50 protein-coding genes and 2 tRNA genes (2 of these 52 only partly in view) are annotated in these 57,671 nt (G+C 43.3%); 36 read left to right on the top strand and 16 right to left on the bottom strand.

What is annotated here, in order from left to right:
• From IPP67_02185 to IPP67_02100, 18 genes are all read left to right on the top strand, one after another.
• On the top strand, nucleotides 1-349 hold the 3' portion of the coding sequence (locus tag IPP67_02185; GenBank protein MBL0338009.1) for an NADH-quinone oxidoreductase subunit C. It extends 254 nt beyond the left edge of the window; the window shows 349 of its 603 coding nt (coding positions 255-603); its start codon lies off the left edge, out of view; it ends in the stop codon at nucleotides 347-349.
• A 68-nt stretch (nucleotides 350-417) separates the two neighbouring features.
• The gene (locus IPP67_02180; protein ID MBL0338008.1) at nucleotides 418-1,566 is read left to right on the top strand and encodes an NADH-quinone oxidoreductase subunit D; all 1,149 of its coding nucleotides are present in this window, start codon (nucleotides 418-420) and stop codon (nucleotides 1,564-1,566) included.
• Nucleotides 1,567-1,575: 9 nt separating this feature from the next.
• A complete protein-coding gene (nuoE, locus tag IPP67_02175) occupies nucleotides 1,576-2,196 on the top strand; it encodes an NADH-quinone oxidoreductase subunit NuoE (GenBank protein ID MBL0338007.1) in 621 nt (206 codons plus the stop codon).
• A gap of 10 nt (nucleotides 2,197-2,206) precedes the next feature.
• Entirely contained in the window at nucleotides 2,207-3,490 is a 1,284-nt protein-coding gene (nuoF, locus tag IPP67_02170) for an NADH-quinone oxidoreductase subunit NuoF (GenBank protein MBL0338006.1), read from the top strand.
• Between the two features lie 27 nt (nucleotides 3,491-3,517).
• On the top strand, nucleotides 3,518-5,587 hold the full coding sequence (locus IPP67_02165; GenBank protein MBL0338005.1) for an NADH-quinone oxidoreductase subunit G: 2,070 nt from the start codon (nucleotides 3,518-3,520) through the stop codon (nucleotides 5,585-5,587).
• Complete coding sequence (gene nuoH, locus IPP67_02160; protein MBL0338004.1) at nucleotides 5,580-6,596, top strand: NADH-quinone oxidoreductase subunit NuoH; 1,017 nt, start codon at nucleotides 5,580-5,582, stop codon at nucleotides 6,594-6,596. Before IPP67_02165 ends, nuoH begins: the two co-directional genes overlap by 8 nt.
• Nucleotides 6,597-6,609: 13 nt before the next feature.
• Nucleotides 6,610-7,098 (top strand): NADH-quinone oxidoreductase subunit NuoI, encoded by a 489-nt coding sequence (gene nuoI / locus IPP67_02155; GenBank protein MBL0338003.1) that lies wholly within the window; start codon nucleotides 6,610-6,612, stop codon nucleotides 7,096-7,098.
• A 101-nt stretch (nucleotides 7,099-7,199) separates the two neighbouring features.
• The gene (locus IPP67_02150; GenBank protein MBL0338002.1) at nucleotides 7,200-7,832 is read left to right on the top strand and encodes an NADH-quinone oxidoreductase subunit J; all 633 of its coding nucleotides are present in this window, start codon (nucleotides 7,200-7,202) and stop codon (nucleotides 7,830-7,832) included.
• Nucleotides 7,829-8,134, top strand: coding sequence for an NADH-quinone oxidoreductase subunit NuoK (nuoK, locus tag IPP67_02145; GenBank protein MBL0338001.1), 306 nt, complete (start codon nucleotides 7,829-7,831; stop codon nucleotides 8,132-8,134). Before IPP67_02150 ends, nuoK begins: the two co-directional genes overlap by 4 nt.
• 7 nt (nucleotides 8,135-8,141) lie before the next feature.
• Complete coding sequence (gene nuoL, locus IPP67_02140; protein MBL0338000.1) at nucleotides 8,142-10,124, top strand: NADH-quinone oxidoreductase subunit L; 1,983 nt, start codon at nucleotides 8,142-8,144, stop codon at nucleotides 10,122-10,124.
• Between the two features lie 5 nt (nucleotides 10,125-10,129).
• A complete protein-coding gene (locus tag IPP67_02135; protein ID MBL0337999.1) occupies nucleotides 10,130-11,617 on the top strand; it encodes an NADH-quinone oxidoreductase subunit M in 1,488 nt (495 codons plus the stop codon).
• A 67-nt stretch (nucleotides 11,618-11,684) separates the two neighbouring features.
• Nucleotides 11,685-12,725 (top strand): NADH-quinone oxidoreductase subunit N, encoded by a 1,041-nt coding sequence (locus IPP67_02130; protein MBL0337998.1) that lies wholly within the window; start codon nucleotides 11,685-11,687, stop codon nucleotides 12,723-12,725.
• Nucleotides 12,722-13,138, top strand: a complete 417-nt coding sequence (locus tag IPP67_02125) for a hypothetical protein (GenBank protein MBL0337997.1) — start codon at nucleotides 12,722-12,724, stop codon at nucleotides 13,136-13,138. Before IPP67_02130 ends, IPP67_02125 begins: the two co-directional genes overlap by 4 nt.
• A gap of 47 nt (nucleotides 13,139-13,185) precedes the next feature.
• Nucleotides 13,186-13,914 (top strand): biotin--[acetyl-CoA-carboxylase] ligase, encoded by a 729-nt coding sequence (locus tag IPP67_02120; GenBank protein MBL0337996.1) that lies wholly within the window; start codon nucleotides 13,186-13,188, stop codon nucleotides 13,912-13,914.
• Between the two features lie 2 nt (nucleotides 13,915-13,916).
• Nucleotides 13,917-14,741, top strand: a complete 825-nt coding sequence (locus IPP67_02115) for a type III pantothenate kinase (GenBank protein MBL0337995.1) — start codon at nucleotides 13,917-13,919, stop codon at nucleotides 14,739-14,741.
• Nucleotides 14,707-16,392 (top strand): ribonuclease J, encoded by a 1,686-nt coding sequence (locus IPP67_02110; protein MBL0337994.1) that lies wholly within the window; start codon nucleotides 14,707-14,709, stop codon nucleotides 16,390-16,392. The genes IPP67_02115 and IPP67_02110 overlap by 35 nt, the downstream gene beginning before the upstream one ends.
• Before the next feature lie 10 nt (nucleotides 16,393-16,402).
• Nucleotides 16,403-16,810 (top strand): methylmalonyl-CoA epimerase, encoded by a 408-nt coding sequence (mce, locus tag IPP67_02105; GenBank protein ID MBL0337993.1) that lies wholly within the window; start codon nucleotides 16,403-16,405, stop codon nucleotides 16,808-16,810.
• A 9-nt stretch (nucleotides 16,811-16,819) separates the two neighbouring features.
• On the top strand, nucleotides 16,820-17,029 hold the full coding sequence (locus tag IPP67_02100) for a DUF1467 family protein (GenBank protein ID MBL0337992.1): 210 nt from the start codon (nucleotides 16,820-16,822) through the stop codon (nucleotides 17,027-17,029).
• A 141-nt stretch (nucleotides 17,030-17,170) separates the two neighbouring features.
• On the opposite strand, the gene IPP67_02095 is transcribed toward IPP67_02100, so the two are convergent.
• Both IPP67_02095 and IPP67_02090 read right to left on the bottom strand, forming a co-directional pair.
• A complete protein-coding gene (locus tag IPP67_02095) occupies nucleotides 17,171-18,469 on the bottom strand; it encodes an NCS2 family permease (protein MBL0337991.1) in 1,299 nt (432 codons plus the stop codon).
• A 300-nt stretch (nucleotides 18,470-18,769) separates the two neighbouring features.
• A tRNA-Met gene (locus IPP67_02090) sits at nucleotides 18,770-18,845 on the bottom strand.
• A gap of 199 nt (nucleotides 18,846-19,044) precedes the next feature.
• On the opposite strand from IPP67_02090, the gene IPP67_02085 reads away from it, so the two are divergent.
• Both IPP67_02085 and hisS read left to right on the top strand, forming a co-directional pair.
• Nucleotides 19,045-19,374, top strand: coding sequence for a hypothetical protein (locus IPP67_02085; GenBank protein MBL0337990.1), 330 nt, complete (start codon nucleotides 19,045-19,047; stop codon nucleotides 19,372-19,374).
• 41 nt (nucleotides 19,375-19,415) lie between these two features.
• Nucleotides 19,416-20,753 (top strand): histidine--tRNA ligase, encoded by a 1,338-nt coding sequence (gene hisS / locus IPP67_02080; GenBank protein ID MBL0337989.1) that lies wholly within the window; start codon nucleotides 19,416-19,418, stop codon nucleotides 20,751-20,753.
• 398 nt (nucleotides 20,754-21,151) lie between these two features.
• On the opposite strand, the gene IPP67_02075 is transcribed toward hisS, so the two are convergent.
• Nucleotides 21,152-21,227: transfer RNA gene (locus tag IPP67_02075), tRNA-Phe, on the bottom strand.
• Nucleotides 21,228-21,634: 407 nt separating this feature from the next.
• Between IPP67_02075 and IPP67_02070 the strand changes: the two genes are divergently transcribed.
• Nucleotides 21,635-22,405, top strand: a complete 771-nt coding sequence (locus IPP67_02070; GenBank protein MBL0337988.1) for a VacJ family lipoprotein — start codon at nucleotides 21,635-21,637, stop codon at nucleotides 22,403-22,405.
• Between the two features lie 9 nt (nucleotides 22,406-22,414).
• Nucleotides 22,415-23,902 (top strand): DegQ family serine endoprotease, encoded by a 1,488-nt coding sequence (locus tag IPP67_02065; protein MBL0337987.1) that lies wholly within the window; start codon nucleotides 22,415-22,417, stop codon nucleotides 23,900-23,902.
• 145 nt (nucleotides 23,903-24,047) lie between these two features.
• Here the strand turns inward: IPP67_02065 and IPP67_02060 are convergent, their stop codons facing one another.
• Nucleotides 24,048-25,055: a threonine-phosphate decarboxylase gene (locus IPP67_02060; protein ID MBL0337986.1), complete on the bottom strand. Its 1,008-nt coding sequence runs from the start codon at nucleotides 25,053-25,055 to the stop codon at nucleotides 24,048-24,050.
• 132 nt (nucleotides 25,056-25,187) lie between these two features.
• Here IPP67_02060 and cobU point away from each other — a divergent pair, with 132 nt between their 5' ends.
• Genes cobU through IPP67_02035 form a run of 5 tightly spaced genes read left to right on the top strand, consistent with a single transcriptional unit; the run spans nucleotide 25,188 to nucleotide 32,703 of the window.
• Nucleotides 25,188-25,748 carry a bifunctional adenosylcobinamide kinase/adenosylcobinamide-phosphate guanylyltransferase gene (gene cobU, locus IPP67_02055; protein ID MBL0337985.1) on the top strand — a complete coding sequence of 187 codons (561 nt, stop codon included), beginning with the start codon at nucleotides 25,188-25,190 and terminating at the stop codon, nucleotides 25,746-25,748.
• A gap of 15 nt (nucleotides 25,749-25,763) precedes the next feature.
• The gene (gene cobW, locus IPP67_02050; protein MBL0337984.1) at nucleotides 25,764-26,810 is read left to right on the top strand and encodes a cobalamin biosynthesis protein CobW; all 1,047 of its coding nucleotides are present in this window, start codon (nucleotides 25,764-25,766) and stop codon (nucleotides 26,808-26,810) included.
• Nucleotides 26,811-26,814: 4 nt separating this feature from the next.
• Nucleotides 26,815-30,576 (top strand): cobaltochelatase subunit CobN, encoded by a 3,762-nt coding sequence (gene cobN / locus IPP67_02045; protein ID MBL0337983.1) that lies wholly within the window; start codon nucleotides 26,815-26,817, stop codon nucleotides 30,574-30,576.
• The gene (gene cobO, locus IPP67_02040; GenBank protein ID MBL0337982.1) at nucleotides 30,576-31,199 is read left to right on the top strand and encodes a cob(I)yrinic acid a,c-diamide adenosyltransferase; all 624 of its coding nucleotides are present in this window, start codon (nucleotides 30,576-30,578) and stop codon (nucleotides 31,197-31,199) included. The genes cobN and cobO overlap by 1 nt, the downstream gene beginning before the upstream one ends.
• Before the next feature lie 31 nt (nucleotides 31,200-31,230).
• On the top strand, nucleotides 31,231-32,703 hold the full coding sequence (locus IPP67_02035; protein ID MBL0337981.1) for a cobyric acid synthase: 1,473 nt from the start codon (nucleotides 31,231-31,233) through the stop codon (nucleotides 32,701-32,703).
• Here the strand turns inward: IPP67_02035 and cobD are convergent.
• Complete coding sequence (cobD, locus tag IPP67_02030; protein MBL0337980.1) at nucleotides 32,696-33,688, bottom strand: cobalamin biosynthesis protein CobD; 993 nt, start codon at nucleotides 33,686-33,688, stop codon at nucleotides 32,696-32,698. The two genes, IPP67_02035 and cobD, sit on opposite strands and share 8 nt — an antisense overlap.
• A gap of 71 nt (nucleotides 33,689-33,759) precedes the next feature.
• Between cobD and IPP67_02025 the strand changes: the two genes are divergently transcribed.
• The 6 genes from IPP67_02025 to cobM all read left to right on the top strand — a co-directional run bounded on the left by IPP67_02025 (nucleotide 33,760) and on the right by cobM (nucleotide 39,925).
• Nucleotides 33,760-34,725 carry a sirohydrochlorin chelatase gene (locus IPP67_02025; GenBank protein MBL0337979.1) on the top strand — a complete coding sequence of 322 codons (966 nt, stop codon included), beginning with the start codon at nucleotides 33,760-33,762 and terminating at the stop codon, nucleotides 34,723-34,725.
• Between the two features lie 64 nt (nucleotides 34,726-34,789).
• Complete coding sequence (locus IPP67_02020; protein MBL0337978.1) at nucleotides 34,790-35,428, top strand: precorrin-8X methylmutase; 639 nt, start codon at nucleotides 34,790-34,792, stop codon at nucleotides 35,426-35,428.
• On the top strand, nucleotides 35,425-36,636 hold the full coding sequence (cbiE, locus tag IPP67_02015) for a precorrin-6y C5,15-methyltransferase (decarboxylating) subunit CbiE (GenBank protein MBL0337977.1): 1,212 nt from the start codon (nucleotides 35,425-35,427) through the stop codon (nucleotides 36,634-36,636). The genes IPP67_02020 and cbiE overlap by 4 nt, the downstream gene beginning before the upstream one ends.
• Before the next feature lie 3 nt (nucleotides 36,637-36,639).
• Nucleotides 36,640-37,350 (top strand): precorrin-2 C(20)-methyltransferase, encoded by a 711-nt coding sequence (cobI, locus tag IPP67_02010; protein ID MBL0337976.1) that lies wholly within the window; start codon nucleotides 36,640-36,642, stop codon nucleotides 37,348-37,350.
• Nucleotides 37,347-39,158: a precorrin-3B C(17)-methyltransferase gene (gene cobJ / locus IPP67_02005; protein MBL0337975.1), complete on the top strand. Its 1,812-nt coding sequence runs from the start codon at nucleotides 37,347-37,349 to the stop codon at nucleotides 39,156-39,158. The genes cobI and cobJ overlap by 4 nt, the downstream gene beginning before the upstream one ends.
• A complete protein-coding gene (gene cobM, locus IPP67_02000; protein MBL0337974.1) occupies nucleotides 39,155-39,925 on the top strand; it encodes a precorrin-4 C(11)-methyltransferase in 771 nt (256 codons plus the stop codon). Before cobJ ends, cobM begins: the two co-directional genes overlap by 4 nt.
• Here the strand turns inward: cobM and IPP67_01995 are convergent.
• Genes IPP67_01995 through IPP67_01980 form a run of 4 tightly spaced genes read right to left on the bottom strand, consistent with a single transcriptional unit; the run spans nucleotide 39,909 to nucleotide 43,777 of the window.
• Complete coding sequence (locus IPP67_01995) at nucleotides 39,909-40,706, bottom strand: cobalt-precorrin-6A reductase (protein ID MBL0337973.1); 798 nt, start codon at nucleotides 40,704-40,706, stop codon at nucleotides 39,909-39,911. The two genes, cobM and IPP67_01995, sit on opposite strands and share 17 nt — an antisense overlap.
• Nucleotides 40,707-41,672 carry a threonylcarbamoyl-AMP synthase gene (locus tag IPP67_01990; protein MBL0337972.1) on the bottom strand — a complete coding sequence of 322 codons (966 nt, stop codon included), beginning with the start codon at nucleotides 41,670-41,672 and terminating at the stop codon, nucleotides 40,707-40,709.
• Between the two features lies 1 nt (nucleotide 41,673).
• Nucleotides 41,674-42,477, bottom strand: coding sequence for a 3'(2'),5'-bisphosphate nucleotidase CysQ (gene cysQ, locus IPP67_01985; GenBank protein MBL0337971.1), 804 nt, complete (start codon nucleotides 42,475-42,477; stop codon nucleotides 41,674-41,676).
• Nucleotides 42,478-42,529: 52 nt separating this feature from the next.
• Nucleotides 42,530-43,777, bottom strand: coding sequence for an MFS transporter (locus IPP67_01980; GenBank protein ID MBL0337970.1), 1,248 nt, complete (start codon nucleotides 43,775-43,777; stop codon nucleotides 42,530-42,532).
• A 77-nt stretch (nucleotides 43,778-43,854) separates the two neighbouring features.
• Between IPP67_01980 and hrpB the strand changes: the two genes are divergently transcribed.
• Nucleotides 43,855-46,422, top strand: coding sequence for an ATP-dependent helicase HrpB (hrpB, locus tag IPP67_01975; GenBank protein ID MBL0337969.1), 2,568 nt, complete (start codon nucleotides 43,855-43,857; stop codon nucleotides 46,420-46,422).
• A gap of 13 nt (nucleotides 46,423-46,435) precedes the next feature.
• Here the strand turns inward: hrpB and IPP67_01970 are convergent, their stop codons facing one another.
• Entirely contained in the window at nucleotides 46,436-46,858 is a 423-nt protein-coding gene (locus IPP67_01970; protein ID MBL0337968.1) for a tellurite resistance TerB family protein, read from the bottom strand.
• A 202-nt stretch (nucleotides 46,859-47,060) separates the two neighbouring features.
• Between IPP67_01970 and IPP67_01965 the strand changes: the two genes are divergently transcribed.
• Nucleotides 47,061-48,752, top strand: coding sequence for a hypothetical protein (locus tag IPP67_01965; protein MBL0337967.1), 1,692 nt, complete (start codon nucleotides 47,061-47,063; stop codon nucleotides 48,750-48,752).
• Nucleotides 48,753-48,860: 108 nt separating this feature from the next.
• Here IPP67_01965 and IPP67_01960 read toward each other — a convergent pair whose 3' ends face one another.
• The 4 genes from IPP67_01960 to IPP67_01945 form a co-directional block, all read right to left on the bottom strand.
• Nucleotides 48,861-49,547, bottom strand: coding sequence for a Crp/Fnr family transcriptional regulator (locus IPP67_01960; GenBank protein MBL0337966.1), 687 nt, complete (start codon nucleotides 49,545-49,547; stop codon nucleotides 48,861-48,863).
• 43 nt (nucleotides 49,548-49,590) lie between these two features.
• Entirely contained in the window at nucleotides 49,591-50,331 is a 741-nt protein-coding gene (locus tag IPP67_01955) for a tfuA protein (GenBank protein MBL0337965.1), read from the bottom strand.
• Nucleotides 50,328-51,629, bottom strand: a complete 1,302-nt coding sequence (locus IPP67_01950; protein ID MBL0337964.1) for a YcaO-like family protein — start codon at nucleotides 51,627-51,629, stop codon at nucleotides 50,328-50,330. Before IPP67_01950 ends, IPP67_01955 begins: the two co-directional genes overlap by 4 nt.
• 421 nt (nucleotides 51,630-52,050) lie before the next feature.
• A complete protein-coding gene (locus IPP67_01945; protein ID MBL0337963.1) occupies nucleotides 52,051-52,530 on the bottom strand; it encodes a hypothetical protein in 480 nt (159 codons plus the stop codon).
• A gap of 534 nt (nucleotides 52,531-53,064) precedes the next feature.
• Between IPP67_01945 and IPP67_01940 the strand changes: the two genes are divergently transcribed.
• Nucleotides 53,065-53,301 carry a hypothetical protein gene (locus tag IPP67_01940; GenBank protein ID MBL0337962.1) on the top strand — a complete coding sequence of 79 codons (237 nt, stop codon included), beginning with the start codon at nucleotides 53,065-53,067 and terminating at the stop codon, nucleotides 53,299-53,301.
• 1,921 nt (nucleotides 53,302-55,222) lie between these two features.
• Here IPP67_01940 and IPP67_01935 read toward each other — a convergent pair.
• Nucleotides 55,223-56,605, bottom strand: coding sequence for a hypothetical protein (locus IPP67_01935; protein ID MBL0337961.1), 1,383 nt, complete (start codon nucleotides 56,603-56,605; stop codon nucleotides 55,223-55,225).
• Nucleotides 56,606-57,372: 767 nt separating this feature from the next.
• Nucleotides 57,373-57,671: the 3' portion of a hypothetical protein gene (locus IPP67_01930; protein MBL0337960.1), read on the bottom strand. The gene runs 34 nt beyond the window's last position; the window shows 299 of its 333 coding nt (coding positions 35-333); its start codon lies off the right edge, out of view; its stop codon occupies nucleotides 57,373-57,375.

Raw genomic sequence — 57,671 nt, 5'->3', positions numbered from 1 at the left:
CCGCTTGAAATTACCGCTGTCGGTTGGCGAGCCTGCACCTTCAATCGTTGATCTATTCCCAAATGCGGGTTGGTATGAGCGGGAAACATGGGATTTATTTGGCATACCTTTCGAGGGTAACCCCGATATGCGTCGGTTATTGACTGATTACGGTTTCGAAGGGCATCCGCTGCGCAAAGACTTTCCGTTAACTGGTTACGTTGAAGTGCGGTACGATGAAGTGCAGAAAAAAGTCGTGTATGAACCTGTCAAACTTGCTCAAGAATTCCGCCGTTTTGATTTTATCAGCCCTTGGGAGGGGATATTGCAATTACCGGGTGATGAAAAAGCAAAAGGATCAAAGCCGTGACAAAAGTGCAACCCGAACCAGGCGAAACCAAAAGGGTAGTTAAGGAAATCACGGGCAACCCATTGCTGATGAACTTCGGCCCGCAACATCCAGCGGCGCATGGCGTATTACGGTTGATTATGGAAATGGATGGGGAAATTGTCCAGCGTTTGGATCCCCATATTGGTTTACTGCATCGGGGAACGGAAAAGCTGATCGAGCACAAGACCTATGTACAGGCAATCCCTTATTTTGATCGCTTGGATTATGTATCGCCGATGTGCCAAGAACATGCGTTCGTTTTGGGGATCGAAAAGCTATTGAAGTTATCGGTACCCATCCGTGCCCAATATATCAGGGTGCTTTTTGATGAAATTACCCGCATCCTTAATCACTTAATGAACATCCCGGCTTATGCCAATGATGTGGGGGCGGTTACCCCGCTTTTATGGTGTTTTGAGCAGCGGGAAATCTTAATGGAATTTTATGAAAGGGTCAGTGGGGCCCGTTTGCACGCGGCTTACTACCGCCCTGGCGGTGTCCACCAGGATTTGCCGCAAGGGCTGCTGGAAGATATTGCCGCTTGGGCCAAGAAATTTCCTAAATTTATCCATGATCTGGAAAATTTGTTGGATGAGAACCGTATTTTTAAGCAACGCTTAGTAGATATCGGGATTGTCAGTGCTGCTGATGCGATCAATTGGGGATTTACAGGCCCGATGTTAAGGGCGTCAGGGGTTGATTGGGATCTGCGTAAATCCCAGCCTTATATGGTATATGACCGGATGGAGTTTGATATCCCCATTGGTAAGCACGGGGATTGTTATGATCGTTACTTGGTGCGGATGGCTGAACTGCACCAGTCTTTAAGGATCATTAATCAGTGTATTGAACAAATGCCAACCGGTCCAGTTACAAGCGATAATCGGAAAATTGCTCCACCCAGCCGGGCGGATATGAAACGTTCCATGGAGGCGTTAATTCATCATTTTAAATTATATACGGAAGGGTTTCATGTCCCGCCTGGTGAAACATATGCTGCAGTTGAGGCGCCCAAGGGTGAATTTGGCGTTTACCTCATTGCTGATGGTAGCAATAAGCCGTATCGCTGCAAAATCCGAGCGCCAGGTTTTCCCCATTTGCAAGCGATGGATTTCGTTAGTAAAGGCCATATGTTAGCGGACGCGGTAGCCATTTTAGGCTCGATGGATATCGTTTTTGGTGAAATTGATCGATAAGAAGTAAGGATGATGGAAACAAAAAAATTCGAATTTTCTGCCGAGCATAAGGGCAAGATTGAAAAAATTATCCAGAAATATCCCGCTGGCCGGCAGGCAAGCGCGGTATTGCCGCTGTTAGATTTGGCGCAACGCCAGGCTGATGGCTGGTTGCCAGCTGAAGCCATTGAAGCGGTCGCGAAAATTTTAAATATGCCGCCGATGCGCGTATATGAGGTAGCTTCTTTTTACAGTATGTTTAACCTAAAATCGGTTGGTAAATTCCATATCCAAGTTTGTCGTACCACGCCTTGCTGGTTAAGGGGTTCGGATGAATTAACCAATAGCTGCCAGAAAAAACTAGGGATTTCCAAAGGGCAAACTAGTAAGGATGGAAATTTTACGCTGAACGAGGTTGAATGTTTAGGGGCTTGTGCCAATGCGCCGGTTGTGCAAATCAACGATGATCTATATGAAGATCTAACGCCGGAATCATTGATGAAAGTGATGGATCAATTGGCAGTTGGGCAAAAACCGAAAATCGGTTCCCAAATTGGCCGGCAAGGATCGGCCCCGTTAGCGGTAGATGACTCAAAAACGGCTTTGCCCGACCCATTATTTAATTTAAAACCTGGTCATCAGAATTCATAAGGGTTGAAATATGTTGCGCAACGAAGACAGGGTTTTTAAAAATCTATATGGTGCCGAGGATTGGCGCTTGGAAGGCGCTAAGAAAAGAGGTATTTGGGACAATACCCAACAGTTCTTAGCCAAAGGCCGGGATTATATTATTGATGAAATTAAGAAATCTGATCTGCGCGGACGGGGCGGGGCTGGGTTCTCTGCCGGAATGAAGTGGTCATTCATGCCCAAAGATTTACAGGGTAAATCCGCTTATTTGGTGGTAAATGCCGATGAATCGGAACCGGGTACTTGTAAAGACCGGGAAATCTTACGTTTTGATCCTCATCTGTTACTGGAGGGTTGTTTGGTGGCCAGTTTTGCGATAGGTGCCCAAACCTGCTACATCTACATTCGGGGAGAGTTTTTTCAAGAAGCACAACATGTGCAATATGCCATTGATGAAGCTTATAAAGCCGGATTAATCGGCAAGAATGCTTGCGGCAGTGGCTTTGATTTTAATATCTATTTGCATCGAGGGGCAGGGGCTTACATTTGCGGGGAAGAAACGGCCTTACTTGAAAGTTTAGAAGGCAAAAAGGGTATGCCCCGCCTAAAACCGCCTTTTCCGGCGGCCATGGGTCTTTATGGTTCCCCAACCACGATCAACAATGTTGAAACGATTGCGGTTGCCCCAACCATTTTGCGCCGGGGTGCAGCGTGGTGGAGCGGTTTGGGCCGCCCCAAAAATACCGGAACCAAGATTTTCTCCATTTCCGGACATGTGAACAAACCCTGCAATGTGGAAGAGCAAATGGGAATCCCGTTGCGCGAGCTAATTGAAAAATATGCAGGTGGGGTGAGAGGGGGGTGGGATAATTTATTGGCGGTTATTCCGGGTGGTGCTTCCGTGCCACTCATTCCTAAGTCTATTTGTGATACGGTTTTGATGGATTTTGATAGTTTGCGGGAGGTAAAATCAGGGTTGGGAACGGCGGCTGTCATCGTGATGGACAAATCAACTGATTTAGTCGCGGCAATTGCGCGCTTATCGCATTTTTATATGCATGAAAGTTGTGGCCAATGTACACCCTGCCGCGAAGGTACGGGTTGGATGTGGCGAGTGATGGAGCGGTTAGTGGTCGGGAATGCCAAAACTACAGAAATTGATTTATTATTGGATGTCACCAAACAGGTCGAGGGACATACTATTTGCGCTTTGGGCGACGCGGCTGCCTGGCCAATCCAGGGATTGATGCGGCATTTCAGGCCGGAAGTTGAGCGTCGGATCAGTCAATATCAAGCAAAACAAATAACTAATTGAACTTATATGGAATAAGCGAGAACAAACGTGCCGAAACTGACAATTGATGGACAAGAAGTTGAAGTGATGGCGGGCCTGACAATTATACAGGCTTGCGAGCAAGCGGGAATTGAAATCCCACGTTTTTGCTATCATGAACGCTTGTCGGTGGCGGGTAATTGCCGGATGTGTTTGGTCGAGGTCGAAAAATCTCCAAAACCAGTGGCTTCTTGCGTGATGCAGGTGGCGGAAGGGATGATTGTTAGAACACAGACCGACATGGTTAAAAAAGCCCGGCGTGGGGTGATGGAATTTTTGCTGATTAATCATCCCTTGGATTGCCCCATTTGCGACCAGGGCGGCGAGTGTGATTTGCAAGATCAGGCAATGGCATATGGGTTTGATCGCAGCCGGTATGAAGAAAACAAGCGGGCGGTGACCGAGAAAAATTTTGGTCCCTTGATTAAAACCTCTATGACTCGTTGTATCCACTGTACGCGTTGTATCCGTTTTTCAACGGAGATTGCCGGTGTGCCTGATGTAGGAGCGATTGGCCGGGGTGAAAAGATGGAGGTTTCCACTTATGTAGAGAAGGCGGTGGCTTCCGAATTATCGGGAAATTTGATTGATATATGTCCAGTCGGTGCGTTGACTTCTAAGCCCTATGCTTTCGCAGCCAGGCCATGGGAGTTAAAGACAACAGACTCGATTGATGTAATGGATGCGGTTGGTAGCCACATACGGGTGGATAGTCGCGGGCGGCAGGTTTTAAGGATTTTACCGCGGTTGAACGAAGACATTAATGAAGAATGGTTGGCTGATAAGTCACGTTTTGCGTGCGATGGACTGTCACGTCAACGCTTAGACCGGCCATATTTACGTAAAGAGGGTAAATTACAGCCAGTTTCATGGAAAGAAGCGTTAGATGCCGCCTCCGATCGGCTGAAGAAAGCCTCATCCAATCAAATTGCAGCCATTGCCGGTGATATGGCGGATGTTGAAACTATGTTTGCCCTAAAGCAGTTGTTGCAAAAATTGGGCAGCGATAATATGGACTGCCGACAAAACCAAAGTGTTCTGGGCGATGGGCCGCGGGCAACTTATTTATTCAATAGCACGATTGGTGGGTTAGAAAAATCCGATTTTTGTTTATTGATTGGTACCAACCCAAGGTGGGAAGCGCCGTTAATTAATGCCCGTTTGCGAAAAACATATATCCAAAATGGATTGCCAGTTTTCTCTATTGGCGCGCCCCATGATTTAACTTACCCGGTTGAACATTTGGGCGATTCGCTGCAAATTTTATTAGATATCGCAGCTGGTACCCATCCATTGGTTCAACGCCTGCAACAGGCAAAAAGGCCCGTGTTGATCATGGGTGAAGATTTAATGAGCCGAGCTGATGGGAACGATATCCACCAAACCGCTGCTTTGATTGCAGAAAAATACGGTTTTGTAAAACCGGATTGGAACGGGTTTAACGTTTTGCATAAAGCCGCTTCCCGTGTGGGAGGGTTAGATGTTGGTTTTATCCCTACCAATAAAGGTAAAAATACCAGGCAAATCCTTGAGGCAGCCCGAAAGGGAGAGATATCGGTTTTATATTTGTTGGGAGCCGATGAACTGGATTTACAAGGATTTAAAAACTGTTTTGTTGTCTATCAAGGTCATCATGGGGATGCAGGCGCCCATCAAGCCGATTTAATCTTACCTGCGACTGCATATACGGAAAAAGACGCTACCTACGTTAACACCGAAGGAAGGATCCAGCAGGCACATTTAGCGGTCTTCGCACCCGGTGAGGCTAAGGAAGATTGGCGGATCATTAGGGCTTTATCCGATGTTTTAGGGCAGGTCTTGCCGTATAATGACCTTGCCCAGTTGCATCAACAATTAATTAAAAATTATCCTATTTTTCATCAAAAACATAAAATTGCTGCATCAGTTTGGCCTGCTGGTTTTGGCCGCATGGGTAGAATCTTGCCGGATAAAATGATTTCCCCAATTAAAAATTATTATATGACGGATCCTATCAGCCGTTCTTCTGAGACGATGGCCAATTGCACGTCAACTTTTATTCATTCATCTAATCTATTAGGGGAATCTGCTCATGCCTGAGTTCTGGAGCCAGTATGTTTGGCCGGTTCTGCTATTGGTCCTTGAAGTGTTGGCAATCATTATTGCTTTATTGATTGCCGTTGCCTATCTGACGTATGCAGAACGGAAGGTGTTGGCTGCCATGCAATTAAGGCGGGGCCCAAATGTGGTGGGGCCTTTCGGTCTTTTTCAGCCTTTCGCCGATGCAATCAAGCTGATTACCAAGGAAACCATCATCCCAACCGTTGCTAATAAAGTTATCTTTATAGCTGCTCCCATTATCACTTTTGCCTTAAGTTTAGCTGCTTGGGCGGTGATACCGGTTGACGATGGCTGGGTTATGGCTGATATCAATGTGGGCATTTTATATCTTTTTGCTATTTCCTCTTTAGGGGTTTACGGCATTATTATGGCTGGCTGGGCCAGCAATTCCAAATACCCTTTCTTAGGGGCTTTGCGTTCGGCAGCCCAAATGGTTTCGTATGAAGTTTCAATTGGCCTGGTTCTGATTACCGTACTGCTTTGTGTAGGTTCGCTTAATTTATCTGATATTGTTCGCGCCCAAGCAAATGTGTGGTTTGTTTTGCCGCTTTTCCCCATGTTTGTGGTGTTTTTCATTTCTGCCTTGGCTGAAACCAACCGCACCCCTTTTGACCTACCGGAAGCGGAAGCTGAATTGGTGGCTGGATATTTTTCGGAATATTCTTCCATGAGTTTTGGAATGTTTTATTTAGCCGAATATGCCAATATGATTTTAATGAGCACCATGATGTCTATCCTGTTCTTGGGTGGCTGGTTGGCACCATTAAATATTGCTCCATTCACCTATATCCCGGGGCCGGTATGGCTGGCTTTAAAAGTGGCCTTTATGTTGTTTTGTTTTATTTGGATCCGTGCTACTTTTCCCCGCTATCGGTATGACCAATTGATGCGGTTAGGATGGAAAGTGTTTTTACCATTTTCTTTGCTGTGGGTAGTTTTAACGGCTGGCGTATTGTTATATGCTGGTTGGCTGCCTGGGCAACAATGATCTAGAGGGGTTTATGATGAGAATTCGGCAAGCGGTTAAAACATTTTTGTTGTGGGAGCTAGTCAAGGGGATGTTTTCAACATTCCGGTATATGTTTAAACCACGGGTTACGTTGAATTATCCCTATGAAAAGGGCCCGTTAAGCTCAAGATTTAGGGGCGAGCATGCATTGCGCCGATACCCTAATGGTGAAGAACGTTGTATCGCTTGCAAGTTATGTGAAGCGGTGTGCCCGGCGTTAGCGATTACCATTGAATCCGAGCCACGCGATGATGGCAGCCGACGTACAACCCGCTATGATATTGATATGACAAAATGTATTTATTGCGGGTTATGTCAAGAAGCCTGCCCTGTCGATGCTATTGTCGAGGGGCCAAATTTCGAATTTGCGACTGAAACCCACGAAGAACTTATTTATAACAAAGATAAATTATTAGCGAACGGTGACCGTTGGGAAGCGCAAATCGCCGCTAATTTAGAATCAGATGCACCTTATCGGTAGGAGTAGAGACCTGATGTAGAACAGTTGTCCTAACAAATTTTCTACGCCATATCGTAGTTTTAAGATCATATTGTTTAACCGAAATAAAAAATAAGTCCGCCATGATCATTCAAGAAATAGCTTTTTATATTTTTTCAGGTGTCGCCATATTAGCAGCATTAATGGTGGTATCTGCACGCAACCCTGTGCATTCAGTGTTATTTTTGGTTTTAGTTTTCTTTAATGCTGCCGGGCTTTTTCTCATCGCGGGTGCAGAATTTCTGGCCATGATTTTGCTGATCGTATATGTAGGTGCTGTGGCGGTTTTATTTCTGTTTGTCGTTATGATGATGGATATTAATTTTGCGGAAATTAGGCAAGGGTTTGTGCGGTATTTCCCGGTTGCTGGGTTGGTGGGTCTGGTATTGCTCGGGGAAATTATTTTTGCGGTGACCGGGTTGCCAGATATACGGGTAATGGGGCAGGGGATGCTGCCGGTTGCTAACCCTATCCCTGATCCGCATTTCGTTTCTAATGCTCATGCGATCGGGCGGATCCTTTACACGGATTATATCTATGTATTTCAGTTGGCCGGGGTTATTTTACTGGTGGCAATGATTGGAGCCATCGTTTTGACTTTAAGGGAACGCAAAGGATCGAAGCATCAGTCAATCCGCAACCAGGTTAATCGGAACGCCCAAAATACGTTAGAGTTAATTAAAAACAAACAAATCGGCAGTGGGATCGAAAAATGATTGGTATCAATGCGTATTTAATTGTGGCCGCCATCCTTTTTACCATCGGGGTTTTTGGCATTTTCATTAACCGTAAAAATATTATTACTATTTTAATGTCAATTGAACTGATGTTACTGGCCGTTAATATCAATTTGGTAGCTTTTTCCAGTTATCTTAATGATTTGACTGGGCAAATATTTACGATGCTGATTTTAACCGTTGCTGCCGCAGAAGCCGCAATCGGGTTGGCCATATTGGTGGTGTATTTCCGCAACCGTGGCTCGATTACCGTTGATGAAATGAACAGTATGAAAGGGTAATGACAAGATGTATGCCTTGATTGTTTTTTTACCCTTGATAGCAGCAGGTATTGCCGGTTTTGGAGGGCGTTGGTTGGGCGATAAAGGCAGCCAATTGATCACCTGTGTTTTGGTAGCAGCTACGGCTATATTAGCTTGGTGGGCTTTTATCCAAGTGATGGAAGGCTCTAGTCCTCAAATCATTGACCTCATGTCTTGGATTAACTCGGGCAATTTTCATGTGGGTTGGACGTTGCGGGTTGATCAGATCACCGCGGTTATGTTGGTGGTTGTTTGTACCGTCTCTGCCATGGTGCATCTATATTCGGTTGGGTATATGCAGGGGGATCGTTCTATCCCAAGGTTTATGGCGTATTTAAGCCTTTTTACTTTTAGTATGTTGGTGCTGGTCACCGCAGATAATTTGTTACAATTGTTTTTTGGTTGGGAAGCGGTCGGGTTAAGTTCTTATTTATTGATTGGATTTTGGTATGAAAGACCTTCAGCCAATGCAGCGGCTATCAAAGCATTTGTGGTTAATCGCGTCGGGGATTTAGCGTTCGCCATTGGCATTATAGGCATTTTCCTGACCTTTAATTCCCTTGATTTTGGCACTATTTTTGCAAGCGCTAGTGCCGAGGCCGCTAAAACAGTGACCTTCTTAGGAATGGAATGGCCTGTGATTGACACGCTTAGTATGTTGCTCTTCATTGGGGCAATGGGAAAATCCGCACAAATCGGCCTCCATGTATGGCTGCCCGATGCCATGGAAGGCCCAACACCAGTTTCCGCCCTTATTCACGCAGCCACGATGGTGACAGCTGGCGTGTTTTTAGTGTGCCGTTTATCACCCATTTTTGAATTATCACCGGTCACGTTAGAGGTTATGACCATTATCGGTGCAACCACGGCTTTTTTTGCGGCAACTATTGCTTTATGTCAGAACGATATTAAACGGGTGATTGCTTATTCAACTTGCAGCCAGCTAGGATATATGTTCTTTGCGGCTGGTGTTTCTGCTTATGATGCCTCCATGTTTCACCTTTTTACCCATGCCTTTTTCAAGGCATTGCTCTTTTTGGGAGCAGGATCGGTCATCCACGCACTTTCTGGTGAGCAAGATTTAAGAAAAATGGGGGGCATTTGGCGTGCCATTCCGATTACCTATGTATTGATGTGGATCGGCAACATTGCGTTAGGGGGGCTGGGCATCCCGCATATCTTCGGGCTTGCCGGTTTTTATTCAAAAGACGCTATTCTCGAGGCAGCCTGGCTATCCCCTGATTGGACAGGACAATACGCCTTTTGGTTGGGCCTGTTGACGGCTTTGCTTACCGCCTTTTACAGTTGGCGATTGCTTTTGATGGCTTTTCACGGATATAACGAACGAAGAAGTGAGGATGCCCATCACTTACCCACGGATGATCATCATTCAGCTGGTCACCATGCCCACGAATCGTCCTGGATCATGCTGCTGCCCATGATGGTACTGGCAGTTGGTGCGATGATCGCCGGGTTTTATTTTTATCCGTATTTTTTAGGCGAACATGCTGAAACTTTTTGGGGTCAGTCTATATTTCTCCAGCATCATTTGGCAGAAAAGGAACATCATCTGCCTTTATGGGTGGTTTGGGCGCCAACGGTGGCTGCGGTAAGCGGATTAATAGGGGCTTATTTGTTTTATGTTGTTTGTCCAAGATTACCTGACTTTTTTGCCAGGGCTTTCCGACCCATTTACAAACTATTCCTCAATAAATGGTATTTTGACGAATTGTATCATCATATCTTTATAAAACCGGCGCTAAAACTGGCAGATTTTTTCTGGCGGCGGATTGATCAAGGAATTATTGATCGGTTCGGGCCTAATGGCACGGCTTTTATCAGCCGATTAATAGCTGCGGGTGCCAGTCGATTGCAATCGGGGTATGTATATCATTATGCTTTTGCGGTTCTCATGGGCTTGGCGGTTTTACTATGGATTGTCCTTAACCGTTATATGGGATGGGAATAATAGCTATGAATGAATTTCTGTTACCTATCATCACCTTTCTCCCCCTAGTTGGTGTGTTAGTGATTATATGGGCGCGTGGGGAAGAAAAATTAGTTGCCAACCATGTGCGTTGGGTTGCCCTATGGACGTCTTTGGTAACTTTTGGTTTAGCAGTTTTCCTGTGGATGCAATTTGATGCCTTAAAACCTGGCTATCAGTTTGTCATTAATAAATCCTGGTTGCCGGGATTGCCGGTACGTTTTTATATGGGACTTGATGGATTATCCTTATTATTTTTGATGTTATCCGTTTTTCTGGTGCCGATTTGCATCATTGCCAGTTGGAATTCCATTCAGAAACGCGTGAAGGAATATATGATTGCCTTCCTAATTTTGGAAACCTTCATGATTGGCGCTTTCTGTGCGTTAGACCTTGTTTTGTTTTACGTGTTTTTTGAAGGCGTCCTGATCCCCATGTTTCTAATTATTGGAATTTGGGGTGGGAAAGGGCGAATCTACGCCTCCTTTAAATTTTTTCTTTATACGTTGCTTGGGTCGGTTTTGATGTTGATTGCCATATTGGCAATTATGATTCATACAAATTCTGCTGATATTGCGTATTTGACAACCAACCATTTGCTTGATTCGCAGTGGCAATTTTGGTTGTGGTTGGCCTTTTTTGCCTCTTTTGCTGTGAAAGTACCGATGTGGCCGCTGCATACCTGGCTACCCGATGCCCATGTGGAAGCGCCTACAGCCGGATCGGTCATTTTAGCAGGGGTGCTTCTGAAAATGGGTGGGTATGGCTTTATCCGGGTGTTATTACCGATCATGCCGGATGCCAGCGTGTTTTTTGCCCCAATGGTTTTTGGCTTAAGCATCGTGGCGGTTATTTACACCTCCTTAATCGCCTTGGCGCAACAAGACATGAAAAAGCTGATTGCGTATTCTTCAATAGCTCATATGGGATTTGTTACGGCCGGTATTTTCTCATTGACTCAACAAGGGATTGAGGGGGCTGTTTTTCAAATGCTAAGCCACGGGATTGTTTCCGGCGCTTTGTTCTTGTGCGTAGGGGTATTATATGATCGACTGCATACCAGGGACATCAGCCGTTTTGGTGGATTAGCCATTCGTATGCCCGTTTATGCTATGTTGTTTTTAGTGTTTACGATGGCTTCCTTAGCGTTGCCTGGTACCAGCGGTTTTGTGGGCGAATTCTTAGTATTGCTAGGGGTTTTCAAAGCCAATCATTTAGTGGCAGTGGCTATGGCGGTTGCCATGATTTTAGGCGCGGTATACATGCTTTGGTTATATCGCCGGGTGATGTTTGGGAAACTCGTTAAAGACGATTTGAAACAACTGCCAGATTTGACCTTAAAAGAAGGATTTATTTTAGGGTTGATGGGTATGATAGTGTTGTGGATGGGGATCTATCCATCTTCTTTTCTGGGTATTACTGGCCCAATGACGGAAAATTTTATAAAATTTTTCCCCGCAAGTCTGGTACCTTGAAATGAAAAATAATGATGTCATACATTATAACAACGTAGCAAATAGTTTTTGCCTGTAAAATGAGTAGATGTATCTTATGCTTCAATCTTTATCCGCGGCTATTCCAGAAATTTGGTTGTTAGCATCTGCCATTATTTTATTAATGGTTGGCGTTTTCTTAAAAAAGCACAGTTTTCCAATTGTCTATTGGCTTAGTTTTTTCGTGCTGGTTATGGGAATTATAGGACAAATTATTTGGTTTCCCGATACTTCCGTAACGCTATTTAACGGAATGTTTATTAGTAAACCTGCCCTAACTATTTTAAAAATTGTTTGTTGGATGGCTGCTGCTGTCTGTTTGCTGATAAGCCCGTCTTATATTCGGACAATGCCCAATCTATCAAGATTTGAGTTCCCAATCTTAATTTTATTTGCTGTTTTGGGAATGAGCCTCATGTTGTCGGCCAACCATTTAATCACCTTATATGTCAGTATTGAGCTGCAGAGCTTGGCCTTATACGTGCTGGCCGCTTTCAATCGCGACCATTTGCGTTCCAGCGAAGCTGGATTGAAATATTTTGCTTTAGGTGCTTTGTCTTCAGGGTTATTATTATATGGCTGTTCTTTACTATACGGTTTTAGCGGCAATGCTGGTTTCGCGCAAATTCAGCAATATGTCCAGAATACTGCTGCTATGCCAGCTGGATTCGTGGTCGCTTTGGTATTTGTGGTTAGCGGCCTTTTGTTTAAAGTATCAGCTGTTCCTTTCCATATGTGGACACCGGATGTTTATCAAGGTTCGCCAACGCCAATCACTGCCTTTTTTACAACCGCCCCTAAATTGGCTTCGCTAGGCTTACTGCTCCGTATTAGCTTGGAGTTTTTTCCCCAAGATCAAGAATCGTGGAAACAAATTTTCTGGTTGGCTGCTGTGGGCTCTATGTTGATTGGGGCTTTTGCAGCCATCCGGCAGCAAAATATCAAAAGGCTATTGGCCTATGGCAGCATCGGCCATATCGGCTATGCCATGATTGGGTTGGTGATAGGGGGCAATGGCCCCATCAGCGCCCTGCTGCTTTATATGATGATTTATATTGGGGTGAGTTGGGGGTTTTTGCCTGCCTCTTGACGATGTATTCTGCCAAGAACAATTTTGAAAATCTAGATGATTTTGCAGGGCTATCAAAATCAAATCCAGTGATAGCTTTTGTCTTAACCTTGCTTTTACTATCGATGGCAGGGTTGCCGCCTTTAGCAGGTTTTTGGGGAAAGTTTTATATTTTTATAGGCGCAGTTCAGCAGCAATATTACGTGTTAGCGATTATTGGGGTTATATCTTCGGTCGTGGCTGCTTTTTATTATTTAAAAATTATTAAAATCATGTATGTTGATGAAGGTAAAGATGTGCCGGTTCGAAAATTACCAGTTGCCGGGGCCACTATCGCTATTATAGCAAGCATGCTCATGATCGGCTTATTCATTTTTCCAAATTCATTGATTAACTTAATGGATCAAACAGCTGCAAACTTAATCCTGAGGTGATCTCAATTACGCTTTTACCGCCTTTTTTTCAGTTGCATCACTACCCTTTGGTTACCAGTACCAATGATCTTATTAAGGATTTGGTTAAACAGGGAAAAGGGCGAGATGGTTTAATTGTTCAGGCCGATCAACAGACAGCCGGTCGCGGTCGGCGGGGCCGAGCTTGGGTGTCGCCAATTGGCAATTTCTATATGTCTATGTTAGTTGAAAAAACACCCAAACAATCTTTGCAAGAGGTGGCGCAAATAGGATTTGTTGCTTCCTTATCCATGGCGGTTGCCATCAATCATTTAATAGGTCGGCCAAAAACTGTCCAAATCAAATGGCCAAATGATTTATTGATTAATAAAAGAAAATGTGCCGGGATGTTACTAGAAACATTGCCGTCAGATAATTCAACAGACCCGCTCTTCGTGATCTTAGGGATAGGGGTTAATATAACTTCATTCCCCGAAGATCTTCCATATTTAGCCACGAGTTTGAAAGAGATACAGGGGAATAGTAATATATCTATTCAGCAATTGTTAGGGCAATTCTGTCATGATTTCCTGCCGCGGTTAAAAAATTGGCGGGCAGGGAATTTTGTTGATATTCGAAAAGAATGGTTGGAATATGCCTGTGGAATAAGTGAGGAAATTTTAGTTCATTTACCGTCTGAGACCATTGCTGGAAAATTTGTTGATCTTAATGATCAAGGCCAATTATTGCTTAAAAACGCTGCGGGTATCAGAAAAATTACGGTGGGTGATGTGTTTTTTCCAACAAGAAGGGCTTAATCATGGGAAATAATCTAGTCCTGGCAATTGATAGCGGAAATACCAACATTGTTTTTGCCTTGGCAGATGAATATAAAATTATTGCTTCTTGGCGGATTGCAACCAATCGACAAAGGACTGCCGATGAATATGCGGTTTGGTTATTGCAATTAATGTCGATAGGGGGATTTTCTTCAAAAATTATTTCGGGGATTGTGATCGCGTCCGTTGTACCGGAAACGATTTTCCCATTAGAAACAATGGCAAAAAAATTTTTCCAATGTGATCCCATTATTGTTAACCATACGCATGCTGAAGCTATGGGGATTAAAATACTTATAGATTATCCCCAAGAGTTAGGAGCTGATCGTGTTGTTAATGTCATTGCGGCGCATACAAGATATTCGATGCCCCAAATTATTGTGGATTTAGGGACAGCCACGACCTTAGATGTAGTTGATGAACAGGGAAATTTTATTGGCGGGGCTATCGCCCCCGGTATTAACCTTTCTTTAGAGGCGCTTTATATGGCAGCTGCCAAATTGCCAAGAATGGTTATTGCTAAACCTCAAAAAGTGATTGCTACCTCAACAATTCCTGCCATGCAATCAGGGATTTTTTGGGGATATATTGGATTAATTGAAGGATTGATCGACAAAACCCAGAAGGAGTTAGGAAAGAAAGCAACAGTTATTGCTACAGGAGGGTTGACGCCAGTTTTAGCTGGTTCAACCAATGTCTTTGACCATGTTAATGGAGATTTAACCATGTTAGGTATTACTGATATTTATTATTCAACAAACAAACGGAATCATGCAAAAAACAACAAAAATTTTAAAACCACGTAGTGACCAATGGCTTTTCCTACCCCTGGGTGGGTCAGGCGAGATTGGGATGAATTTAAACCTTTACGGATATGACGGCAAATGGCTAATGCTGGATCTTGGCATCACCTTTGGGAATGACACAACCCCAGGGATTGAGGTGATTATGCCTGATATTAGTTTTATTGAAGACAACAAACAGGATTTGGCAGGCTTGGTTTTAACTCATGCCCATGAGGACCATTTAGGCGCTGTGCCTTATTTATGGCCTAGGTTGCGTTGCCCGATTTATGCAACCCCTTTTACCGCAGCTGTCTTGAAAAAGAAGCTGGAACAAGAAGGTCTAAGGGATGTTCCCATCCATATTATCCCGATGAGGGGCAAGTTTAATGTAGGGCCTTTTCAAATAGAGTTAGTAACCTTAACCCATTCCATCCCCGAGCCGAATGCGGTTATTTTGCGAACGCCTTTGGGCACCGTGTTACATACGGGCGATTGGAAAATTGATCCATCCCCGGTGATTGGTGATGTAACAGATGAAGATACTTTAAAAGCATTAGCTAACGAAAACATCCTGGCTTTAGTTGGGGATTCAACGAATGCCTTGGTTCCTGGGCATTCAGCCTCCGAGTCAGCTTTATATGATTCGTTGCACCAATTATGCCAACAAATGACTTACCGTGTGGTTGTTACTTGCTTTGCCAGCAATGTCGCCCGGTTGAAAACGATTATGCAAGTGGCAAAAAGCTTAAAAAGAAAGGTTGCATTGGTTGGTAGATCATTGTGGCGTATTTATGAAGCTGCAAGATCAACCGGTTATTTGCAAGATATGCCTGAACCTTTGGACGAGAATGAAGTGCAATCTATTCCACGGGACAAGTTGTTAATGATTTGCACTGGCAGCCAAGGCGAGCAACGTTCGGCCTTATCCCGTATTATTCATGGCACACACTCGCACGTTTCCTTAGATGCAGGCGATGGAGTGATTTTTTCCTCGCGGGTTATTCCCGGTAATGAGCAGGAAATTTATCAATTGAAAGACGCGTTACTGCGTAAGGGACTAAAAGTGATTAGTGACGGAGATCATTTTGTCCATGTATCCGGTCACCCAGCACGCGATGAACTGACCATGATGTATCAATGGGTTCGGCCACGCTTGGCTATCCCTGTACATGGCGAGGAAAGGCATTTGCGCGCGCATGCGGAACTTGCGAAAGAATGTCAGGTTCCTCAAGCAATCCCCGCCCATAATGGCCAAGTGATCCAACTGGCCCCGAATGGCGGACAAATTGTTGACGAAGTACCGGTGGGGCGCTGGGCGCTGGATGGTAACCGGGTCATTTCCATGACGGATAAATTGGTGGAAGACCGGCAAAAAATGGCGCAAGGCGGTTTGGTTATTGTCACCTTGATTGTCGATGATTTAGGATGGATGATTGCCGATCCTGCGTTGCAAGCTATTGGTTTTTCCAAAGGCAATGAGCAGCCCACTTTTATATTGCCGCTGATGAAATTAATAAGATCCAGTATGGAAGATGTTTCGCCATTACCTGTGTCATCCTCTACGAAGCAAGGGGAAGTTAAGGGATCCGTTATCCAATTGATCAAGCGGTATATGAAAAAGAATATAGGGAAAGAACCGTTGATTGAGGTTAATATCGTAAAAATCCTATAGGAAACTCATAATGAAATTGGGTAAACTTAATCATGTAGCAATTGTTGTGCCAGATTTAGGGCAGGCTGCAAAAATTTATCAACAGTTATTGCAGGCCCACATTTCTAAACCACAATTACTTCCTGAGCATGGAGTTAGGGTCATTTTTGTTGATTTTGGGAATACAAAAATCGAATTATTAGAACCTTATGGGGAACAATCACCTATTGCTAAATTTTTAGAGACCCATCCCCAAGGCGGTATGCACCACGTCTGCTATGAAGTGGGTGATATTTTGGAAGCGAAACAGCATTTGCAAAACCAAGGTGCTCGAGTGTTAGGGGATGGTCAACCGAAAATCGGCGCTCATGGCAAACCCGTGCTATTTCTGCATCCGAAAGATTTCTGTGGAACTTTAATCGAATTGGAACAGGTTTAAACTATACGTATGACTTGGTTTACGGGAATATTAGTTTACGTCATTATTTGGTGGGTGTTGTTCTTTGCTATCTTGCCTTGGGGTGTTCGACAATCCAAAAATCCCCAATTAGGTCATGATAAAGGGGCGCCGGAAAATCCCCGTCTATTTATTAAGATAGTTCTGACTACTACCATATCCACCATATTATGGCTTATTTATTACGGTATTATCCAATAATAGGATCGATTGTTCATCAAGGAGCGGCAAAGAAAAAACCACATCCGAGAATGTGGCTTTTTCTAACTATTCTGTAGCTAGTAGATCGGATTCCCTGAACTTGGTAAAGTTCCAATTTTTTTTATTTTCGACGGGATAACTTTATCCGTCAAGATAAATTATTTTGGCAACAAATAAAACAGACAAAATAATCATCGCTATATTCAAGTCTCGCCATTTTCCACTTAAAATTTTAATCGCTGTATAACTGATGAAACCTAGGGCAATTCCATTCGCAATAGAAAAAGTCAATGGCATCGCTAAGGCTGCAATAACGGCGGGTGCCGAATCCGTCACATCATCCCAATTTATTTCAGCCAACCCCCTGGCCATCATACAAGCCACATATAACAAAGCAGAGGCGGTCGCATAAGCGGGGATCATTTTAGCAAAAGGGGCGAAAAATAACGCTGCTAGGAAAAATATAGCAACTACCACAGCAGTTAAGCCAGTCCTACCGCCCGCGCGTATACCTGCCGCACTTTCAATATAACTGGTCGTCGTGGACGTTCCCAAAACCGCTCCGATACTCGTTGCGGTGCTGTCGGCAACTAAAGCTCTTTCTAATCTGGGCAAACGGCCTTCTTTGTCCAACATGCCCGCTCGGTGCGCGAGGCCTATCAACGTGCCTGCGGTATCGAAGATATCTACAAAAAGGAAAGAAAAAACAATAACAACAAGGCCAATTTGTAAAGCGCCTGGAATATCTAGTTGTAATAACGTTGGGGTTATATCGGGGGGTAATGATACCAGCGTATCTGGAATCGCTACAATCCCTATTATAATGCCAGCCACGGTGCTTGTGAGAACACCAATAATAATAGCTCCTGGAACGCGGTAATAATCAAGAGCTGCAATCACAAAAAAACCTGCCAAGGCTAACACAACCCCATATTGGGTTAAATTACCCATGGTAACGAAGGTCGCAGGATTCGCTACAACCAATCCGGCATTTTTCATGGCGATCATCCCCAAAAACAATCCAATACCAGCGGAGATAGAAATTTTTAGCGGTTTAGGGATGGAATTAATAATATAACTACGGATAGGAAATACGCTGATCAGGAAACTAATAACCCCTGAGATAAATACGGCCCCCAGTCCTACTTGCCAAGTGTAACCCATGCCTTTTACGACACCATAGGTGAAATAAGCATTTAACCCCATGCCTGGGGCTAAAGCCACCGGATAATTGGCATACAAACCCATAATTGTTGTACTAATGGCTGCGACCAAACAGGTGGCCACAAAGACGGCCCCATGATCCATTCCAGCATCGGATAAGATGAGGGGGTTAACAATAATAATATAAGCCATAGCCAGGAATGTGGTTATTCCTGCCAGAATTTCTGTACGTACAGTGGTTTGGTGTTCCGCCAAACGAAAATATCGTTGCAGCATAGAAATATTCTCCTTGTAAAGGGGGATAAGAAAAAGAAAGAAACCAAAAGGGAGGCATCATGACAACCTTTCGCAAATCTTATTTTTACCATCTTTAGTAAAATGAAAAGCTGCAGGCTATCTAAATCATTCCGATTAGCCACTTCTTAATGTATTTCAATCAAAACTTTGCTTGCGTTTGCTTAGAAAACCTAATACCTAATAGGTTTGTGGGTAGTGCAGAATCAATATTTTGAACAGAAAAATTAGAAAATTATGAATGTCAAGCTTAGAATTTTTTTGGGGAAAAAAATTGAAAAATGGTGGCGGAAGAGGGAATTGAACCCCCGACAAACGGATTATGATCCCGCTGCTCTACCAACTGAGCTACTCCGCCAAACCTTATGGAACAAGGTGGATTCAAACCATCAAAATCTTTCCCTGTCAAGACATTCTATAAGTATCAATAAAAAATTATCAAACTTACATCACACACCAAGCTAGATCATTACTTAACTTATGCAAAAGCTCTGGTGGGCAGAATCAAGCAGCTTTATTTATTCATTTGCGCACAAATAACTTAATAAGGAAATAAAATGGCAAGTGCTGCCTGGGTGATCATTTGGCAATTCAAAGTTGCACCGATTTCGCAATCAATTTTTGAGCAATATTATGGGCAGGATGGGGAATGGGTGCAGTTGTTTCGGCAACACCCTGGATATTTATGGAGCAAGCTATATCAAGATGTGCAAGAAAAGAATACGTATTTGACCTGTGATTATTGGCAGTCACTACAATCTTATAAAGAATTTAAAGAACAATTTAGACAACCTTATCAACAGTTAGATATATATTGTGAGAAATTAACCACGGCAGAAGCACTCATCATGGAAACGATGACAAATATCGATTTAAGTTTTATGTAAAATGGAACAACTATAGCAATAGGAAAGAACTGGAATCAATTATGGCCCAAGAAATTAATACTTTGCCCGCTTCAGGTACGCGTGATTTTCTACCTCACCAGGTGCGGCAACGAGAGAGGGTTTTCCAAATCGTTCGCGAAACTTTTGAATCTTTCGGGTTTGTACCTCTGCAAACACCAACTTTTGAAAGGTTAGAAATTTTATCAGGAAAGTACGGAGATGAGGGCGAAAAATTAATCTTTAAAATCTTAAAAAGGGGTGATAAAGAACAAACAGGTGAAGCAGACCTTGCTCTGCGTTACGATTTGACTGTTCCGGCGCTTAGGGCTTTTGCTGACAATCGGCAGCAATTACCCACCGTTTTTAAGCGTTACCAAATTGGCCAGGTATGGCGAGCGGATAGGCCAGGCAAAGAAAGATTTAGAGAATTTACCCAATGCGATATTGATATTTATGGCAGCTCATCTGCAACTGCTGACCTTGAGATTCTATTAGTTATTAACCAAACTTTAAGAAGACTTGGTTTAGAAAAGAATATCAAGATACATTTGAATTCCCGGCTTTTTTTACAGCAAATGACGTCGGCATATGAGTTGCCTCCGTCGACTGCTGCTGAAATAATGATTGTTTTAGATAAAATTGATAAGATCGGATTGGCCCAGGTTGCTATACAAGTTTCTGATATTATTCAACAAAATGGGTTGGCCAAACAATGCAAGCAATTTTTAGCTGATATAGCAGGTCCAAACGCCAAAGAACTTTTTATTGCTAAAGTACAGGCAAATCCTGAAGGCAAGAAAGTGATTGCGGATATTGCGTGGCTGATAGAACAAGTCAAGCATTTGCAACCGGGCGCCAATATTATTTTTGACCCGTTTTTAGTTAGGGGTATATCGTACTACACGGGTTTTATCTTCGAAATTTTTAGCCCAGACAGCAAAAGCGCTCTATCAGCTGGTGGGCGTTATGATCATTTGAGTATGAATGTGACGGGGCAATCTATGCCTATTTGCGGTGGATCATTAGGTATCGAAAGAATATTATTGTTATTAGAAAAATCATGGACAGATTTAGACAATAATTTTGATACTTTATTTTTAACGGTCTGGGACGCGGATTCTTTGCCCGCCACTTTGCGTTTAGCAAGTGGTTTAAGGGCAAATGGCTTAAAAATATATATGTCAACTATTGAAAAAGATTTGAAAAGCCAACTAAAATTTGCTGACAAAAATAAATATCGCTTTTGCTTGATTTTGGGGCCTGATGAAATTAAAAATCAGACGTTGGTGGTGAAAGATTTTGTTCACAAAAAGCAACAAATATTAGAAAATAAAGACCATCAACTTTTAACGAACGGCCTGTTAAAGTTCATGAAATAAAAAATGCCATAGTTCACATGGGAGAAACATTGGGGATGTACTAGATAAAAGAAATATCTAGGAGAGATATAAGACTAAGACTTTGTCGTATAAGGATCAATAATCCGATGAAACTGATTGAATGTTTTGATGGAGGTAACGGCCCGTTCAGCGGCGGACGTGACTGGTGTCTATAAAAATACAGCTGCTCTTTAGTATGAAATTTAGAACCTCTCGAAACAGGTAAAGCGGATCATGCCAAAATACAATGGCGTGCCTTACGGAAACTACCCTTGGTTTCTGAAGAAATGTGAGTTTAGGTTTAATACCGTCCACCCAGACAGCAGATCAAACTCTCGCTAAATCTTAACTTTATCTAGATTTTTTAAAATAGAGACTTAAATTTACTTATTTTAAAATGGTGCCTAGGAGCGGAATCGAACCACCGACACGCGGATTTTCAGTCCGCTGCTCTACCAACTGAGCTACCTAGGCATAATGGCTATCTTTGATTATTATTGTCACACCAACTAACTGTTGCCTTATAATCAAAAACCATCAGCCTGTCCAGTGTAATTTTGGCCTTTGATTTTTATAAAATAGGAGCAGCTAAGTTGAAAAAAGCTATTGATCTTAGCTTTTCTAAAAACTGCGATTTTTGTTTTTCCAAGTTATGATAAAGAAAATTTGTAAGGCTAGAATAGAGATCTTGTCAAGCAAGCTTAGGGTAAGTGTTGCAATAATACAATGGCCGCCAATGAAAAAATATTACCACATCATGACAGGTTCCATTTCTTGGTTTAATGGACTATGAACTGTAGGGAAGATACCCAATCTTTTTAAACCTTTTTAACTGAATCATAAGATAGCAGGCGGAGAATAAAAATCGTATGGATAATAAGTTGAAAAATTTAATACGAGTTGCGATCTCTTGTGCGGTGATTGTATTTTTAGGATCTTGTGCCGTTCGTCCAACAGATCCGGAAGAACTTGCAGAATTTATGGAGACCAACGATCCTTTGGAACCCTTTAATAGAAAGGTGTTTGCTTTTAATCAAGCGGTGGATGAGAATTTTCTGGTGCCAGTTGCGAAAGGGTACCGCACCGTCGTTCCAGAAGAAGCACGTAAAAGCATTCGGAATTTTACGAATAATTTGAGAGAACCCTATAATTTTGTAAATAATTTATTACAATTATCACCAGATACACCAAAAACTTTGGCCCGCTTCATCATTAACTCAACAATAGGTTTTTTAGGTTTTTTTGATGTAGCCAGTGAACTTGGGTTGGAATACGATGAAGAGGATTTTGGGCAAACTTTAGCTTTATGGGGCATTCCTGAAGGGCCTTATCTAGTCTTACCGCTGTTTGGGCCGTCAAATTTTCGGGATTCTGCGGGTGTTGTTGTAGGGATTGCAGCAGATCCTGTTAATTTAACTTTAGGGGGATTGGGCCTAAAAATCGTGAGTTATAGTATTTCCGGCCTAACATTGGTAAGCCAAAGGGAGGTTTACTTAGACCCAGTTGAGCAAATTAAAGCCAATTCACTTGATTATTATGCAACGATGCGCAGCTTATATCGTCAGCGTCGGTTGAAAATGATTTATGATTTTGATCCTTCGGAGAGGAAAAATTTGCCTATATTAAGGGATACGAAAGATTTTCGAGATTAAAGGTAAGCCATGATGAAAGCACGCGACATAGGAAAATCGGGTATTCTCTCTGCAATCATTTCAAATAAATTGTTGGTTGTCGTTTTATTTCTGAAAAGTTTTTTGATTACCCCTTCTTTATCTGCAGACATGCCACGAACTTTTGCCGATTTGGTTGCGAAGGTTTCACCTGCGGTGGTTAATATTTCAACCACACAATCAATTGAAGATAAAAATCCCAGTAATTCTTTTGACTTTACTTTTCCACCTGGTTCTCTTTTTGAAGATTACTTTAATGAATTCGGATTGCCGGATGGGGATGCAAATAAAGGCACCCAGCAACGGATAGGGTTGGGATCAGGTTTTATTATTGATCCGAACGGATATGTGGTCACCAATTATCATGTGATTAAAGATGCCCAGGCAGTCCAAGTGACTCTAAATAACGGTAAACAATATGAAGCATCACTGGTTGGGGTGGATCAGAGAACAGATATTGCTGTTTTAAAAATTGAGACCAAGCAATCATTAGTCTTCGTGCAATTGGGTGATTCAGATAAAGCAAGGGTTGGTGACTGGATTGTTGCGGTAGGTAATCCTTTTGGTTTGGGGGGGTCTGTCACCGTTGGGGTTCTCTCTGCACGTGGTCGGGATATTCAATCGGGGCCTTTTGATGATTTTTTACAGCTCGATGCTGCTATTAATAGGGGTAATTCCGGGGGACCAAGTTTTAATTTGCAGGGCGAAGTGATTGGGATTAATACAGCCATATATTCCCCAAATGGTGGCAGTGTAGGGATAGGCTTTGCTATCCCTTCCAACGTGGCTAAACCGATTATCACAGCTCTTAAAGAGAAAGGGGCAGTGGAACGCGGATGGTTGGGAATCCAAATACAGCCGGTAACACCTGAAATATCAGAAGCAGTTGGCTTATCAAGGGCGCAGGGCGCTTTAATCATTTCTGTCCAACCGAATAGCCCCGCTGCACGTGCAGGATTACTTGCAAGCGACGTTATTACAGCGGTTAATCAACAAGCGATTACTGAAATGCGCGACTTGCCCAAATTAATTGCCTCTATCGCGCCAGGCAAAAAAGTTAGCCTTTCTGTTTGGCGCGATCAGAAAACCATTTCTATTCCTATCGAACTTGGTCGGTTGGAAGACCCACAAACAAATGTCATCCTATCTCCGGCCGTTGTAAAAAATCCGCCAATCTCAAATGATAGCCAGATGTTAGAAGGCGCTTCTTTAAGTTCTTTGAATGTAGAATTTCGGCAACGTTTTAATATTGCCGATCAAACCAAAGGCGTAGGTATTACGGATGTTAAAGCTTCAAGCATGTCTGCCAGCCAGGGATTAAAAAAGGGGGATGTGATTGTCCAAGTCGGACAGAAAAGAATTACCAGTCTGGCGGAATTGGAAATGGCCATTCAGAATGCCAAAAGTGCTAAAAAAAGTGCCATTCTTTTCTTGATTAATCGTCAAGGCAGTGAAACATTCCTTGCTTTTAAATTTTGAAGGAGAACTGATAAAATAAATTTTGTATGCAAATTTAGCATACAATGCCGGATCCGAAAGGGTTAAAGTGCAGATTAAGTCAGTCGCAAAATTTGCTTGTCAGCTCTTAAACATAGGGGTTGCAAGGAAATTCAATTAAAATAAACTAACTTTTATATGCTTTTGTAAAGCGGTCAAAATCTTGGGTTTTTAATAACCCCAGGCGTAGCCAGTTTGGACGCTCTTTGAATGCGCGTAATAATATTCCTTGGGCGGCTAGATGTTGATATATGGAGGGGCTGTCTGGGCGATCAACCAGACAGAAAAGGGGAGTGCTGCGGGTAGTAGAAATGCCCATTTCCCATAAAAACTGATCCATCGCGCTTGCTTGAACATTTAACTGTTGTTGCATTTTTTGTACCCAAGATACATCAACCAAAGCTGCTTGCACAATTTTTAATATCCCCCCGGCAATAGGCCAGGGGCCCATCATCTTTTGGAGTTTGTGGATCAAGGGATCACTCCCTATCGCAAAGCCAATTCTTACTCCGGCGAGCCCAAAAAATTTTCCTAAAGACCTTAAGATAATCAATCCCGGTTGGTTGGTATGGGAGGATAAGCTAATGGTTGGGATTGTATCGGCAAAAGCCTCATCGATGATCAATCCGCCTCCTAGGTCAGATAATTGGTGATGAAGGCGTAACAGGGCTTCTTTGTCAAAGATGCGCCCGTCAGGGTTATTAGGATTAACCACGATTCCATATCGGCAATCCGTTTTTCTTATATCATCGAGACTAGGGCAAAAGGTAATAGGGAAACCAGCATGGTTAAAAGCGGATGCGTGACCGCTATAAGTGGGGGAAATAATTGCAATGGGTTGCGGTGGTATCAAATAGGCCAAAGATTGGATTAAGGTTTGGGAACCTGTGCCAATAGCAAGGGATGCTGAGGGGGGAATGTTATAATATTGGCGTGCCACATCTAAGGTGTTCTCCAAATATTTTTTGGTTGGCAGGAAATGCCAATCCGCAGTTGTAATAATAGGGATAGGATAGGAATAAGGGTTAATACCGGTCGAAAGATCTAGCCAGTTTTCCAAGGGAACGCTGAAGCGTTGACTGGCCCACATCAAATCTCCCCCATGTTCAGGAATCGATGATAAAGAACGGGGCATAAGATGATTCATTAAACAATAATTGCCAATAAAAAGGAAAAGTTATAATTGACGAATGGATAACAGCATGTTCAAGTTCACGAGGGACGATTGAACCCTATTTATCTGTCCAATAAAGGGAAAATTCTGAATTTGCAAGATTATCCTGTTCAAAGCGAACCCCTCTCATCAAAATTGACGCTCGTGCTTGGTGGGCGGCGCTCAGGAAAAAGCGCTTTTGCTGAAAATTTGCTGCGGGCCCAGCCAAATTGTCTATATATTGCCACCGCAGCTCAAAATCCGGTGGATCAAGAAATGATCGCAAGGATTAAATTACATCAACAGCGTCGGGCAAAAAACTGGCAAACGATAGAAGAAAGCTATGACTTGGCAGGCGTTTTAAGGCACCATCGTCAATCAAACGCCATTATATTAATTGATTGTCTGAGTATGTGGGTTAGCAACTTATTGCTAAACAATCAAGATGTTTGGAAAGAAATAGACAAGCTGGACCAAGTCATGTCAACTCATCCTGCCCGTATTGTTTGTGTTAGCAGTGAAGTGGGCTTAAGTATTGTACCAGATAATCAATTATCGCGTTTATTTGCTGATTTTCTGGGCAGCCTTAACCAAACAATCGCGCAGCGTGCGGAGCGAGTATATTGTTTAATTGCGGGCCTGCCCATAATATTAAAAAATAAAAATCTTTCATAGAAAGAAAATATTTCAATGAAAAAGATTCCTGCTACCATCATTACCGGGTTTCTGGGTGCTGGTAAAACCACTCTTCTTCAGCATATGCTGCAACATAATAGGCAACGCCGTTTGGCTTTGATCATAAATGAATTTGGAAAAACGGGTATTGACGGCGAATTACTCCAGTCTTGTGGATCAGACTTATGCCGCGAAGAAGATATTGTTGAATTGGCAAATGGTTGTCTGTGCTGTACGGTGGCGGATGATTTTATCCCGACCATCGATACATTGTTAAACCGCTCATCTTTACTCGATCATATCATCATTGAAACTTCCGGTCTGGCTTTACCTAAACCCTTAGTTGCAGCCTTTAATTGGCCAGAAGTGAAAGCCCGCTTAACGGTTGACGGTGTTATCACTGTCGTGGATGGGTTGGCGGCCTTAGATCCGCAATTGCCTGGGCTGCAACCTTTACTTAAATCTTCTGCAAGCCCGCCCGCGCAGCATGAAAATGCGGTGCATGAATTATTTCGCGATCAATTGGCTTGCGCGGATATGATTGTTTTGAATAAAACGGATTTACTAACAGGGTTGCAAATACAGCAAGTAACCAATCTTTTGCAAAAACATAAACGGCCATCTGCAAAAATTATCAACAGCCGCTTTGGGCAGATACCTACGGAAATCTTATTGGGAATTGGGGCAGAGGCGGAAGAAAATTTAGACAGTCGCTTGTCCCATCATGATCAACATCCAGAGGAGGATCATGGTCATGCAGAATTTACCAGTTTCTCAATCCCATTGCCGGTTATTCAAGAAGTTTCTTCTTACATCAAAACTTTTGAACAATTATTGAATAATCCAGGGGTTTTAAGGATTAAGGGATTTGCCAAAGTTGCACATAAACCCATGCGATTGGTCATTCAGGGAGTGGGTGCTCGGGTAAACTATCATTATGACCGTCCCTGGAAAAAGCAGGAAAAAGAACAAGGTGTATTGGTTGTGATTGGCGACCATCGTTTGGATGAACAACGAACGCGTCAACAGGTCTTGTTTCCTAGCATCCGTACTTCTTCTTAAACCCATGCATATTTTATCCAGCCAACAAGTCAGCCTGCAAGATACGCCTTTGCCCATCGATTTACAACAAACTCCGGGCGATATTATTTTTTTATCTGCGGCGGATACAGACTTGATGGTGGTGGCCAAAGCGTTGCTGCAAATACCACAGCCTTTTTTCAAGGTAAGATTGGCCAGCGTAATGCAGCTGTCCCATCCTTATTCGATTGATTTATACATTGATACCGTTATTCGCCATGCTAAAATTGTAGTCGTGCGGTTGTTGGGGGGGCGTCGGTATTGGCCGTATGGGGTTGACCAAATCTGCCAGATTGCCAAAGAAAATCGGATTAAGGTAATATGGGTAGCTGGGGATGATCGCTGGGATGATGAATTGCAGCAATTATCAACAGAAACACCTTCTTTCACTGAGCAAATATGGCAATATTTTGTGCATGGGGGCATTGAAAATATTGTTCATATGTTCCAGTCATTGGGTGGATTAATAGGCAAGCCTGTGATGCCAACTCCACCCAAATCATTATTACGGGCTGGGATATATTGGCCCCAGAAACAAATCATCGGCTTACATGATATACAAAACGAATGGCTGGATTCTGTCATTGGGACAACTGCAATTGTTTTTTACCGCGCCCTTTTGCAAAGCGGGGACTTAGAGGTAATTGATAGGATTATCCAGCATTTACAAAGACATTCCTTAAATCCCTTGCCAATCTTTGTCAGCAGTTTGAAAGAGAAAACGGTTGGTCAAATGGTTGGCGCAATTTTAGCGCAAGCCAAACCATCGGTTATCTTGAATGCCACCGGTTTTGCTATCGGCCACAATGAAAACGAGGCGGCTGATCCCTTGCGTTTAGCCAATTGCCCAATCCTCCAGCTTGTTTTATCCAGTTCTGATCAAACCTTCTGGCAGCAACAAAAAAATGGCTTGTTAGCGCGTGACATGGTGATGCAGGTGATATTGCCGGAAATGGACGGCCGGATTTTATCACGCCTTATTTCTTTTAAGGAAAAAAGCAATATTGATCCCTTGACTGAGCATATTATGGTTCGCCACCAGCCCGTGGATGATCGAATTGATTTTGTCTGCAAGCAGGCTTATAACTGGGCTTTCTTACAAAAAATTTCACCTTCAAAGCGACATGTATCCCTTATTTTATCCAATTACCCAAATCGGGATGGCCGCTTAGCCAATGGGGTTGGGTTAGATACACCGGCATCGGCCGTACAACTAATGGCAGCTTTAAGGCAGGCAGGCTATGATCTGCCAAACCATCCTCAAAACGGCGAGGATTTGGTTAATTGCTTGCAAAGCGGCCCCACCAACGCCAATCCGCATCGTCCCGGTGGTGTTAGGTGGGCAGAAGAAGGATACCGGGCTTTTTTTGAAGCATTACCCAAATCCCTGCAAGAGGCGGTAACCAAAAGTTGGGGATCTTACCAACAAGATCCTTTTTTCCAGGCCGGACATTTCCGTTTGGCTATCCATCAATTTGGGAATCTTACCATTGGTATTCAACCTATGCGTCGCTTAATTAATCCATCGTCATCCATTGAGCAGGACGATCAGGCGAATTATCATGATCCTTTTCTGCCTCCTCCCCATCACTATCTGGCATTTTATGGATGGTTAAGACAGGTTTTTAAGGTTCATGCCTTTATTCATATAGGTAAACACGGCAATTTGGAATGGTTACCAGGCAAGGCAATCGGCCTATCAAGCGATTGTTTTCCGGAGGTGATTATGGGACCCATCCCTAATCTTTATCCTTTTATCGTTAATAATCCGGGTGAGGGCAGCCAGGCAAAACGACGAACATCGGCGGTGATCATCGATCATTTAACCCCACCTTTAGCTAGGGCGGAAAATTACGGTGATCTTTTGGAAATTGAAAAGCTTTTGGATGAATATTACCAGGCAGCAAGCTTTGACCAGCGCCGTGCAAAAATCCTGCATGAGCAAATTCTTTCGCATGCTTCTCTTTTAGGAATTATGGCGGATGAGAAAATAGGGGGAGTGGGTCATACCATGAAAATTTTATCTTCCCTTGATCGGTATGTATGCGATGTGAAAGAAAGACAGATCAGGCAGGGGCTGCATATCATGGGGATTGCATTAACCCAAGAAAAAATTGCAGATTTTCTGTTAGCAATGGGTCGGTTGCCGCGGGATAATGGCCAAGGTGGGAATGCCTCTTTACTGCGCGCGTTGGCCGCTGATCTTGGGCTTTTAGACCATCATTTTGATCCTTTGCAAGCCAAATTTGAGGAAGTGTGGAATGGCAAACGCCCCGCCATACTGCAATCTATGCTGGATAGTCCCTGGCGCAATACAGGTGATACGGTCGAGCGACTGGAAATACTTGCGGCGAAACTTTTATCAAAGTTGGAAATGCTGCCTGCAAAATGGGTTCAAACACAAGCAGTCATCAAGCAGTTAGAGGAAATTTTATTACCAAAATTACAAGCTTCCCCTCACCTGGAAATAACCAATTTGCTGAAGGGATTAAATGGAGAATTTGTACCTCCTGGCCCCTCCGGTGCGCCAACACGCGGCCGGTGGGATGTATTGCCTACGGGAAGAAATTTTTATTCAGTTGACACCAGGCAAGTGCCAACAGCAGCGGCTTGGCAACTGGGGTGGAAATCAGCAACTCTATTACTGGAGCGTCACCGTCAGGATTATGGCGATTGGCCAAGAACTGTGGCTTTAAGTGCCTGGGGCACCGCTAATATGCGAACTGCTGGTGAAGATATTGCCCAAATGTTGGCAATGATGGGGGTAAAACCAGTTTGGGAAATGGTTTCCGGCCGCGTGACCGGAATTGAAATTATTCCTTTATCCGTGTTGGACCGGCCAAGAATTGATGTTTGTTTACGCATATCGGGATTTTTTAGGGATGCCTTTCCTGCCCAAATAGACTTGTTAAATCAAGCGGTACAGGCGGTTTCAAACCTGGATGAAGCAGCTGACGACAATCCATTGGCGGCGCAAATCAAACAGGATAAAATCCGCTTAAAATCGGAAGGGGTTGGTGACCAACAGGCGGATTTGATGGCAGGGGCAAGAATTTTTGGTGCTGCCCCCGGATCTTATGGGACTGGATTACAGGCTTTCATCGATGATGGTGTGTGGCAAAACCGGCAACAGCTGGCCGCTGCTTTTATTGATTGGGGCAGCCATATATATTTGGGCCACCATCAAACGGAATATTCCCCCCAAATGTTCCGTCAAAGGTTGCATAAAACCCAAGCCATTATCCACAATCAGGACAACCGGGAACATGATATATTGGATAGCGATGATTACTATCAGTTTGAAGGTGGCTGGTCGTTAGCAGTCGAAGAGGTGCAAGGGCAATCTGTTCCCATATGGCATAATGATCACTCCAATCCTGCAAATCCCCAAATCCTCAGTTTGCAACAAGAAATTGGGCGGGTTATCCAATCCCGCGCAGCCAACCCCAAATGGCTTAAAACAATTATGCAACATGGCTATAAGGGGGCTTTTGAAATTGCGGCAACGGTGGATTATTTAGTGGCTTTCGCCATTACCACCAACTGTGTCCAAGATCACCATTTTGATCGTTTATATAAAGCCTATCTGGAAGATCAGGAAGTGATCGATTTTTTATCAAAAAATAATCCGTCTGCGTTAAAAGAAATTGCCGAAAAGTTTTTAGAAGCTCAAAATCGGGAATTATGGCACCCTCGTTCTAACCAAGCCCGGGACCATTTACTCAAATTTGCGAAAGGTCGTGTGTGATGAAGAAAAAGCCTGAAACTGTTGAAGAAATTGAAATGGCTAATGAAAAATCACGGCGCCGACAGGAAGTACGGCAGCGTATTTTGGCAACAAAAGTGGTTGAGAAGGGGTTGCTGATTGTCCATACCGGCAATGGCAAGGGCAAGTCAACGGCTGCTTTTGGTATGGTTTTACGGTCGCTTGGACATGGCTATAAGGTTGGGATTATTCAATTCATTAAAGGCGGCTGGCACAGTGGAGAACGTACCGCCTTGGAAAAATTTGGTGATCAAGTCATGATCCGCTGTTTAGGGGACGGCTTCACTTGGGAAACAAAAAATGTTGAGCAAGACATGCAAAAAGCTCAAGAGGCTTGGCAGGTAGCTAAAGATATGATGATGGATCCCCAATTTCATCTTATTTTGTTGGATGAACTTAATATTGCTTTGCGGTATGAGCTGTTGTCCTTATCAGAGGTATTAACGACCTTACAGGCCAGGCGGCCAGACTTGCATATGGTGATCACCGGGCGGCATGCCAAACCAGAATTGATGGAAGCAGCTGATTTGGTTACCGAAATGAAAATCATCAAGCACCCATTCCGGCAGCAAGGGGTTAAAGCACAGGCCGGGATAGAATTTTGATTGAACTGCTTCATCGATCTTAGGAAAAATAATGGCAAATAAAGCTTTGATGATTCAAGGGACAGGTTCCCATGTTGGTAAATCATTAATCGTGGCCGGGTTATGCCGACTGCTCAAACAAAACAGCGTACGGGTTGCCCCTTTCAAGCCACAAAATATGTCCAATAACGCAGCTGTTGCAAGTGATGGCGGCGAAATCGGCCGTGCCCAAGCTTTACAGGCCTATGCTTGCGGCATTCTACCAAGCTTCCATATGAATCCTGTGCTCCTGAAGCCCCAACCACAGCAAATGGCCCAAATTATTGTCCAGGGTAAATGGTGGCGAACTGTTAATGCCCGAGAGTTCCACCAAATCAAGCAACAATTGATGCCCAAGATTTTGGAAAGCTATCAAATACTGGCCGATGCGTATCAAGTGATGATGATCGAAGGGGCGGGCAGTCCAGCCGAAATTAATTTACGTTTACATGATTTAGCGAATATGGGGTTTGCCGAAGCTGCCGATGTGCCCGTAGTATTGGTTGCGGACATTGAACGGGGTGGCGTTATTGCCAGTGTGCTTGGAACGTATCATTTGTTTTCAAAGGCTGAACAGAAGCGGGTCAAAGGGGTTATCATCAATAAATTTCGGGGTGATATCTCGCTATTTGTGGATGGCCAAGAAGCGATTGAACAAAAAACCGGCTGGCCCGTTTGGGGGATCATCCCCTATTTTCCTGATCTACATTTATTACCGCCGGAGGATAGTTTATCTATCCCCCTTCAATCAAAGGTAAAAAAGCCCATTAAAATCGCCGTACCCTTATTGCCCTACCGCGCTAATATGGACGATATAGATCCATGGGTTGCTGAACAGGGCATGGAAACGATCCCCGTTCACCCCGGACAACCCATTCCTATGAATTGCCAACTGGTTATTCTAACAGGATCCAAATCAACCATCGCGGATCTGCAATTTATCCGTCAGCAAGGCTGGGATATTGATCTAATGGCCCATTACCGACAAGGCGGTTATATTGTAGGGTTATGTGGGGGATTCCAAATGTTAGGTCAATGGATCCATGATGAGGCGGGAATAGAAGGGAAGACCAAAGAACAGCCAGGGCTTGGCTATTTTGATTTTATAACTGCCATGCAACCGGAAAAAATTGTTCGCGAACAGCAAGCTACGGAATTATTAAGCGGCCACTTGGTTAGGGGTTATGAGATCCATTTAGGGAAAACGACGGGCAGTTCGTTAAAAAAACCATTGTTGCGTTATGACAATGGTGATACCGACGGCGCTATATCAAAGGATGGGCGTGTGTTGGGATGTTATTTACATGGTTTGTTTGCTAATGATCAATTCCGGCATGATTTTTTAAAGCGGTTATCGCCAGATTTCAGCAGCACCCTTTCCTATCAGCAACAAACCAACCGAATCTTAGATGATTGGGCCGCTCATCTGCAACAGCATCTAACCCCTCAATTTTTGCAACAATTCCTGAATTTACAACCTAAATGAAAATAATAAGGCCGATGGTTCCGATACCAAAAACTGCCATTAATAAACAACCCAATCGGTAAATATGTAAAGCTTGATATATATCATAGAAGTTTGCCTGTTCCCGACCGTTTGGGTGGAACCAAGCTGCTTGATCTTCCTCCCCTTGATACCAGCGAGGGCCGCCTAGACGGATATCCAAAATTCCAGCCATGGCAGCTTCCGGCCAACCGGCATTTGGTGAAGCATGTAAACGGGCGTCTTGCATCATGATGCGCAGGCCCCTTTTGGCGGATCGTATAGATAAACCCAGCAAAGCAGCTAATATCAGCAATAAACCAGATAAACGGGCCGGGATTAAATTCAGCAAATCATCGAAACGGGCTGCTGCCCACCCATAATAAAGATAGCGGTCGTTCTTGTGCCCAATCATGCTATCTGCGGTGTTAGCCAATTTGTAAATAACGATTCCCGGCAACCCCGCTACAGCCAGCCAAAAGAAAGGAGCAACCACCCCGTCATTAAAACTTTCTGATAATGATTCGATGGCGGCGCGGCTGACACCAGTTCCATTTAATTGATGTATATCGCGCCCAACAATTTTACCAACAGCAGAACGTGCCTGGTCTAAATCTTGCTTCTGCAGTTGTGAGGCCACTTTCTTAACATGCCGATATAGGCTATTTTGGGCTAGAAATACGCCGCTGATTAAACCGACAATGATCCAACCATAGGGTTGCTTCAATAAATATTGTTGGGCGCACCAGCTAGCCCAGCCCAATACCCCTATTAGTATCATGAGGTGCAAGATCCCCCAGATGCGTTGGAAAAGGGCAGACCGTTTGGGATAATGGATAGCCATATCTGCTTGGTGGATCAACCAACCGAACCAGGTCACCGGATGTGGAATATATCTGTAAAACCACAGGGGATCACCGATGATTACGTCGCTGACCCAGGCAACTGATAATAGAAAAAAAATTGACTCGAAGCTTGTTCCTATCATGATAGGCAGTATAGAAGATAATGGATAGTAATCACCAGATGTTTTTGAAGATGAATAAAGGGATGTGAAACATGGCTAAGAAAATTGGGGTTATGTTATGTGGACATGGCAGCCGGGATGATCAAGCTATTCAGGAATTTGCCCACTTTGTCCAGGAATTTGCTAAAATACAGCCGGAATACCCCATCAGCAGCGGATTTTTAGAGTTTGCACAACCTGTTATCCGTCAAGGTTTAGAGGCGTTAAAGGAAAGTGGCGTCAATCACATCATCGCATTGCCGATTATGCTGTTTGCGGCGGGCCATGTAAAAAATGATATTCCCTCTGTTTTACAAGAATTTGCGGCACAGCATCCTGAAATTCAACTGGATTTTGGCCGTGATTTAGCCCTTGATCCACAATTGTTGCAGGCAGCAAGTGAACGGATTATAGAAGCAGAAGAAAAAGCAACTCAACACATTGACCGGCATGAAACTTTGTTATTGGTTATAGGGCGGGGAACATCCGATCCTGATGCCAATTCTAATATTGCCAAGATTGCACGGATGTTATGGGAAGGCATGGGTTTTGGTTGGGCGGAAGTGGGCTATAGCGGGGTTACATATCCTTTGGTTGATGAGGCTTTACACCATGCCGTGCGGCTAGGGTATCGCCGTGTTATTGTTTTCCCCTATTTTCTTTTCACGGGTATTTTGGTTGATCGTATTTATGAAGCCACCGATAGGGCGATTGCGGATTACCCCGAGATAGAATTTATTAAAGCCCCTTATTTGAATGATCATCCCCTGGTTTTACAATCTTTTAAAAACCGTGTCCAGGAAACGTTACATGGGCAAAACGCCATGAATTGCCTGCTTTGTAAATACCGTGAAGCGATTATTGGGTATGAGGAAGATAAAGGGGCCCCGCAACAAGGGCATCACCATCATGTGGAGGGGATCGGTACTAATTCGGATCATGGCCATACCCATCAACAGAGGAAAACAGGCCAACTGAAACAGGCGATTATTTATAATCGCTTGTCAGCCAAAAATTGACATCCATAATGGAAAGATGGTAGTGCAGAAACGGCAGTAAAAGGGGATATTTTTGGCTGATCCATTGCAACAAACGCGGAATTACTTAAGGGATCCAAAAAGGATCTATCAACAAAGCTTTGAAACAATAACGAAGGAAGTTGATCTGACCCCTTATTCCCCAGCTGTGAGGCCGGTGGTAAAGCGCGTTATTCATGCCTGCGGCATGACCGATATCATGCAGGATTTGGTTGTTAGCGACAGGTTGCCTGAGGTCGTTCGTGCAGCTATGACGCACCATAGAATTTTTTGTGACAGCCGGATGGTGCAGGCTGGGATATTGACCAGGTATCTTCCTCCCTCTTTGACGATTGAGTGTTCTTTGGATCATCCTGATGTCCGGCAATATGCCGAACGACACCAATTAACCTTATCGGCGGCAGCGATGGCTTGTTACAGCCAAAACTGGCAAAATGCCATCCTTATCATTGGCAATGCCCCGACGGCTTTGTTCGAGTTATTACATCAATTAAAAATACAATCTACGAAGCCTGCTGCTATTATCGCTTTCCCGGTGGGCTTTGTAGGGGCCGCCGAGTCAAAAGATTTGTTGGTAAAAACCCCCCATGGTATTCCCTTTATTACGCTTTTGGGGCGTAGGGGTGGCAGCGCTATGGCTGCTGCGGCATTAAATGGCATTTTAGTGGGGGATCAAACCGATTGATACATAAACCCTGGTTGACAATTGTGGGCATGACGGAAAATGGTTGGCAGGCGGTTCCAGATAATGCCAGGCAACTTATTATAAAGGCAAAGCATGTTTTTGGCCCTGAGCGCTGGTTGGAACAACTACCGCCCGCTGCCCCTATTAAACATCTTTGGCAACGGCCCTTATCACAATCTATTGATCAAATTATGCAATTGCGTTACCAACCGGTGGCTGTATTAGCAACCGGTGATCCTTTATGGTTTGGGGTGGGAGCCACCTTTGCGCGCATGGTACCGATTGAAGAGATGCGCATATTTCCTAGTGTGTCTGCCTTTTCCTTAGCTTGTGCCAGATTGGGGTGGGCGCTTAACGAAGTGGTTTGCGATACCCTTCATGGCAGACCTATTGATAAGGTTCGCGGACTTTTCGCCCCTAAACATAAAATCTTATTATTGGGACATGATGCCGAAACACCCAAGCAGGTTGCCCATATCCTCACTGATCTGGGCTATGTTGATAGTGACATGACGGTTTTGGAACAAATGGATGGCGCTACTGAAAAAAAGACATCGGGAAAGGCCGTTGATTTCCTATCAGCCGCTTTTCATCCCCAGCATGTAATCGCTATCCGCTGCCAAGATAGGCCCGTGCAATCAATTATCCCACCTATCATGGGTATTCCTGACCATCTATTCCAGCATCATGGGAAAATAACCAAACGGGAAACCCGCTTATTGACTATTTCAGCTTTGCAACCTTATGAGGGGGATTGTTTATGGGATGTAGGGGCTGGGACAGGTTCTGTCTCTATCGAATGGTTAAGATGTGGTCGCTTGATGCAGGCCTTTGCCATTGAAGATGATCCAGAGCAATTAGTTTGTTTGGACAAAAACCGGAATTTCTTTGGGCTTGAAAATTTACACATTATCCGCGCAAAAGCACCGCAAGCCCTGCAAGATTTACCAATACCACAAGCCATATTTATTGGTGGGGGAATTCAAAACCCTGAAATATTGGAATATTGCTGGAAGCGTTTGCCCAAAGGTGGACGGTTGGTTGCTAATGTAGTGAGTTTGGAAGGGGAGGCCCTTTTGATTGCTTGGCAGGTACAATATGGCGGTGATTTAACCCGCATCCATCTGGAACGTTCGGAAAAAATGGGGCAATTAAGCGGTTGGCGACCTTCGTTGCCTGTCCTTCAATATGTGCACACAAAGAAATGATGTATGGCCGATATCAGCAGTAATATCCTTATTTGGGGTGTGGGGGTTGGGCCGGGGGATCCCGAATTATTAACCTTGAAGGGGTTAAGGATTATCGGAGAGTGTCAAGTCGTGGCTTATCCGGTTGATGAACAAGCGAAAAGCTATGCCTGTCAAACCGTGCGATCCTATTTAAATCCCACATCTTTACATTATCCATTTTCCTTACCACTCCATTTGCCTATGGATCAACGGCAAAAACATTACCGAAAAATTGCGGAAGCAATTGGTAAATACGCGGATGAGGGCAAAAAAATTGCTATTTTATGTGAAGGGGATCCTTTATTATACGGGTCATCCCAATATATCTTGTCAGAATTATCAGATAAATATCGGGTTGGGGTTATCCCTGGGATTTCCTCGATAACCGCTGCTGCGGCCGCTGCCCATATTCCCTTGTTATCAGGGCAAGAATCGTTGGTAGTTATTCCCGCAACGATTGATGAGGGGGAAATGACACGCCAACTACAGTTTTGTCATACGGCGGTTATTTTAAAAGTAGGAAAGCATATACAAAAAGTGAAAAAGGTTTTATCTACCTTCCCAGGGTATAAGCAAGCGTTATTAATGGAAAATATCGGCCATCCCAACGAATATAGCCGGTTGTTGCACCAGGCGGATGATCGGGTTCCTTCTTATTTTTCCCTCGTGTTATGGCGGCGGTTATTGTCATGATAGCGGTTATTTTACTGTCCCCGCATTCTTTATCATTAGCTGAACGGGTTAAAGCAAATATAGCAGAACCTTGTACGGTCTATGGATTGCGTAGAAATTTTGAAGGTATCGAGATCGATCATTTATATGATCATTTGCCAAGCTTGCTGCAACAATTGTTTTTAGAAAACCGGCCCATCATTGCGATGGCTGCCAGTGGAATTGTGATTCGTTGTTTGGCACCCGTACTAAACAATAAACATCAGGAACCTCCGGTATTGGCGGTTGCGGAAAATGGGTCAGCGGTGGTGCCTTTATTAGGGGGGCATCACGGCGCTAATTTTTTGGCGAATAAAATTGCGGATATTTTGGGAATTAAAGCATCTATCACGACTGCCAGCGATTTGTTATTCAGATTTGGTTTTGATGATTGGCCAATGGGTTGGCAGACCAGCCAACCGGAAAAATTAAAAGAAATCAACAGCCGATTGATACGGGGAGAAAAACTGCGTTTAATCCAAGATATTCCTTTGTTACCGGATCATTGGCAGCCACATATATTCCATGATAGTGGGGAATTGTCTGTTCGGGTTACTAATTATGCGAATGCCCAGTATCCGAATGCCCAGGCGCAAGAATTGTTGATCCATCCCGCAACGATGGTATTGGGCATTGGTTGTTCGGCCAATGTAGCATCAGCCGAATTACAAAGCTTGGTATTAAAAACGTTAGAACAGCATAATATTGCGAAACAATCCTTGGCCTGCATTGTTTCTGTTGACCGAAAAATGGCTGAAAAAGCTTTTGATGATTTGGCCCGCGAATTGCAAATCCCTTTAAGATTTTTTACGGCCAACCGGTTACTAGAAGAAACCGAACGTTTAGCCAATCCATCTGCCCAGGTATTCCAAGAAATCGGCTGTTGGGGGGTGGCAGAGGGGGCTGCTTTAGCTGCCGTTGGGCCAGCAGGCCAGTTGGTTATCCCAAAACAGCGTTCTGCCAACGCCACCTGTGCTGTTGCTGTTGCCCCCGATATTTTGAACCCTTCAAATATCGGCAAGGCCCGTGGCTGTTTAATGATAGTAGGGATCGGACCGGGTCACCCGGACGGCATGACTATGGCCGCTTTAAACGCTTTAGAACAAGCGGATGATATCGTCGGTTACCGCGGGTACATTGAGTTGTTACCCAACCATATTCGCCGTAAAACCTGCCATATATATGAAATTGGGCAGGAAAATGAACGGGCAAAACAGGCGATTGATTTAGCGTTGGTTGGCAAGAAAGTGGCGCTGATTGGCTCGGGGGATGCTGGTATTTACGGTATGGCCAGTTTGGCTTTCCAGTTGATTGAAACACATATTAATCCCTTGGCCTTATTATTGGACTTGCGGGTGTACCCAGGTGTAACCGCGATGATGTCCGCGGCTGCGAAGGTCGGCGCGCCTTTAGGCCATGATTTCTGTGCGGTTTCCTTATCTGATTTATTGACCCCTTGGGCATTGATCCAAGAGCGTTTAGAGGCAGTTGCAAAAACAGATTTTGTCATTGCTTTATATAACCCTGTTTCTAAAAAACGGGTTTGGCAGTTTGAACAAGCAAAACAATTATTGCTGAAATATCGTTCTGGTAATATCCCTGCTGTTATTGCTAAATCGATCAGTAGGAAGGATGAAAAAATAGAAATTACAACTTTGGGGGAATTAGCAGCAGCGAATATAGACATGAATTCCCTGGTTATTATAGGTACTAGCACCACTCGACGAATAAAAAATGGATATCAGCAGGAATGGGTTTACACCCCACGGGGATATGAGGATAAAAAATGACGGTTTATTTTATTGGGGCCGGGCCAGGGGCCGTTGATTTAATTACCATGCGTGGATATCATCTGCTAAAAAAATGCCAGCTTGTTTTATATGCGGGCTCGTTAGTACCCATTGAACTATTGGACTATATTCCCGCTGGAACCCAGAAGTTTGATACGGCATCCTTAACCTTGCCTGAAATTATCAACTATATGCAAACAGCCCATAATAGCGGTTTTGATGTGGCAAGGTTGCATTCAGGCGATCCAAGCATTTACGGAGCCATTGGCGAACAAATGGTGGAGCTAAAAAAACTGCAAATCCCTTTTGAAATTGTACCAGGCGTATCCTCTTTTTCGGCTGCTGCAGCTGTTTTACAAACGGAATTGACACTACCACAAATTTCCCAATCCGTTATCTTAACACGGGTTGAAGGAAATGCTTCCGAAATGCCACCCCATGAAACTATTCAAACATTAGCGGCCAGTCGTGCAACCATGGTATTTTATTTATCCATCCGGCGGTTGCGGCAGATTGTACGTGAACTCATCCCTTTTTATGGGGAAGATTGTCCTGTGGCCGTTTGTTACCGGGTTAGTTGGCCGGATCAGGTGATTATCCGTGGATGTTTGAAGGATATTGTGGAGCAATTGAAGCCATTTGCTATTACCCGCACCGCCCTGATTATGGTAGGACGCTGTTTATCTGCGGAATTAATTGAAAACAGCCATTTATATGATCCGGCGTATACGCATATTTTCCGGCCAGTCGTTAAATCAAGTGACTAAATTTTTTGGTTAGTTGGTTTTGAAGCCATGCAACTGCATCATGAGTTTGTGTAACGGTTTGATACATATTTGCTGAGGCGATGATTGGCGGTGAAATCATCAAAACGGGAATATGTAATTCCTGGGCCGCCATGATCTTGGCATATGTATGAGCGCCGCCGCTATTTTTACTAATCAGCAGGTCAATTTGATGCAATACCAACAAATCTTTCTCTGACTGTTTGGTAAACGGGCCACGACCGTAAATTAATTGGTAATTGTTTAAAGGGACAGCTTGGGAAGGTGATCCAATGACACGAACCAAGAAAAAAATATCTGAAAATGGGCGGAAATAGGATAGGTTTTGTGAACCAATCGTCAGGAATACTCGTTTGTTGGGTAATTTTTCTAAAATGGAAGCAGCCTGAATAAAGTTCTCTGCTGGTAGCCATTGATCTTGGGGCGTTTCTATCCAATGGTTTCGACCAAACCGCAGCAACGGAATATGGGATAAAGAAGTTGCTATTTGGATATTCCTTTGCATTTGCTCAGCAAAGGGATGGGTTGCATCAATCACTAAATGAATGGTTTCTTTCGTTAAATATTCTTGCAAACCTTTTATACCGCCAAATCCGCCAATCCGGTATTCACCTGCGGATAGTTTTGGGGAGTGGGTGCGCCCTGCCAAAGAATTAATGATTTTCAAATTAGGAAAATTTGCTAATTCAGCAGAGAGATGTAGAGCTTCAGCCGTGCCTCCCAAAAGCAAAAGATTTGTTATCTTTACATTTCCTGCAACCATTTAATTCCTTTCGGCTGCAGCCCGTTGAAGACGGTCGTTGATGGCACGCCCCAATCCGCAATGCGGGATAGACATAACGGCAATTTGTTGCAATTGATCGGGTTGATCTAATAGGCGCAGCCCTTTGAAAAAATTGGCCGCAGCCTCGGTTAAATTGCCCGCCTCACTAAGATTATAAATCAGCTTTGCTTGTTTCAATTTGGAGGGGACTGGGCCGAAAGCCAATAATCCTTCACCGGCATTAATATGGGTGACATCCAATCGTACGGGTAGGGTAGGGGCATAATGGCTTTTCATCATGCCTGGTGCTTTTATTAAGGAAGAATTCAGTGATGATAGGGGGATGACTGCTTCAAGCTGCTCTTGCGTAATGCCACCTTGACGTAAAATGGTCGGTTGGGACGTGGTCAGATCGATAATCGTTGACTCGAGCCCAATAAGACAGGGACCGCCATCTAAAATAAAAGGGATTTGACCCTCAAAATCTTGAACGACATCAATGGCTTGTGTGGGGCTGATTTTTCCTGATTTATTGGCACTGGGGGCGGCAATAGGCTTACCAAACAAGCGAATAAGTTCCAAGGCGGCGGGGTGTTTAGGGATACGTAAAGCAATGGTTGATTGACCGGCACAGGCTAATAAAGATACCGGACAGTCAGGCTGGCGCGGTAAAACCAGGGTCAACGGGCCAGGCCAGAACAATTTGGCCAGTTTTTTAGCGTCTGCACTGAACATTGCCAATTTTTCCGCTGCCGCTAGGGTCGCCACATGAATAATCAGCGGATTAAAAGTTGGGCGGTTTTTAAGGGCATATATTTTAGCTACAGCGATATCTGAGGTGGCATCACCCCCAAGGCCATAAACGGTTTCAGTCGGGAAAACAATAACCCCTTCCTGCTTTAAGATAGTAGCGGCCTGGGCCATATATTGGGGGGAGGAAGCAGGGTAGATAGGGGTAACATTCATGTTAAATAAAATTTCCATAAGCAACAAAAGCCGGATTTGAAAAACCATCCTTACGATATCGAAGGGGGGCGCCATCAAGCAGGCGGACATGTCCGCCTGCAGTTTCCAGAATAGCTTGGCCAGCAGCCGTATCCCATTCCATAATAGCTGTACGCCTGGGATAAAAATCAGCACGGCCCTCCGCAATCAAACAAAATTTCAACGAACTGCTGACAAATTCATGTTCTATAAAAGTCAGATCGGGGGGCAGCATCGGCATAACACTTAAGGGATATTGACGTCGGCTATTAAGGATTTTGGCTTGCCCCCTGGGTGTTTGGCGTGTTGTTATGGAAGTTTTTTGGGTACCCACAGATTGGCTATAAACAATATTAGCGGGTTTGATAGCGGCATAAACCGTTTGTTGAAGGGGGGCATAAATAACCCCTAGAATGACTTCTTCGCCATCAACCAAAGCGATATTAACAGTAAATTCACCGCTGCGCTGAATAAAGTCACGGGTGCCATCCAATGGGTCAACCAGCCAAAAAAAGCGATGTTCCGGTTTTAAGGTGGGTAATTCATTCCGTTCCGCGGCCTCTTCCGAAATGATGGGAAAATGGGGGGTCATTGCTGAGAGTGATTGAATAATCAATTGTTCGGCCTCCTGGTCAGCGTTGGTAACCGGGCTTACATCTTTTTTGCTCTGAATAATGCAACGTTCTGGATTATTGTAATAATCCATAATCAATTGGCCAGCTTGTCTGCTGATCATGGTTATACGGTCCAGAAATTCGCTAGTTAAGAAAAAAGTCGAATGGGGCATATTTTTACACATTGCTTATGTTGGGTCAGCATAAAACCGTTAGATTTTTAGCTTATTTAGGCCGATTACTAGTGCTGTGGCTGCGTGGGTCAACTTCCGTCACATTTTGGGTTGATGATAAGGGCATTGCAACAAAATGTTGTTGACTATGTTTCAATATGGAGGGTTTCTTGATAACAATCCATAAAATAACAACCCCCAATAATAATGTTGCAATCCCGCAAAATAAAAACAATGTTTCAACCCCAAACAACTTCATGAGATATCCCGCAACTGCAGGGCCTATTGCGGCCCCAATCCCCCAGAAAATTAACAACAGGGAGCTTGCTTCAACCAGATGATTCTTATGGATAATATCTGCAGCACGCCCCATTCCTAAAGAATAAAAAGGCGCAACTAGACTGGTTAATAGTAAAAATAATACCATAATTTGGGAAAAGCTGGGCTCTGCAGTATAATAACCTAGGAAAGCGACTGCAGTTGCTGCTAGGCATAAAACCCCTAAAACCGGCAGGCGGCCAAGTTTGTCTGACAGCCAACCAACAGGCGTTAAAGTTAATATTACCATAACGGGGCCCAAAACTAACAAGGAAGATAATTGTTCTTTCTGAAAACCGTATCTTTCCATTACGCTTGGTAATAGGCTGTAAAGCGGGGTATAAATAAAACCAGCTGTAAAACAAGTTATCACTGCAACAGAGGTTAATTGCCAGATACGCTTGCTGCCTAAATTTTTAGTAATTGTTGTTTCGGGGTTGGGCAGCCTAGTTAAGGCAAAAGGTAGCATAGAATTCACGAAAATCAATGCAACCAAAATAAAAATCATATTTCCCGTACTATCTTCAAACCTTAAAGCAATCGGCCCTATGCCTGAAAAAACCCAAGAAATTGTTGAATATAAGCTTAATATCCGTCCACGCCACTGGGGCAGGGCTTTAGCATTCAGCCAGCTTTCAATAACTAAGAACAATCCTGCAATCGCTAATCCGATAATAAAACGCAATAATAACCAGATATATAGATAATCAAAAAGAATATGCAATAAGGTGGCACTCGCTGCCAAAGTAGCGTAAACACTGGCGGCACGAATATGGCCAATCTGTTTTACTAAATACTGACTTTGGAAAGCACCAAAAACAAAACCTATATAGTGGCAACTGGTGATGGCGCCGATCAAAAACGTTGATATTTGCCGTTGTTCTAATATATACGAAGTATGGGGTATCAATAAACTACTGGCCATTTCGATCATAGCAACAGCAATAAAAACAGGTAAAACAGTGCGTAATACGGAAAACATCTATAACCAACATTTTAAAAAAATAGTATGCTAATTCATAGAGTTAATTTAAAGCCTTATCAATAGATAACCTCCACATGATCTCCTCCTTCACTAATTTTCCGTGGCTAACAAAAGAAATCATTTTGGAAATAGGCCATTTGCCTATTTGGCAAATTGTGCCGGATTTAATAAAGGTGTTAGAGCAACCCATTAATGTTATTTTGCAGGCTATGCCAGGGGCTGGAAAAACTACCATCATCCCTTTACTTGTTTTACAAACAGAATGGTTACAAAATAAAAAAATTATTATGTTAGAGCCTAGGCGTATAGCTGCAAAAATGGCTGCTGCCCGTATGGCTGCGTTACTTGGGGAAAAGGTAGGCGAAAGGGTAGGTTTCCGGGTGCGTGGTGAGTCTGCAATCACCCCAAAAACCAAAATTGAAGTGATGACGGACGGGTTGTTTTTAAGGTATTTACAACAAAATCAGGGGTTAGGAAAGGTCGCTTTGGTCATATTTGATGAATTTCATGAAAGGCGGGCCGATAGCGATTTAGCCTTAACCTTGTGTTTGAATAGTCAACAAATTTTAAGGCCAGATTTACGTTTAATGATTATGTCGGCTACCCTGAATATCAATGAATTACGAAATGTTTTGCCAGAAGCTCCATATTTTTTTGTCGAAGGTAAGGCCTATCCGGTTGATATTTTTTATGATGCCAAAGAAACGTTTGAATCGCTTGAAAACCATTATCAACGTGTGCTGTCCCAAGCATGGCAAAATAGGCGAGGGGACATCTTATTTTTTCTGCCAGGGGTTTCAGAAATTAGGCGCTTGGCTGATGATTTAAAACGTCATCCCTTATTACAAGAAGCCACGGTCTTGCCGCTCTATGCGGATTTGCCTTATCAACAGCAGGCAGACATCTTAAAAAACTTAAATCATCAACGAAGAATTATTTTGGCAACCTCCATTGCGGAAACCAGCTTAACCATCCCTGGTGTCACCATTGTGATTGACAGTGGCCTAAGCCGACGAAACATATATGATCAATCAAGTGGTCTTAATCAGCTGATTACTATCAAATCTTCTGTAGCAACAGCCAATCAACGAGCTGGAAGGGCTGGGCGGAACAGTCCAGGATTTTGTTATCGTTTATGGAGCGCAGCGGACCATAAATTGCGCTTACCACATCACCTGCCAGAAATGGCGGTTATTGATGTGGCCGCTATAGTGTTGGCAATCAAATTCTGGGGAACCGAAATTGATGCGTTATCATGGGTGACTAGCCCCCCCGAACTGGCTATCAAGCAAGCAAATATAATGTTGGAAAACATTAATGCGATTGACCACCTGCATCACATCACTGGGTACGGGAAAGAATTGGCTGCCTTGCCATTCCATCCTAGGGTAGCGCATTTGTTATTGCAGACAAAAAATACAGCTTTGTTAGGGCATGCTTGTATGCTCGCGGCATTGTTGTCTGAGCGAGATTTTATGAAACAATCAGGCCAACCCAAAGATACTAATCTAGGAGATAGGCTGCGGATGATAGAATCGGCCATCCATCCCTCAACACAGAAGACAGTTTCTGGGCAAGGGCTTGATAAGTCGATCTTCCAAACCATCGTCCAAACAGTTAAAAATTTGTTTCAGGAAATGCAGATCAAAGGGACTAATTATTCAGCTACTGAGGAAGAAATTGGCCAATTGGTGGCTATCGCTTATCCCGAACAAATTGCCATGCGTAGAGGCAGCCAAGATAAAAATGCAAAAGAGGTTTTATTCCTCATGGCTAATGGCAAGGGGGCAAGATTACCCATGCATGATTCTTTAGCCAAACGTGACTTCATTAGTATCGCCCATATTGATGGTGGGGATGTGAATGCCCAAATATTTTTAGCAGCGCCCGTTTCAGGAGATTTCTTGAAAAAAATCAAAACCCCTTTGCTTCGATCAGTTGAGGAAATTGTAACCCATCAAGCAACTGGTAAATGGCAGGCGCGTAGGCGTTCCTATTACGGTGCCATTTTACTTAATGAAATCGCTATCCCTTTTCATGCTCTGCCGCACGTCTATCGCTCTTCAAGACTATTAGATTTATTCCAGTCCTTTGGGTTGAAAAAGCTAGACTGGACTGATCAATTAAAACAGTGGCAAGCACGCATCCTTTTTATAGGTAAATTTTTGGATATTCCGCAATTTCCCGATGTCAGCGACCAGGCTTTACATGAAAATTATCAGGAATGGTTGATCCCTTATCTTAATTTTGCCCATAACCAGCTTGATCCTGTGGCGGTAAATATTGAAGAAATATTACAAGGGCTACTTAATTGGCAACAAAAGAAGCAGTTAGATCAATTAGCACCAACATATTTTGTTACTTTTAAGGGTCGCAGAATCATGATCGACTACCTCGACCATGACCGGCCTAGCTTATCCATAAGAATTCAAGATTTATTTGGGTGCACAGTAACACCCACCATTCTTGCAGGAAAAATCAAGCTGCTATTACATCTACTGGCGCCTTCCGGCCGGTCTGTACAGACGACAGATGATTTGCAAGGGTTTTGGCAAGGAAGCTATAAAACAGTTCGGACAGAACTCAAGGGCCGTTACCCAAAACATGATTGGCCAGAAAATCCCATTAATCAAGAAAACTGATTTATGGTCTATTCTATTGATCTTTAATTTTGGGCATCGGCATGTATCTTGCTTTAGCCGTCCGTTCGATAGCTGAGGAAATTAATTGATCAATCTTAAGACGGTTACGCAGTAATTCTAAAGTCCGCGCTTCCTCATTGCTAACTTGACCGTCAGCTGCCGCAATATCACAGGCAATGACATAGGCTGTTTCCCGGATAGCGGGGGGGATAGATTGCTTAATACTTTGTAAAACTTGGTTAATTTTCGATTTGCCTGATAAAAGTTGTGCACATTCGGCGGCTACTTTAGGCAAATTTTCAATGGGGAATTCCTTAAATAGTGGCAATTGACGGACAATGGATCCTATCATCATCATTTCATGATCAGTCATCTCGCGATCAGCGGCTGAGATGATTACCATAACATATATAAGGGCATGATGGGGATTTAACATTTTTGCTCCGTATTTTTTGGATGTTTACGTTATCAAAATAATATACCATTCATAGCCGATTAAAGCTGAATTTGGCTAGTATGTTTATATAGGAATAAAAATATAATAAACCAACTGATTGATAAACGTTTATTTTAAATGATTATTATGATTAAATACGTTCGTTGAAATATTTAGGATCGCAAGGACAATATCTATAAAAATGGCAACCGTTCCTCCCGTTCATGCGTATGTAGATGAATTAAAGGCGCAATACAAAAGCAAAGCTATCAGCCGGCGGCAATTTATTCAAAATATGGTGTTGCTAGGCGTTGCCGTGCCTGCTGCTTTAACCCTTGCCGGATGTGATGATACGAAAGATGACGGCAATGATCCAGCTACTAATCAAGGGAAAGTTGGTGGGTATGTTGCTTTTTCCATGAACATTCCCTCGTTGCTGTACCCCCATCAAATTCAAACGGTTCATGGGGCCAATATACTTCGGTTGGTAACAGATGCCCTAATAAGGATTAATTCAAAAAACCTTCCTGTGCCATGGTTATTAGAAAAATGGGAAGTGGCTGAGGATTTACGTAGTTGGACTTTTTATCTGCGCCCGAACATATATTGGTCGAATGGGGAAGAATTGAGCGTCGACCACATCATTTGGAATATCCACCGCTGGTTAGATGTCAGGCTCAATTCATCCATGCTGCCATTAATGGCCAGTTACATGCTAGAACAATCAGCAGGCTCTACAACAGGTGCAAAAGCCAATCCAGAAAATCAATACAGACTATGGTCAAATAATGCTATTCAGCGGATCAACAGCCATACATTTCGTATCAATACCAAGCTTCCCCAAATCTCTTTGCCAGAGCATTTGGCCTTTTATGGCGCCTATATTTTACATCCTGCTGACGGTGGCGAATTTAAAGTTGACATGTTAGGTACAGGGCCATATCGCCTGATCGATTTTGCACCAGGTCGCTATGCTGTTTTCAAACGTCGGCCTGACTTTTGGGAAAAGCCTGCCAAAATTGATATGATAGAAATTAGCAATTTCACAGGTGATCCAGCCCGATCACTTCAAGTGTTGGCTGACCAGCAAATCGATGGTATGCAAGAGCTTAATCTTAACCAATATTCCACTGTCTTAAGGATGCCTTATTTAAAAATTGCTCGCGCGGATTCGGCGCAGACCGGTTTGGTGCGCATGTTAATGGTGCATCCTTTGTGCCAAGATCCCAGGTTACGTAAGGCCATGCGCCTTGCTTTGGACAACCAGAAATTATTGCAGATTGGATATAACGGGTTAGGGGTTGCAGCCGAACATCACCATGTTTGTCAAACCCACCCTGATTATGCAGCCATTACCCCCTTCCGTGCCAATATTGATGAAGCCAAGGAATTAATGCGCCAAGCAGGGTACAGTAGAGGGTTTAATACGGAAATATTATGCCGCCAAAATGTGGAATGGGAAATGTTGACAACCCAGGCGATCGCCCAAATGTGGAAAGAAATTAATATCACTGTTACCGTTAGGCCGCAGCCATCCGTCGCCTTTGACCAAGCAATCAATTCCAATGATTATCCCTTTGCGTTTGTGGCGTGGCCGCACCGGCCATTAGGGATTATGACCCTTAACACGTCTTACCGCAGTCATGTTCCTGGCAATATCACCCAGTTCTCAAATATCCGTCTCGATGAAATGTTGGATAAAGCTGGGGGGATATTAAATCCCAAGGACCGTTCCAACCAAATGCGGGAAATTGAATTGCTGATGCAAGATGAAGGCCCTATCTGCCAACCATTTTGGCTATCAATTTATGCGGTAATGAATAAGCGGGTGCAGAATTTTGAATTGCACCCGGCGGGATATATATTCCCGGAAACTTGGTGGGTAAACGATTAAGGCACTTGGAACCTGGCTGGCGCAAGGAGGGGCTTGTAACAACTGATCAAGCAACGATCATCTATGTATCTTAGGGTTTAAGCAGAAGAAATATACCGAAGAGAATGATTAAAAATGCTCGTCGGTCACCGTTTCTAATTTATGCATATCATGGATAATGATTTCTCTTTTGATACAATAAATAAAGCCTTTTCTTTCCAATGTCTTAAGGAATTTATTCGTACTTTCGCGCGTTACGCCGATTAAATTGGCCAAACGTTCTTGCGGCAGATAAAGCCCAATTTTAATTCCCAACGGATGCGATATGCCATGAATTTTGCCTAAATTGGCCAAAGCCCTTGCCAAACGCAAAGGAGCCGTTAAAAATATGGTATTTTCCACCTGCGAATTGGCCCATCTTAAACGCTGGCATAACATTTCAAGCAGCTTAATACATAAAAGCGGATGGGTTTGCAGGAAATTAAGAAAATTCTCCCGGTTGATCATGACCAAATCTGAGTCAGCGATAGCCTGGGCAGAGGCAGTTCTAGGCATGCCGTCAATAACAGCTATTTCGCCAAACGCTTCCCCGGATTCTAGAATATTTAAAAACATCTCGCGGCCATCAGCGGAAAACGTGATCACGGCAATCCGGCCTTGCCGGAGGATGTAAACATTATCTCCTGGATCGCCTTTATGGAAGACAAAAGAGTTTTTGATAAACTTCAGGGGCTGTCCCAAAGCAATCAGTTCTTCCAACTGATCTTCTGTTAACTGTTCCATAAAGGCTGGTTTTTTGACGGAAGGTTCTTTCATATCAATCACCAATCTTTCAAAGAAATAACGGGATAAAGATAATTTAAACGGACTTGTTTTGTAGGACTGCCTGCTCCCAAAAACTTGTATGCTCGAAATGATAAATAACCGACTTTGGACCTATAGATTGTCGTACCATATTTTTTATCATATCAAGCATTTCTTTGGCATCCAACAATTTTTGATCAATATGTCCAGTTTTTATCCAGGAGCGCAAATTCAAGGTTTCATCTTGTGGTAGCTTGCTGGCAGCGGCAAAATCCCACAAAGCTGGATAGGAGCGTGAAGGATAGTAAAGATTTTTGGCATAGGCAATTAATTGTTGGTGGGTGGATTCAGAAATAATTTTTTGTTTTCTGGCTTCAGCTAAGGTATAACGGATATTAATCATAGCTTCAGATAACCCTACGAAACCAAGTTCTGCTGGGCCGTGGACGATGGTGACTTCGTCGTCATCTTCTACCCTTCCTTGGATATAATCTTCGTAAATAGCACCGCATCCAATCATGCCAAAATCACTTAATTCAGACGCCCGCAAAGCGCCCATACTGCTGCTGCCGATGACATGAATACCTTCTTTCAAAGCGAATAATATTTCTTTATGCCAGACAGAAGGAAGGTTGCCGAAATATCCATCAATAATCCCGATAATCGCAGGTTTTTGCAAAGCTAATCGATAGATATCACCTTCCGCAACTGGCGGCCAAACCGTGGCACCTGGCAGTTCTTGTAGGATTATATCGGCGGACATGGTGGGGCCTGTAAAAATATGGATATTTGTCATAGATGGTTTTGCTTTAAAATGTTTTGGGCGCGTGCGCCAAATATATAGGAACGGGAGGAGGCTATACCCTCAAGTCCCGGAATAATCACTTTCACAACGGGGATTTCAAACTCTTCCCGGGTCAGGTTCACTACAATCACTTGGGTAATTCCCGAAGCTTTTAGCCGCGTTAATTGCCAATCTATGTCTTCTGCCAAGCTGTGGGATTGGAAGCTGGCCCCATCACGAAAATGACGTTGATGGCTGGTTTTATCGATTTTGCGACGCCATGAATGATACATATCTTCTTGCAGATGCTTGATGTATTCAGCGCGTGGCATGTCATCACGCGCCCCTGCAATAAAAGTTAAGCGGCTTTGCGCCGCTTCTGTTAAAGCACGTTTTAGGGCAATCGACCGGTTGGGATGGCACCCCATACCAGTGGCGGGGCGAAAATGATGGTGGGGTGGCGGGGCATTTTGGATGATTCGACAGATGAAAGACGGAATGCCGATATCAGTTGTGCTTTCCCAAACACCAGCCAACACATCCGCTTCCTGATATTTTTTCAGCAAATGGCTGCAAGCCTCATCATCCACAGTGGTTAAATCAACCTTGGTTTTCTCTTGCGCCTGTTCATGAAGGCAATCCCATAGGGTGGTGGCATCGCGCTCAATCACCTCGCTGATGGCATGGTTAATGGCTTCCAGCAAATGGTTGCCGGAGGCTAATCCATTGGAATTTGCAGGAAAATAACCACAACCGGTCGGCAAGGGAAAGCGAAAATTTAAATTGACCATCTCATAGGGTACCATGGTAGAGCACGCGTTGAGGATATCCGTTCCTTCAATCCACAAAATCTGGTCGTGGGGTTGCAAAGGACGCCCCGATATCCGCGGCAGAAGGTTTAAATCAGGCAGTTTATGGGCATAAAACATCTCCGCATAACTAGCTAGCCGTAAGGGAAGGGTAATATTTTCGGCATGGTATCCTTCAATTGCCTCCATGATCCCGGAGGCTTTCGCCGCATGCAAGGAGGTACCTTTCCCTTGGGATACGGAAATGGAACGTGAGTTGGGACGTGTAACCATGACGACAGGGATACCAATATGGTCCAACCCTGTTACGTTGGCCACGCGTGTAATGCCAAATACCGGAAACAAGCCTTGTACCCGTTCAACGGTTTCCTGGGAAGAAACCAGTCGTTCGCCATGGCCATGTTGGGAAGACTTGATAAACGAGCTGTCAATCCCCAGGGTGTGGTTACCAAGGGCTGCAGTGGGTTTGTGGAGTAAGGAGGAGAGGGGGAAACTGATCATGATCCAACGCTATGAAAATTGTTTACCACACAAATCTAAACACAATTCTAATCCAAACATAATTTGGAAGCATCACATCAAAAATATCGCTTTTAAATGATGTTGATCACATTTTAAAAATGATACTATCCTTACTTGTTACTGATTATAGGATCAATAGCTTGATCTTTTTAAGATATTACTGGTCTTCAAAAACTGAAAATCCCAGACGATTATGTCTGGGATCCAGTTTTAGCAGGGGTTGACTAGGTTCATAGGATTGTTGAGCAAAACCTGTGACGTAAGTGAATAATCCTGCTAAACTCGTCTATCAATGAAAATCTATTTAAGGGCTACAACCTCATGATTCCCATTGACCAAATGACTAAATAACTTTTTCTCTAATCCTTTTTGTGGTGCGCCTAAAAAACTGTGTGTGGCATTATTCGCGCTGGTTGCTTTTTTTACGCCTGCGGCCAATCTTGTTAGCCTTGCCTTCAGGGGCGGCCTCGGAGGTTTGGCTGCTTAGCGTCAGTTTTTCGGGGTTTTCCACTGGTTGTTGGGGATCATGTTTTTTACGTAGGGGTAGGAAGAATAGGGGAATAGGTTGGTCGGCTTGTTTCAAATCTTTGCTGCCTTTATCAGCCGCCCTAGTCTTCTTCTTGTTGGCCTTTGCTTGTGCGGCCTCCTCCGCCAGTTGCTGATCGCGGACATATTTCTCAACGGCTTTAACTAAAACCGCCGTTGCTTGGGCAAGTGCATCAAGTTTTTCGGGGTCTTTCGTAATTTCATCCGGTGGGATCAACGCGATCATATTAGCAATAGAACGCGTGATGAATTCTTCAATGGCAGTATCGGACGCATCATCTAGTTGAACCAATAGAGGTTTTTTTTGGTCTTCTTTTTTGGGGGTGTCGGACATGGTCAACTCCTATAGTGGCGGGTTTAGGAAATTTCCTGGATTAGTTTAAATACTATATAAGTCTGCATCAGTCTGCTTATCAACATCAGAAGCTATATTTAAAACATTTTCAATAAAAACTAAACAAATCAAAAAAAAATGTTGATCACCTGTTGCCGGGGAAATATAATCGCTTGCAACACGCTGCAACCAACATATGTTATTTGCCACTTAGAGTTTGAGTATATCCTTAATTTTCGTGTGGCTCAAACATATGCTTACTTGAATCAGATAAAACATCTCATCCCCTGCTTACCTTTATAATGATAAAAAATAATTAATCTGTAATTTAAGTCACAGTGCTGAAGGTCAGATCCTTATATATCTTTCCATGATTATAGCTTTTTCTATTTTAATTTAATAGGAAAACCCCTGTAATCTTCTCTGTGTGTGAAGGTTAGGCTGGGTTGTGAGGATATTTCTAGTTGTGAAGATTTTTCTAAATAATCCGGCCTAATCTTTTTATCAAGCTTAGGAAAGATAAGGAGTGAAGTGATGTTTAAAAAAGGCATCATTATTTATGGGAAAGACCATGAAAGTTATTGGGCGGGCTTTAGCCAGGATTTTAGCTTAAGCAACATAACCCCAAAGGTCTTTGATATAGGGCTGCCTGGCCCCTTGAGGCAAGACGGTGAGTATCAACGCAAAGCCGCAGACTATTCAAAAGATTATTATGTTAGGGATTCTTTGCCTTTCCACCCATCATACCGTCTGGGACGCTTTAAGAAATAAAGGATGCAATAGGTACAAGGGATGATCCAAGGAACTGGCGGTCTTTAACGTCCAGTCTTTATGATGCCCAGTCTTTATGATACAAGAGCCGATTGGCGGTTGTGATTCGTTCTGACGTTCGCTTCCCCTGCCATCATCGGCATCGATGCCTTCACCCCCTAAATCTGATCGACCCAAAAATTGTGGGCTGTATGGGGGATAAAAAACCGTCCAAATTTTTTTTAAAAACATCAGAATAACCGGGATTGGGCAGGTTAACCCCTGTATAAGGTGCCCCAGGGTTATCCTGGAGACTGTTATTCCGGGTTTTCTGGGGTTTGGGTATTGCCTAACCGATTCGGCCATTTGACAATTGAACCGATCCATAAAATATATTTTTAGGGATTAGCGCTGATACATCAGGCAAAACGGGCTGTTATGCTGTCAATCAAAAGGTTAAAATGACCCATGGCCATCAATTGCCAAATTGTGTGCATAGCGGGCAGCGGCCTATAATTAATTCAAAAAAAGACTGTCAATTTTGATAACAGCTAAAGATATAAGGGGATAGACCGAGTCGCGGGTCACTTTTCTATCACGGGATCATCTAGATATATGATTCGGCGTAGCTGGATAGTCGAAAACATATCCCATCCCTGGGTACAAAATCCACAAAACCCATGGAAATAGCCATGCGACTCGGGAAAACCCATGTCCCATTTCATCCATTGTACCGACATCCTCGCTAAGCAAAGGCCGTCCGAGCCAGAAAACCACCGGCCAATGATTGATGGTGAAATAAAAATGAACAACCAGTTTTGATGGGCGATCTTGTGAAATATATAAAATCTTGAAGGGAGACAATGGGCTGGTTACCAACAGGTGTTAAAATGCCGGACACGCCGAAAGGCGCAAGCGTCTTGAAATAAGGGGTTTGTGGTATTACGGGCCAAAACCCTCATCACTAACCAAAATCGGGGGAAATACCCAAACATTCTGACGACTTATAAAAACTTATAAAAAAATGGGAGTAACATTGCTGTTACTCCCAAGTTGTTATCAAACTTTTTTTACTTGATGACCCTATCAAGTCATTTAGATGTATAACCAAGAACATATCAGGGAGGAGGTTCTTGGATTATACGTCTATCATAATAACCCTATTGCCAAAATTTTATGTATCAAACGGCACAATCATCGTAATAATTTATGAGGTTTTTAGTGGCAATTTTTCCATTGATTCTGCCAGTTGCAGGTGATTTTGGCAATAATTATGAAGTTTAAAGGAACAAGAAACATCCCCATTTTTATGTAAAATAGGAAAGCAAGGGGAAAAAATATACTGATTTTTAATTTTTCCTTAAAAGGCATCAATTTTTTTTAAACCTAAATAGGTGGCAAGCCTGTTCCCTGGTGTTCCTGGATAGTTAGCCGATTCGCTTCATGCGTGATAAACGGCCAATATGGGCTATGTCTGGAAGATAGTAGTGGGTTTTCCTGCCCTTAAGTACTACCGCCAAGCCTGATTCGCAAGTTCTTTTAACCGATTCGTAGGAGATATTTTAGCGGTTGGCACGGGCAGAAGAAACATCCAGGATGGCCAAATGATGATTGGGTGCAAGATGCCCGATAAAGACAGCTTTTCTTTATTCTTGAAAGAACGCGCGTTATGTTTTAGGAGGTATTTCGCAGCCAGGCCATATAACGACCCCCAAAATAAAAACCAAAATAAAAATAGAGGGGTAACATTTCTGTTACCCCTCCAAGTTGTTATCAATCTTTTTTAACTTTTTTTATTGGGAACCCGTATGAGGTAGTTTCTAGCCCGTTGTATAGCCAAGTTTTTGTTTTTGTAGATGAGTTTTTTTTGGCTATACAACGATGTATGATAACCTGGTTACAAATACTTAATGTAATCACCAGCACAATCATCGGTAATAATTTATGGGGTGGTCAGCGGCGGTTTTTTCAGTATAACCGCCAGTTGCGGGTGGTTTTGGCAATAGGTACTAAGTTTATAGCAGTAAAAAAACATCCCCATTTCCACATACAAACCATAAGCGCGGGCAAAAAATTGCTCGGTTTTTTTAAATTCCCCTTGCAAGTGATACAATTTTCCCAAAACCACGTAACCATGGGCTTGTTGGGGGCGCATTCCCTCATTCTCACATAATTGCAGGGATTCGCTTAACAGGTGGGTGATCTTTTCCTCCTGTTGCAAGGGATTGGGCAGATGCAGCAATATTTCCGCCTTTAGGCAACATAACCAGGCCTGATTCGACCGTTCCTGTAACTGATTCGCATTCGCCAAAGCTTTTTGGCAAGCCTGCAAAGCCTGGTTGTATTGGGCGGCCAACAACAAGGTTTCCGCATACCAACCGAAAATCTGGCTGATATAGCTTTTTTGTATCTGGTTTAATGATTCGGGTTGGAAGCAGCGGTGAAATTCATCCAACCCTTCCTGGATATTTCCCAATTGCGCTTTCACAAAGGGAATAATCGCCACATAGGGCCCGAAAAGCTGGTTTTGGCTGAAAATGCAAAAACGCTGGTTGTTTTCCAAATAAAAAAGGGCGGTGGAAAAAAGGCCTTGCCGGACATAGATGCTGCCCAGACGGGCATCAACATAGGCCTGGCTGAAGGGATGGTTACATTCCGCTGCAATTTGTTGTGCTTTGCGGGCATATTGATAGGCCGAATCAAACTGTCCCCGGAAAGCGGCAATTTGCGACGAATGCATATAGGGTTGGATGGAAGCGATCGTTAACATTCCAAGTTTTTTATGCAGGGAATTGCTTTCTTTTAATAACCTTATGTTTTTTTGATTGATCTGTTCCGATTTACGGAATTGGCCCATATCAAAATAAACCCCTGCTATGCGCGAGGATAAAGTTATTTGTTGATTTTCGGGCACAGGATATTGCCGTAACAAATTTTTGGAAATTTGTACACACTCTGTAAAATCCCCTTTTACCCAATGGAACAACAGGGCAAGCAGGGTGGTTTCAATGATTCGGCTGGTATCGTGGATATCGGTGGCCATTTGCAGGGTTTCGGCCAGCAAATCCTCCGCCATATCCAACTGACCCTTAATGATATAAGGCTGGATAATTTGTAAATTGATATCAATGATTTGGGTCGCTGATATTTGGGCGGGCGGCAAATTTTTGATGGTGTTTAAGGCATAATTATAAAAATGGATGGAATTTTGGTGTGCCGCCTGATTAAGGGCTTGATCGCCCGCTTGTTGACTTTGGCTAACAGCCTGGTGCAATGCCCGTTGCAGTAAATTATTAGCATCATCCAGTATGTTGGGGTAACCCATTCATGTATCTTTCTTGGTTTCTGGGTTGGGTTAGATTGAGTTAATTGCCTAGGTTTTTCTTAAAACATAGTTTTTTTTAATCGATTGGTATGTACGAATAGATTAAAAAATTTAGACTAACCTAACCCAAAATACGGGGCATAAAAATTAAGATTTTATTGAACTATGAAAGCTAAACGTTCCTAATCTTAAATATAGTAAGACTTGGGAAAATAATTAACACCAGGAACGCTTAGCAGGTTAAGGGCCTTAAAATTAACATAAACAAAGAGATATGTAAAAGGAACGATAACAGACCTGAAGAAATTTAACAAGGATCCTTAAGGAGCGAATCACTTCCTAAAGAATATAAGCGTAACTAACTTATGACTAAAATAATTGGCTGAAGAAATATGCACGTAACTCTATGGACGCCGATTATAATCTCTACGTCAAATCTTGAACTAAGCGTGTCTCACTTATGGACGAATAACTTCGTGAAGAAATATGCGTGTCACTTATATCGGAGGATATAGGAAAATTTAAGGATTCAGAAAAATTAAGCTTGGATGCACTTGGAACAAGCGCTTTGTTTTTAAAGTTATACAAACTGCCGTTTGGACAAAATATTGCATGATTATCTGTAACCACGGTACTTCTCCCGAGATATTATAAATTAATTTTATCCCCACGCAGTGAAAATTTAGATAGAACCTTTATGGATATTGATGTAATCAATACCACATCTGTCAGAATATTTCGATTGTTTATTCAAAAAAAAACTTAGGTCAAATTTTATCTTTCATCTGCATTTTTTCAAATAATTGGTTAGCTTTCTGGCGATAATGATTGAATTTGGCTTTGTTGTTTTGTGCGCGCGCCAACTGAGCAGACAACCTATAATATTCGGCCATTAAAGGTAATAACTGATATTTTTTCGCTACGTGATAAATTTTTTGTAAAAGGTTTTCTGATTCTATACCATCTCTTTTATTAATTAGAATTTCAGCGAGTAAACATTCCGCCCACGCTAAATTTACTTGTTCATCATAGGCTGTTGTTTTTTTAATAACTGTTTTTGCGACTT

This window comes from Rhodospirillaceae bacterium, from assembly GCA_016722635.1.
GTDB lineage: Bacteria > Pseudomonadota > Alphaproteobacteria > JAEUKQ01 > JAEUKQ01 > JAEUKQ01.
This window is presented reverse-complemented; position numbering and strand designations above follow the sequence as displayed.

Excerpts from the sequence above, each read along its gene's own strand:
- IPP67_02180 (MBL0338008.1), top strand. The coding sequence starts at position 418 with ATGAACTTCGGCCCGCAACATCCAGCGGCGCATGGCGTATTACGGTTG.
- nuoE (MBL0338007.1), top strand. The coding sequence starts at position 1,576 with ATGATGGAAACAAAAAAATTCGAATTTTCTGCCGAGCATAAGGGCAAG.
- nuoF (MBL0338006.1), top strand. The coding sequence starts at position 2,207 with ATGTTGCGCAACGAAGACAGGGTTTTTAAAAATCTATATGGTGCCGAG.
- nuoH (MBL0338004.1), top strand. The coding sequence starts at position 5,580 with ATGCCTGAGTTCTGGAGCCAGTATGTTTGGCCGGTTCTGCTATTGGTC.
- nuoI (MBL0338003.1), top strand. The coding sequence starts at position 6,610 with ATGATGAGAATTCGGCAAGCGGTTAAAACATTTTTGTTGTGGGAGCTA.
- IPP67_02150 (MBL0338002.1), top strand. The coding sequence starts at position 7,200 with ATGATCATTCAAGAAATAGCTTTTTATATTTTTTCAGGTGTCGCCATA.
- nuoK (MBL0338001.1), top strand. The coding sequence starts at position 7,829 with ATGATTGGTATCAATGCGTATTTAATTGTGGCCGCCATCCTTTTTACC.
- nuoL (MBL0338000.1), top strand. The coding sequence starts at position 8,142 with ATGTATGCCTTGATTGTTTTTTTACCCTTGATAGCAGCAGGTATTGCC.
- IPP67_02135 (MBL0337999.1), top strand. The coding sequence starts at position 10,130 with ATGAATGAATTTCTGTTACCTATCATCACCTTTCTCCCCCTAGTTGGT.
- IPP67_02130 (MBL0337998.1), top strand. The coding sequence starts at position 11,685 with ATGTATCTTATGCTTCAATCTTTATCCGCGGCTATTCCAGAAATTTGG.
- IPP67_02115 (MBL0337995.1), top strand. The coding sequence starts at position 13,917 with ATGGGAAATAATCTAGTCCTGGCAATTGATAGCGGAAATACCAACATT.
- IPP67_02110 (MBL0337994.1), top strand. The coding sequence starts at position 14,707 with ATGCAAAAAACAACAAAAATTTTAAAACCACGTAGTGACCAATGGCTT.
- mce (MBL0337993.1), top strand. The coding sequence starts at position 16,403 with ATGAAATTGGGTAAACTTAATCATGTAGCAATTGTTGTGCCAGATTTA.
- IPP67_02100 (MBL0337992.1), top strand. The coding sequence starts at position 16,820 with ATGACTTGGTTTACGGGAATATTAGTTTACGTCATTATTTGGTGGGTG.
- IPP67_02095 (MBL0337991.1), bottom strand. The coding sequence starts at position 18,469 with ATGCTGCAACGATATTTTCGTTTGGCGGAACACCAAACCACTGTACGT.
- IPP67_02085 (MBL0337990.1), top strand. The coding sequence starts at position 19,045 with ATGGCAAGTGCTGCCTGGGTGATCATTTGGCAATTCAAAGTTGCACCG.
- hisS (MBL0337989.1), top strand. The coding sequence starts at position 19,416 with ATGGCCCAAGAAATTAATACTTTGCCCGCTTCAGGTACGCGTGATTTT.
- IPP67_02065 (MBL0337987.1), top strand. The coding sequence starts at position 22,415 with ATGATGAAAGCACGCGACATAGGAAAATCGGGTATTCTCTCTGCAATC.
- IPP67_02060 (MBL0337986.1), bottom strand. The coding sequence starts at position 25,055 with ATGCCCCGTTCTTTATCATCGATTCCTGAACATGGGGGAGATTTGATG.
- cobW (MBL0337984.1), top strand. The coding sequence starts at position 25,764 with ATGAAAAAGATTCCTGCTACCATCATTACCGGGTTTCTGGGTGCTGGT.
- cobN (MBL0337983.1), top strand. The coding sequence starts at position 26,815 with ATGCATATTTTATCCAGCCAACAAGTCAGCCTGCAAGATACGCCTTTG.
- cobO (MBL0337982.1), top strand. The coding sequence starts at position 30,576 with ATGAAGAAAAAGCCTGAAACTGTTGAAGAAATTGAAATGGCTAATGAA.
- IPP67_02035 (MBL0337981.1), top strand. The coding sequence starts at position 31,231 with ATGGCAAATAAAGCTTTGATGATTCAAGGGACAGGTTCCCATGTTGGT.
- cobD (MBL0337980.1), bottom strand. The coding sequence starts at position 33,688 with ATGATAGGAACAAGCTTCGAGTCAATTTTTTTTCTATTATCAGTTGCC.
- IPP67_02025 (MBL0337979.1), top strand. The coding sequence starts at position 33,760 with ATGGCTAAGAAAATTGGGGTTATGTTATGTGGACATGGCAGCCGGGAT.
- cobI (MBL0337976.1), top strand. The coding sequence starts at position 36,640 with ATGGCCGATATCAGCAGTAATATCCTTATTTGGGGTGTGGGGGTTGGG.
- cobJ (MBL0337975.1), top strand. The coding sequence starts at position 37,347 with ATGATAGCGGTTATTTTACTGTCCCCGCATTCTTTATCATTAGCTGAA.
- cobM (MBL0337974.1), top strand. The coding sequence starts at position 39,155 with ATGACGGTTTATTTTATTGGGGCCGGGCCAGGGGCCGTTGATTTAATT.
- IPP67_01995 (MBL0337973.1), bottom strand. The coding sequence starts at position 40,706 with ATGGTTGCAGGAAATGTAAAGATAACAAATCTTTTGCTTTTGGGAGGC.
- IPP67_01990 (MBL0337972.1), bottom strand. The coding sequence starts at position 41,672 with ATGAATGTTACCCCTATCTACCCTGCTTCCTCCCCCCAATATATGGCC.
- cysQ (MBL0337971.1), bottom strand. The coding sequence starts at position 42,477 with ATGCCCCATTCGACTTTTTTCTTAACTAGCGAATTTCTGGACCGTATA.
- IPP67_01980 (MBL0337970.1), bottom strand. The coding sequence starts at position 43,777 with ATGTTTTCCGTATTACGCACTGTTTTACCTGTTTTTATTGCTGTTGCT.
- hrpB (MBL0337969.1), top strand. The coding sequence starts at position 43,855 with ATGATCTCCTCCTTCACTAATTTTCCGTGGCTAACAAAAGAAATCATT.
- IPP67_01970 (MBL0337968.1), bottom strand. The coding sequence starts at position 46,858 with ATGTTAAATCCCCATCATGCCCTTATATATGTTATGGTAATCATCTCA.
- IPP67_01965 (MBL0337967.1), top strand. The coding sequence starts at position 47,061 with ATGGCAACCGTTCCTCCCGTTCATGCGTATGTAGATGAATTAAAGGCG.
- IPP67_01960 (MBL0337966.1), bottom strand. The coding sequence starts at position 49,547 with ATGAAAGAACCTTCCGTCAAAAAACCAGCCTTTATGGAACAGTTAACA.
- IPP67_01955 (MBL0337965.1), bottom strand. The coding sequence starts at position 50,331 with ATGACAAATATCCATATTTTTACAGGCCCCACCATGTCCGCCGATATA.
- IPP67_01950 (MBL0337964.1), bottom strand. The coding sequence starts at position 51,629 with ATGATCAGTTTCCCCCTCTCCTCCTTACTCCACAAACCCACTGCAGCC.
- IPP67_01945 (MBL0337963.1), bottom strand. The coding sequence starts at position 52,530 with ATGTCCGACACCCCCAAAAAAGAAGACCAAAAAAAACCTCTATTGGTT.
- IPP67_01940 (MBL0337962.1), top strand. The coding sequence starts at position 53,065 with ATGTTTAAAAAAGGCATCATTATTTATGGGAAAGACCATGAAAGTTAT.
- IPP67_01935 (MBL0337961.1), bottom strand. The coding sequence starts at position 56,605 with ATGGGTTACCCCAACATACTGGATGATGCTAATAATTTACTGCAACGG.